This is a genomic window from Microbacterium testaceum, assembly GCF_003075375.1.
GTDB classification, from domain to species: domain Bacteria; phylum Actinomycetota; class Actinomycetes; order Actinomycetales; family Microbacteriaceae; genus Microbacterium; species Microbacterium testaceum_E.
On sequence record NZ_QDFT01000017.1, the window covers coordinates 1 to 57,671 of the forward strand.

At 72.1% G+C, this 57,671-nt stretch carries 50 protein-coding genes and 1 pseudogene (1 of these 51 running past the window's edge); 27 read left to right on the forward strand and 24 right to left on the reverse strand.

Annotated elements, in window-relative coordinates; all coding sequences use genetic code 11:
* Both DC432_RS08460 and DC432_RS08465 read right to left on the reverse strand, forming a co-directional pair.
* Nucleotides 1-1,100: phosphotransferase (locus DC432_RS08460; protein ID WP_165801223.1), on the reverse strand; the 1,100-nt coding region annotated here is incomplete at its 3' end.
* Nucleotides 1,101-1,465: 365 nt separating this feature from the next.
* A pseudogene (locus tag DC432_RS08465) lies at nt 1,466-3,139 on the reverse strand (amidase); the annotation flags it as partial.
* 118 nt (nt 3,140-3,257) lie between these two features.
* Here DC432_RS08465 and DC432_RS08470 point away from each other — a divergent pair.
* Complete coding sequence (locus DC432_RS08470; RefSeq protein WP_116537480.1) at nt 3,258-3,938, forward strand: phosphatase PAP2 family protein; 681 nt, start codon at nt 3,258-3,260, stop codon at nt 3,936-3,938.
* Nucleotides 3,939-3,954: 16 nt separating this feature from the next.
* Complete coding sequence (locus DC432_RS08475; RefSeq protein WP_116537481.1) at nt 3,955-4,770, forward strand: DUF1206 domain-containing protein; 816 nt, start codon at nt 3,955-3,957, stop codon at nt 4,768-4,770.
* A gap of 7 nt (nt 4,771-4,777) precedes the next feature.
* On the opposite strand, the gene DC432_RS08480 is transcribed toward DC432_RS08475, so the two are convergent.
* Complete coding sequence (locus DC432_RS08480; RefSeq protein ID WP_165801224.1) at nt 4,778-5,407, reverse strand: TetR/AcrR family transcriptional regulator; 630 nt, start codon at nt 5,405-5,407, stop codon at nt 4,778-4,780.
* Between the two features lie 172 nt (nt 5,408-5,579).
* Here DC432_RS08480 and DC432_RS08485 point away from each other — a divergent pair, with 172 nt between their 5' ends.
* The 3 genes from DC432_RS08485 (at nt 5,580) to DC432_RS08495 (ending at nt 9,782) form a co-directional block, all read left to right on the forward strand.
* On the forward strand, nt 5,580-7,202 hold the full coding sequence (locus tag DC432_RS08485) for an amidohydrolase (RefSeq protein WP_116537483.1): 1,623 nt from the start codon (nt 5,580-5,582) through the stop codon (nt 7,200-7,202).
* Entirely contained in the window at nt 7,199-8,554 is a 1,356-nt protein-coding gene (locus tag DC432_RS08490) for an APC family permease (RefSeq protein ID WP_116537484.1), read from the forward strand. The genes DC432_RS08485 and DC432_RS08490 overlap by 4 nt, the downstream gene beginning before the upstream one ends.
* A gap of 130 nt (nt 8,555-8,684) precedes the next feature.
* Nucleotides 8,685-9,782, forward strand: coding sequence for a PQQ-dependent sugar dehydrogenase (locus DC432_RS08495; protein ID WP_116537485.1), 1,098 nt, complete (start codon nt 8,685-8,687; stop codon nt 9,780-9,782).
* A gap of 11 nt (nt 9,783-9,793) precedes the next feature.
* Here DC432_RS08495 and DC432_RS08500 read toward each other — a convergent pair whose 3' ends face one another.
* A complete protein-coding gene (locus DC432_RS08500) occupies nt 9,794-10,897 on the reverse strand; it encodes an FUSC family protein (RefSeq protein WP_116537486.1) in 1,104 nt (367 codons plus the stop codon).
* A gap of 98 nt (nt 10,898-10,995) precedes the next feature.
* The gene (locus DC432_RS08505; protein WP_116537487.1) at nt 10,996-11,961 is read right to left on the reverse strand and encodes an alpha/beta fold hydrolase; all 966 of its coding nucleotides are present in this window, start codon (nt 11,959-11,961) and stop codon (nt 10,996-10,998) included.
* 79 nt (nt 11,962-12,040) lie between these two features.
* Here DC432_RS08505 and DC432_RS08510 point away from each other — a divergent pair, with 79 nt between their 5' ends.
* Nucleotides 12,041-12,280: a DUF3072 domain-containing protein gene (locus DC432_RS08510; protein ID WP_108317268.1), complete on the forward strand. Its 240-nt coding sequence runs from the start codon at nt 12,041-12,043 to the stop codon at nt 12,278-12,280.
* A 59-nt stretch (nt 12,281-12,339) separates the two neighbouring features.
* Here DC432_RS08510 and DC432_RS08515 read toward each other — a convergent pair whose 3' ends face one another.
* Nucleotides 12,340-12,828 carry a MarR family winged helix-turn-helix transcriptional regulator gene (locus DC432_RS08515; protein WP_116537488.1) on the reverse strand — a complete coding sequence of 163 codons (489 nt, stop codon included), beginning with the start codon at nt 12,826-12,828 and terminating at the stop codon, nt 12,340-12,342.
* Nucleotides 12,829-12,965: 137 nt separating this feature from the next.
* Between DC432_RS08515 and DC432_RS08520 the strand changes: the two genes are divergently transcribed.
* Both DC432_RS08520 and DC432_RS08525 read left to right on the forward strand, forming a co-directional pair.
* Nucleotides 12,966-13,493 (forward strand): MarR family winged helix-turn-helix transcriptional regulator, encoded by a 528-nt coding sequence (locus DC432_RS08520; RefSeq protein WP_116537489.1) that lies wholly within the window; start codon nt 12,966-12,968, stop codon nt 13,491-13,493.
* Between the two features lie 93 nt (nt 13,494-13,586).
* A complete protein-coding gene (locus DC432_RS08525) occupies nt 13,587-13,841 on the forward strand; it encodes a hypothetical protein (protein WP_116537490.1) in 255 nt (84 codons plus the stop codon).
* A 1-nt stretch (nt 13,842) separates the two neighbouring features.
* Here the strand turns inward: DC432_RS08525 and DC432_RS08530 are convergent, their stop codons facing one another.
* On the reverse strand, nt 13,843-14,154 hold the full coding sequence (locus DC432_RS08530; RefSeq protein ID WP_116537491.1) for a hypothetical protein: 312 nt from the start codon (nt 14,152-14,154) through the stop codon (nt 13,843-13,845).
* A gap of 112 nt (nt 14,155-14,266) precedes the next feature.
* Here DC432_RS08530 and DC432_RS08535 point away from each other — a divergent pair, with 112 nt between their 5' ends.
* Nucleotides 14,267-14,584, forward strand: a complete 318-nt coding sequence (locus DC432_RS08535; protein ID WP_055959437.1) for a hypothetical protein — start codon at nt 14,267-14,269, stop codon at nt 14,582-14,584.
* 3 nt (nt 14,585-14,587) lie between these two features.
* On the opposite strand, the gene DC432_RS08540 is transcribed toward DC432_RS08535, so the two are convergent.
* Nucleotides 14,588-14,932: a hypothetical protein gene (locus DC432_RS08540; RefSeq protein WP_108317273.1), complete on the reverse strand. Its 345-nt coding sequence runs from the start codon at nt 14,930-14,932 to the stop codon at nt 14,588-14,590.
* Between the two features lie 116 nt (nt 14,933-15,048).
* Between DC432_RS08540 and DC432_RS16380 the strand changes: the two genes are divergently transcribed.
* From DC432_RS16380 to treZ, 7 genes are all read left to right on the forward strand, one after another.
* Nucleotides 15,049-15,207, forward strand: coding sequence for a hypothetical protein (locus DC432_RS16380; RefSeq protein ID WP_165801225.1), 159 nt, complete (start codon nt 15,049-15,051; stop codon nt 15,205-15,207).
* A gap of 22 nt (nt 15,208-15,229) precedes the next feature.
* On the forward strand, nt 15,230-15,907 hold the full coding sequence (locus tag DC432_RS08545) for a GTP pyrophosphokinase (RefSeq protein ID WP_116537492.1): 678 nt from the start codon (nt 15,230-15,232) through the stop codon (nt 15,905-15,907).
* Nucleotides 15,908-15,929: 22 nt separating this feature from the next.
* On the forward strand, nt 15,930-16,778 hold the full coding sequence (locus tag DC432_RS08550) for a transposase (protein WP_116537493.1): 849 nt from the start codon (nt 15,930-15,932) through the stop codon (nt 16,776-16,778).
* Nucleotides 16,775-17,260 carry a glutaminase gene (locus DC432_RS08555; RefSeq protein WP_165801226.1) on the forward strand — a complete coding sequence of 162 codons (486 nt, stop codon included), beginning with the start codon at nt 16,775-16,777 and terminating at the stop codon, nt 17,258-17,260. Before DC432_RS08550 ends, DC432_RS08555 begins: the two co-directional genes overlap by 4 nt.
* Before the next feature lie 115 nt (nt 17,261-17,375).
* Entirely contained in the window at nt 17,376-19,598 is a 2,223-nt protein-coding gene (gene glgX / locus DC432_RS08560) for a glycogen debranching protein GlgX (protein ID WP_243393079.1), read from the forward strand.
* Between the two features lie 5 nt (nt 19,599-19,603).
* Entirely contained in the window at nt 19,604-22,009 is a 2,406-nt protein-coding gene (gene treY / locus DC432_RS08565; protein WP_116537494.1) for a malto-oligosyltrehalose synthase, read from the forward strand.
* A 62-nt stretch (nt 22,010-22,071) separates the two neighbouring features.
* Complete coding sequence (gene treZ, locus DC432_RS08570; RefSeq protein ID WP_279304112.1) at nt 22,072-23,859, forward strand: malto-oligosyltrehalose trehalohydrolase; 1,788 nt, start codon at nt 22,072-22,074, stop codon at nt 23,857-23,859.
* Between the two features lie 38 nt (nt 23,860-23,897).
* On the opposite strand, the gene DC432_RS08575 is transcribed toward treZ, so the two are convergent.
* The gene (locus DC432_RS08575; RefSeq protein ID WP_116537496.1) at nt 23,898-25,016 is read right to left on the reverse strand and encodes an ROK family protein; all 1,119 of its coding nucleotides are present in this window, start codon (nt 25,014-25,016) and stop codon (nt 23,898-23,900) included.
* A 56-nt stretch (nt 25,017-25,072) separates the two neighbouring features.
* Between DC432_RS08575 and DC432_RS08580 the strand changes: the two genes are divergently transcribed.
* Complete coding sequence (locus tag DC432_RS08580; protein WP_116537497.1) at nt 25,073-27,193, forward strand: alpha-galactosidase; 2,121 nt, start codon at nt 25,073-25,075, stop codon at nt 27,191-27,193.
* A 39-nt stretch (nt 27,194-27,232) separates the two neighbouring features.
* On the opposite strand, the gene DC432_RS08585 is transcribed toward DC432_RS08580, so the two are convergent.
* The 4 genes from DC432_RS08585 to DC432_RS08600 form a co-directional block, all read right to left on the reverse strand.
* A complete protein-coding gene (locus DC432_RS08585) occupies nt 27,233-28,279 on the reverse strand; it encodes a sodium:calcium antiporter (protein ID WP_116537498.1) in 1,047 nt (348 codons plus the stop codon).
* Between the two features lie 70 nt (nt 28,280-28,349).
* Entirely contained in the window at nt 28,350-29,165 is an 816-nt protein-coding gene (locus tag DC432_RS08590) for a tryptophan-rich sensory protein (RefSeq protein ID WP_116537499.1), read from the reverse strand.
* 234 nt (nt 29,166-29,399) lie between these two features.
* Entirely contained in the window at nt 29,400-30,128 is a 729-nt protein-coding gene (locus DC432_RS08595; RefSeq protein ID WP_116537500.1) for a glutamine amidotransferase-related protein, read from the reverse strand.
* 75 nt (nt 30,129-30,203) lie between these two features.
* Nucleotides 30,204-30,938 (reverse strand): LysR substrate-binding domain-containing protein, encoded by a 735-nt coding sequence (locus DC432_RS08600; protein ID WP_116537501.1) that lies wholly within the window; start codon nt 30,936-30,938, stop codon nt 30,204-30,206.
* 34 nt (nt 30,939-30,972) lie between these two features.
* Here DC432_RS08600 and DC432_RS08605 point away from each other — a divergent pair, with 34 nt between their 5' ends.
* Entirely contained in the window at nt 30,973-31,362 is a 390-nt protein-coding gene (locus DC432_RS08605; RefSeq protein WP_108320356.1) for a DUF1304 domain-containing protein, read from the forward strand.
* Nucleotides 31,363-31,474: 112 nt separating this feature from the next.
* On the opposite strand, the gene DC432_RS08610 is transcribed toward DC432_RS08605, so the two are convergent.
* The 4 genes from DC432_RS08610 to DC432_RS08625 all read right to left on the reverse strand — a co-directional run bounded on the left by DC432_RS08610 (nt 31,475) and on the right by DC432_RS08625 (nt 38,489).
* Entirely contained in the window at nt 31,475-31,882 is a 408-nt protein-coding gene (locus DC432_RS08610; RefSeq protein WP_076673580.1) for a transferase, read from the reverse strand.
* Nucleotides 31,883-32,167: 285 nt separating this feature from the next.
* Nucleotides 32,168-32,944: a DNA-formamidopyrimidine glycosylase family protein gene (locus DC432_RS08615; RefSeq protein WP_116537502.1), complete on the reverse strand. Its 777-nt coding sequence runs from the start codon at nt 32,942-32,944 to the stop codon at nt 32,168-32,170.
* Nucleotides 32,945-33,084: 140 nt separating this feature from the next.
* Nucleotides 33,085-37,761, reverse strand: a complete 4,677-nt coding sequence (locus tag DC432_RS08620) for an ATP-dependent helicase (protein ID WP_116537503.1) — start codon at nt 37,759-37,761, stop codon at nt 33,085-33,087.
* Between the two features lie 59 nt (nt 37,762-37,820).
* On the reverse strand, nt 37,821-38,489 hold the full coding sequence (locus DC432_RS08625; RefSeq protein WP_116537504.1) for an alpha/beta hydrolase: 669 nt from the start codon (nt 38,487-38,489) through the stop codon (nt 37,821-37,823).
* A gap of 120 nt (nt 38,490-38,609) precedes the next feature.
* On the opposite strand from DC432_RS08625, the gene DC432_RS08630 reads away from it, so the two are divergent.
* Both DC432_RS08630 and DC432_RS08635 read left to right on the forward strand, forming a co-directional pair.
* The gene (locus tag DC432_RS08630; protein ID WP_116537505.1) at nt 38,610-39,224 is read left to right on the forward strand and encodes an NUDIX hydrolase family protein; all 615 of its coding nucleotides are present in this window, start codon (nt 38,610-38,612) and stop codon (nt 39,222-39,224) included.
* Between the two features lie 82 nt (nt 39,225-39,306).
* Nucleotides 39,307-41,229: a M3 family metallopeptidase gene (locus tag DC432_RS08635; protein WP_116537506.1), complete on the forward strand. Its 1,923-nt coding sequence runs from the start codon at nt 39,307-39,309 to the stop codon at nt 41,227-41,229.
* 73 nt (nt 41,230-41,302) lie between these two features.
* Here DC432_RS08635 and DC432_RS08640 read toward each other — a convergent pair whose 3' ends face one another.
* Entirely contained in the window at nt 41,303-42,370 is a 1,068-nt protein-coding gene (locus DC432_RS08640) for a threonine aldolase family protein (protein ID WP_116537507.1), read from the reverse strand.
* Between the two features lie 119 nt (nt 42,371-42,489).
* On the opposite strand from DC432_RS08640, the gene DC432_RS08645 reads away from it, so the two are divergent.
* Nucleotides 42,490-45,675, forward strand: coding sequence for a DEAD/DEAH box helicase (locus DC432_RS08645; RefSeq protein ID WP_207770784.1), 3,186 nt, complete (start codon nt 42,490-42,492; stop codon nt 45,673-45,675).
* Between the two features lie 58 nt (nt 45,676-45,733).
* On the forward strand, nt 45,734-47,215 hold the full coding sequence (locus DC432_RS08650) for an MFS transporter (RefSeq protein ID WP_116537508.1): 1,482 nt from the start codon (nt 45,734-45,736) through the stop codon (nt 47,213-47,215).
* Here the strand turns inward: DC432_RS08650 and DC432_RS08655 are convergent.
* Entirely contained in the window at nt 47,138-47,836 is a 699-nt protein-coding gene (locus tag DC432_RS08655; protein ID WP_116537509.1) for an SDR family oxidoreductase, read from the reverse strand. The two genes, DC432_RS08650 and DC432_RS08655, sit on opposite strands and share 78 nt — an antisense overlap.
* A 45-nt stretch (nt 47,837-47,881) precedes the next feature.
* On the reverse strand, nt 47,882-49,279 hold the full coding sequence (locus DC432_RS08660; RefSeq protein WP_116537510.1) for a DUF6421 family protein: 1,398 nt from the start codon (nt 49,277-49,279) through the stop codon (nt 47,882-47,884).
* 108 nt (nt 49,280-49,387) lie between these two features.
* Here DC432_RS08660 and DC432_RS08665 point away from each other — a divergent pair, with 108 nt between their 5' ends.
* Complete coding sequence (locus DC432_RS08665) at nt 49,388-49,876, forward strand: Lrp/AsnC family transcriptional regulator (protein ID WP_116537511.1); 489 nt, start codon at nt 49,388-49,390, stop codon at nt 49,874-49,876.
* An 11-nt stretch (nt 49,877-49,887) separates the two neighbouring features.
* Here the strand turns inward: DC432_RS08665 and DC432_RS08670 are convergent, their stop codons facing one another.
* The gene (locus DC432_RS08670; protein WP_116537512.1) at nt 49,888-50,388 is read right to left on the reverse strand and encodes a hypothetical protein; all 501 of its coding nucleotides are present in this window, start codon (nt 50,386-50,388) and stop codon (nt 49,888-49,890) included.
* Nucleotides 50,389-50,473: 85 nt separating this feature from the next.
* Here DC432_RS08670 and DC432_RS08675 point away from each other — a divergent pair, with 85 nt between their 5' ends.
* Nucleotides 50,474-51,097: a 2-phosphosulfolactate phosphatase gene (locus DC432_RS08675; protein ID WP_116537513.1), complete on the forward strand. Its 624-nt coding sequence runs from the start codon at nt 50,474-50,476 to the stop codon at nt 51,095-51,097.
* A 143-nt stretch (nt 51,098-51,240) separates the two neighbouring features.
* Here DC432_RS08675 and DC432_RS08680 read toward each other — a convergent pair whose 3' ends face one another.
* The 3 genes from DC432_RS08680 to DC432_RS08690 form a co-directional block, all read right to left on the reverse strand.
* Nucleotides 51,241-51,729 carry a SprT-like domain-containing protein gene (locus DC432_RS08680; RefSeq protein WP_116537514.1) on the reverse strand — a complete coding sequence of 163 codons (489 nt, stop codon included), beginning with the start codon at nt 51,727-51,729 and terminating at the stop codon, nt 51,241-51,243.
* Between the two features lie 30 nt (nt 51,730-51,759).
* On the reverse strand, nt 51,760-52,287 hold the full coding sequence (locus DC432_RS08685; RefSeq protein ID WP_108319155.1) for a hypothetical protein: 528 nt from the start codon (nt 52,285-52,287) through the stop codon (nt 51,760-51,762).
* A 94-nt stretch (nt 52,288-52,381) separates the two neighbouring features.
* On the reverse strand, nt 52,382-53,248 hold the full coding sequence (locus DC432_RS08690; RefSeq protein WP_116537515.1) for a spermidine synthase: 867 nt from the start codon (nt 53,246-53,248) through the stop codon (nt 52,382-52,384).
* A gap of 81 nt (nt 53,249-53,329) precedes the next feature.
* Here DC432_RS08690 and DC432_RS08695 point away from each other — a divergent pair, with 81 nt between their 5' ends.
* The 3 genes from DC432_RS08695 to DC432_RS08705 all read left to right on the forward strand — a co-directional run.
* Complete coding sequence (locus DC432_RS08695) at nt 53,330-54,082, forward strand: 5-oxoprolinase subunit PxpA (protein WP_116537516.1); 753 nt, start codon at nt 53,330-53,332, stop codon at nt 54,080-54,082.
* Nucleotides 54,076-55,626, forward strand: coding sequence for an urea amidolyase family protein (locus DC432_RS08700; RefSeq protein ID WP_243393080.1), 1,551 nt, complete (start codon nt 54,076-54,078; stop codon nt 55,624-55,626). The genes DC432_RS08695 and DC432_RS08700 overlap by 7 nt, the downstream gene beginning before the upstream one ends.
* A 272-nt stretch (nt 55,627-55,898) precedes the next feature.
* Nucleotides 55,899-57,671: the 5' portion of a DNA-directed RNA polymerase subunit beta gene (locus tag DC432_RS08705; RefSeq protein WP_108318053.1), read on the forward strand. It continues 1,725 nt past the right edge of the window; 1,773 of the gene's 3,498 nt are visible here — the first part of the coding sequence; its start codon is at nt 55,899-55,901; its stop codon lies off the right edge, out of view.

Consider the following 57,671-nt stretch of genomic DNA (forward strand, 5'->3'; position numbering starts at 1 on the left):
CCGCCGCGACCCGGGCMGCGCTCGGCGGCGCGGGGGCGGCCGAGCGCTGCCCGGGTCGCGGCGGTGATCACGGGGATCGGGACGGATGCCGCGCGCTCGAGGACGCGGAACTCGCGCTCGAGGGCGACCGAGGCGTAGTCGTTCGACGCGTCCAGTCGCACCTGCGCGCGTCCGCTGAGCACGAGCACGGCCCCGCGCAGGATCACGAGCGGCCACAGCGCGGCGAGCTCGGCGTCGCTGAGATCGCGCAGTCGGTCGAACGCCCGGATGGCGGGGAAAGCGCTCTCGGGCGTCGCGCCGTCGTGGTGCAGCACCGACGACACGGTGACGGCGATCTCGCCGACGCGCCACGACGCGCACACGTCGCCGAAGTCGATGACCGCGTCGGGCACCCTCTCGCCCGGGGCGTGCAGCACGTTGTCGTCGGTCACGTCGAAGTGGCCCGCCTGGACGGGCAGGGCGTCGGCGACGGGGGCCAGGGCCGCACGGGCGGCGTCGGCCGCGCGGCGCACGACGCCGCGCACCTCGGCATCCGGTTCGAGGGGGAGCAGGGTGTCGATCACGCGGGCGGCGTGCCGCAGATCCCACTGCAGCACCCGTCCGCTCGCGGGGTGGGTGAAGTCCGCGAGAGAGCTGCTCACCGCGCCCGCGAGGGCCCCGAGACCCTCGACGACGGCGGGCGAGAGGTAGTCCGAGCCCGTGAGAGTGCGTCCGGCGATGTTCTCGATCACGCGCGCGTGGATGCGGCCCTCGCTCGAGTCCCACCACGCCGACATCGTCCCGCGGGGCCCCTCGACCAGGCGCGGGATGCGCACGTGCGGGCTCCGTTCGGCCACGAGCGCGGCCGCGGCATCCTGCATGTCGATCTCGGCCTCGCTGAACACCGGGTTGCTCAGCTTGAGCACGCCCAGGGGCTCGACCTGCCCGCGGCGGAAGACGCGGAAGTTCTGGTCCTGCTGGCTGCCGAGCGCGTCGACGTCGATCTCGACGCCGAACGTCTCGGCGAACAGCCGTCTCACCTCGTCGTCGGACAGCGTCGGGGTGGGCAGGTCGACCTGGCTGAAGTAGTCGAAGACCTGGGTGGGGGCAGTCTCGGTCACGGCGGGTTCCTCGGGCGATTCGGGCGTCAGAGAGACGAGTCGGATGCCGTGCCCACGGCGCCGGCGACGGCTCCGGCGGCGTCGCGCACGGCGACGACGACGAGCGGGCCGTACGGGGCGACCCACTCGCTCACGGGCTCACCGTACGCGTCGGGCGCGATGCGGGCCACACCCGTCAGGCGATCGCCCGCCCGCTCGACGTTTACGCGGACGCCGTCGACGTACGCGACGTGCGCCTGGGCGGTGCCGCCGGTGACGGTCGCCGCGAAGCGGACGAGTCCGTCCTCGCGGACCACCTCGTCGACGACGACCGCGAGCGCCCCCTCGGCGGCCGGTCGAGGGGCGTCGAACAGCGCCTCGTCGGGCAGGGCGGGGGTGCGCGGCGGCGTCGTGCGGCGGGCGCCGAGGTCGACGACGGCCTCGGCCAGCTGCACGAGCCGGGTGTCGCTGTACGCGGGACCGGCGATCGTCAGGCCCACCGGCATCCCGGTGTCGTCCATCGTGCCCATCGGCACGGTCACGGTGGGGATGCCGAGGTGGCGGGGCACGAGATTGCCGTTGGAGACCCACACGCCGTTGCGCCACGCGATGTCGGCCGAGGCGGGGTTCACATCCGCGTCGGCGGGCCCGACGTCGGACTGGGTCGGGAAGACGACGGCGTCGAAGCCCTCGGCATCCATCCACTGCTCGAAGTCGACGCGGCGGGTGTGCTCCAGTCCGCGCAGGCCCTTCTCGAGGCTCGCGACGTCGCGCCAGTCCGGGTCCCACGCGCGGGCCCGGTCGACGTAGGCGCCGATGTCGTACGAGATGTCGTAGTGGCAGATGCCGTAGCGGTCGGCGAGAGCGCCCGGGGGATGCGGGAAGATCAGGGCCGCTTCGGCGTCGGCGAGGCGGGGCAGGTGCGGGTCGCCGTTGGTGCGCAGGAAGGTGTCCATGGCCCAGACCGCGAGGTCGCCGACCTCGTCGTCGAGGAACTCCCGCGAGACGAAGCCGCGGTCGAGGAAGTCCTCGTCGCCGTCGTGCAGCTTCTCGTAGCGGTCGACGACGGGGAAGTCGGTCTCGACCACCTCGGCGCCGGCGGCCTCGAGGTCGGCACGCAGCCCCTCCCACAGGCGCATCACGCTGTCGCGCGTGACGATCGGCGAGGCGTTGTCGGGGTCGCCGTTGACGTAGATGCGGGGGACGGCCAGGCGCAGGCCGGCCAACGGCAGCGGGTCGAGGTCGGCGAACGACGCGGGGCGCACCTCGGACGGTCGCGGCAGGGCGATGAAGGGCTGCGTGCGCCACAGGTCGCCCTCGGTCTGCGGGTCGTCGGCGACCACGGCATCCAGCACGTGCTTCATGTCGGCGATCGAGCGGGTGTGGGGGACGACGACGTCCATCGTCGGCACGAGCGGCCAGTTGCCGCGCACCGAGATGACCCCGCGCGAGGGGGTGTAGGCGATGAGGGCGTTGTGCGAGGCGGGCGCGCGGCCCGACGACCAGGTCTCTTCGCCCAGACCGAAGGCGCAGAAGCTCGCGGCGGTGGCGGTTCCCGATCCGTTCGATGAGCCCGAGCCGAATGCCGACGAGAGGTAGTCGCCGTTGTAGGGCGACTCGGCGCGTCCGTAGACGCCGCGCTGCATGCCGCCCGCGGCCATCGGGGGCATGTTCGTCAGTCCGAGGAAGACCGCGCCCGCCGCGCGCAACCGCTCGACGGCGAACGCGTCGTCGCCGGCGACGAGGTCGCGGAAGGCCGGGGACCCGGATGCCACGGGCAGCCCCGCCACGCGATAGCTGTCCTTGGCGGTGAACGGGATGCCGTCGAGCACTCCGAGCGACCGACCCTGCGCGCGGCGGATGTCGGAGGCCCGCGCCTGCGCGAACGCGCGGGGGTCGAGGACGGGCACCGCGTTCAGGCGGATGCCGGAGCGGTCGTACGCCGCGATGCGGTTCAGGTAGCGCGCGACGAGCTCGACGCTGGTGACCTCGCCGGCCTCGAGGGCGGCGTGCAGACGGTCGACATCGGCGTCGACGACGGAGAGGACCTCGGGTGTCATGGGCAGAAACCTACACCGTTTGTTTTGCGGTGACGAGAGGCAATTCGCCCGCTGGAGTGCCGCACGTCCCGAGGGCAAGCGCTACCCGCGCGGTCACCGCTGCTGGGACGATTCGATCATGGATGCCACCACCGACGAGCCCGCACTGCTGCCCGATCGCCCGCGCGTCGACCACCGCCGGCCCGTGGCCCTGATCACGGGCGTCGTCGCCACCGTGCTGTTCGTCGCGCTGCGCCTGGCGGTCGACCTCGACGGAGGGGCACCGCTGGCCCTCGACCAGTGGTGGGACGACGCCATGGCGTCTCTGGCGAACCCCGTGGCGGTCATCGTCGCCTGGATCCCCGCGACGGTCGGCGGCACGATCGGCATGATCGTCATCGGCATCTCGACCACCATCGTCTTCCTGCTCGTCAAACGCCCGTGGGACGCCCTGAACGTCGCGGCATCCATCGCCCTCGTCGTCCTGATCGGCGCCCCGCTCGCCGCCGTCATCGCCCGCGCCCGCCCCCTCGACTCCCTCGCCGAGACCCAGGCGACGTCGTTCCCCTCGGGGCACACCGCGGTGGCGACCACCATCGCGGTCACCCTCGCCCTGATCCTCCGCCGCGGGTGGATCTGGGCCGCCGGAGCGGTCTGGGTCGTGCTGATGATGTGGAGTCGCACGTACCTGCACGCCCACTGGCTCTCGGACGTCACGGCCGGGTTCCTCGAGGGGGTGGCGGTGGCGACCCTCGTATGGGCCCTCGTCGAGGTGTGGCGCGTGCGCCGCGCGCAACGGGTGGTCGTGCAAGAGGGCTGAGCGCTATCGTCCCAGGATGAGTTCCGCCGCCTCCTCCGCCTCCGCCGCCGCCGACAAGGCGCAGGATTCCACGGCCTTCCGCGTCGCGGCGCGGATCGGGTACGTCGTCCTGGGGCTGCTCCACCTCCTCATCGGGGCGATCGCGATCGGGATCGCCACCGGCTCCGGGGGTGACAGCGCCGATCAGAGCGGGGCGGTCCAGCAGGTCGCGGGCGCGCCGGCGGGCATGCTGCTGCTGTGGGTGATTGTGATCGGTCTCGCCGCGCTGGCGGTCTGGCAGATCGCGGATGCCGTCGCCGAACGCGATCCCGATACGAAGAAGCGCTGGGCCCACCGCGCCAAGTACGTCGGCACCGCCGTGGCCTACGGGGCGATCGGCGTCACCGCCTTGACCGTGCTGATGGGCGGACGCTCCGACTCGGGCGAGCAGACCCGCACGCTGAGCGCGCAGCTGATGGCCTCGCCCGCGGGCCTGGTGGTGCTCGTGATCATCGGTCTCGCCGTCACCGCGATCGGCGTCGCCTTCGTCGTCCGCGGCATCACCAAGGCGTTCATGAAGAACATCTCGAGCCCCGGCGGAACGACCGGGCGCGGCATCCGCACGTTCGGAATGGTGGGCTACGTCGCCAAGGGCATCGCGGTGGGCGTCGCCGGCATCCTGTTCCTCGTCGCCGCCTTCGCGCACGATCCGAACGCGGCCGGTGGGCTCGACGCGGGCCTGCGCTCGCTCGCGGGCCTGCCGTTCGGGCAGTTCATCCTGTGGCTGGTCGGCGCGGGACTCGTGGTCTACGGGCTGTTCTGCTTCGCGCGCGCCCGCTACGCGCGCATGTGAGCGCCTCTCAGCGAGAGGCCGGGGGTCGGGCCCCCGCGATGAGCAGCGACAGGCCGAGTTCGAAAGCGCGGGTCGACACGGGGTCGTCTTCGTCGTGCCCGTCGAGCGCGGCGTAGGCGGCGGCGAAGCGCGGCACGTCCTGCTCCTGACCGGTGGGGTCGAAGATGACCGCGGGGCCGCTGCCGTCGAGCACGCTGCCGAGGATGAACGACTCGAACGCGGTCAGCAGCGGCAGGATGTCGTCGCTGGTCCAGCCCACGCGTTCCGCGGCGACGGTGAAGTCCTCGTACTGCGACATCAGGAGCGGTGCCGAGGCGCGATTGCCCATGAGCAGCGGGATGGCGCGCGGGTGCAGGCGGAACGCGTCGCGGTACGACCGCGCCCACAGCAGCAGCCCCTCCTCCCACTCGCGCTCGCGCAGGAACGAGGAGTCGATGCCCGACGACACGATCGCGCGCACGTCCTCGACCAGGGCGGCGAGGTTGGGGACGTGGTTGTACAGCGACGTCGGGTGCACCTTGAGGCGGTCGGCCACGCGCCGGATGCTCGCGCCCTCGCTGCCGTCGCGGTCGACGAGGGCGAGGGCGGCGCGCGCGATCGCGTCGCGCGAGAGCTTGGGCTGAGTCGGCCGGGGCACGCGGGGCCTTTCGGTGGGGTGCGACCACGCTACGCGATGGGCGGCGTGTTTCGGCGAGGTAAGACGCTCGTGACGAGTCGTCGATGCGTCGTTATCGCGCGCGCGATGGCCGTAGCGTTCAGGAAACCTACGTTGTATGTTTCTCGCAGCGCGCGGGCACAGGGAGGTCTCCATGGCGATCGTCTTCACGGGCGGCACGATCCGGATCGACGGGCGGACGTCCGACGTCGACCGTCTCGTCGTCGTCGACGGGCTCGTCGCCGAGCCGGGGCATCCCGTGCCCGAGGACGCCGAGCACATCGACCTCGAGGGAGGCCTGCTGCTCCCCGCCTTCGGCGACGGGCACGTGCATCCCCTGCTCGCCGGACGCGAACGCACCGGGCCCGCGCTGCGCGACGCGACGAGCGTCGCCGAGATCGTCGGCCGGGTCCGCGCGTGGGCCGCGGCCTCGGACGCCCCCTGGCTCGTCGGGGGCAGCTACGACGCCACGATCGTGGACGGCGGTCTGTTCGACGCCCGCTGGCTGGACGCCGCCGTCCCCGACCGCCCCGTCGTGCTGCACGCGTGGGATTACCACACGGCCTGGGTCAACACCGCGGCGCTGCGCGCCGGGGGAGTGGATGCCGAGACCCCCGACCCCGCGCTCGGACGCATCGTCCGCCGCGATGACGGCTCCCCGTCCGGCACCCTCGTCGAGCGCCCCGCGATCGAGCTGGTCCTGGCGCACGCCCCCCGACCCGCGCGGGCGGACGACGTCGACGCGCTCGCCGCGGCCACGACGCACCTCGCCGCGCAGGGCATCGCCTGGGCGCAAGAGGCCTGGGCCGAGATCGACGACGTTCCCACCTGGATCGCCGCCGCGCGGGCGGGACGTCTCGCCGTCGACGTCGACCTGGCCCTGCGCGCCGACCCCACCCGGTGGCCCGCCCAGCTCGACGACCTGCGCGCCACCGCGGACGAGGTGTCGGGCGAGCCCGGTCTGACCTGCCGCACCGTGAAGTTCTTCGTCGACGGCATCCTCGAGAACCGCACCGCGCACCTGCTCGAGTGCTATCACGACGCCCGCACGCGCGGCCTGCCCAACTGGCGCCCCGACCAGCTCGCCGCGGCGGTGGCCGCGTGCGACGCCGCCGGCTTCGACGTGCACCTGCACGCGATCGGCGACGCCGCCGTGCGCGCCGCCATCGACGCGGCCGAGACGATCCGCGAGAGCCTGCGCCGCGGTCGTCGCGTGACCATCGCGCACGCGCAGGTCGTCGACCCGGCCGATCTTCCGCGGCTGGCCGACCTCGACATCACGTTCTGCTTCCAGCCGCAGTGGGCCGTGGCCGACGCGGTGATGACCGAGCTCACCCTCCCGCGGCTCGGGCCCGCACGCGAGCGGCAGTACCGCATGCGCGCCGCGCGCGACGCGGGGGCCCGCCTGAGCTTCGGCAGCGATTGGCCCGTCACCTCACCCGACGTGCTGCTCGGGCTGCGCACCGCCGTCACCCGTCAGGACGCCGACGGACAGCCGGCCGGCGGGTGGCAGCCCGACGAACGACTCACCCTCTCCGAAGCCATCGACGCCGCCACGAGCGGCGTGGCCCTCCAGGCCGGCGACCAGGACCGGCGCGGAACGCTCCGCCCCGGTATGGCCGCCGATCTCGTGTGGCTCGACCGCGACATCCGTCGCGCGCCGGCCGACCGCATCACCGACGCCCGCATCCTGGGCACCTGGCGGCGCGGCATCCCTACCTTCGCGGCGCGGGTCAGCGCGCTCGCCGCCGTCCGACCCGAACAGGAAAGCGCGTGACCTCCACCGACACCTCGCTGCGGCGAGTCATGGGAGTGCCCTCCCTCGTCATCTTCGGCCTGGCCTACATGGTGCCCCTCACCGTGTTCACGACCTACGGCCTCGTCGCCGTCACCACCGGCGGCCACGTGCCGACGGCGTACCTCGTCACGCTCGTGGCGATGCTCTTCACGGCATTCAGCTACGCCGCCCTCGTCAAGGCGTTCCCGCGCGCCGGGAGCGCCTACACCTACGCCCGCCGCGCCTTCGGCGGTCACGTGGGCTTCCTCACCGGCTGGTCGCTGATGATCGACTACCTGCTGCTGCCGCTGATCAACTACGTGCTGATGGGGATCTACCTCAACGCGCAGCTGCCCGGCATCCCGCCGTGGGTCTTCGCCCTCGCCGGCGTCCTGCTCATCACGGGCTTGAACATCGTCGGCATCACGGTCGTGCGCAACGCCAACCTCGTGCTCGTGGGGTTGCAGCTCGTCTTCGCCGCCGTCTTCACCGTCTGCGCGGTGCTGCACGTGCTGCAGAATCCCGGGGTCTCGCTGCTGCAGCCGCTCTACGACGCCGGTCTGACCCTGCCGGGACTGCTCGCGGGCGCCGCCATGCTGGCGCTGTCGTTCCTCGGCTTCGACGCGATCTCGACGCTGTCCGAAGAGGCCCGCGACGCCGCGCGCACCGTGCCGCGCGCGATCGTGCTGACCACGATCATCGGCGGTCTGATCTTCACCGTGATCGCCTACGTCTCGACCCTGGTGATCCCCGAGGTGGCCGATATCGAGAATCCGGATGCCGCGGCCAACCAGATCATGGAGCTGTCCGCCGGCCGGTGGCTCGAGGTGTTCTTCCTGGTCGCCTACATCGCGGGCTGCATCGCCGCGGCACTGGCCTCTCAAGCGAGCGTGTCCCGCATCCTGTTCGCGATGGGACGCGACGGTGTGCTGCCGCGTTTCTTCGCCCGGGTGAGCCGTCGATACCAGACGCCGATCGGCGCGGCGGTCTTCGTCGGCGTGGTCTCGCTGGCGGCGCTGTTCGCCGATCTGAACACCGTGGCCTCGCTCATCAGCTTCGGGGCCCTCGCGGCGTTCTCGCTCGTCAACCTGTCGGTGATCAAGCACTTCCTGTTCGACGAGCGGCGCCGCGGGGGCGCGGCGATCCTGAGGTACGGCGTGCTCCCCGGCCTCGGGTTTGCGCTCACCGCGTGGCTGTGGTTCAGCCTGTCGGCGTTGGCGCTGACCGTCGGGCTCGTCTGGATCGGCGTGGGCCTGGTGTGGCTCGCCGTCCTCACGCGCGGCTTCCGACGTCGTCCGCCCGAGGTCGAGTTCGACGACGAGGCGCCCGCGCCCGAGCGCGTCGTCGCCTGACCGCGTTCCGCTCCCCGTCCGCCCCGCGTCGCTCGCCCCACCCGCAAGCGCCGCGGGGCGGCGTGCAATCCCCACCTGGCGTCCAGGTGCACCGGGTAGGCCAGAGGGTCACCGACGACGAGGAGGACCCATGGCCACGACATCCCTGCGGGCGCCGGGGCGCCGCTCTCGTGCGGCCGGCGTCGTGATCGCCTCCGTGTTCGTGCTCGCGGGGTGCGCCGCCGAGCGGCCGACGGAAGCGGCCTCACCGCGGGTTCCAGCGGGCGCGTCGCCCGTGCCCTCGCTCGGCGCCCCGACCCCGGTGGCCGGGGGGTTCACGACGCCGTGGTCGGTGGCCTTCGTCGACGGGACGGCGCTGGTGAGCGAGCGCGACACCGGCCGGATCATCGAGGTCGTCGACGGCGGGACGCGCGTGGTCGGCGAGATCCCGAGCGCGACGCCGGGCGGCGAGGGCGGACTGCTCGGCATCGCAGCCCGCGACGGGTGGCTCTACGCGTACGCGACCACCGCGGACGACAACCGCGTGCTGCGGTTGCCGCTCGAGGGGGCGCCGGGTGCGCTGCGCCTGGGGTCGGCGCAGACGGTGATCGACGGCATCCCGTCGGCGAACATCCACAACGGCGGGCGCATCGCCTTCGGCCCCGACGGCATGCTCTACATCACCGCGGGCGACGCCTCGGATCCCGGGGCGGCGCAGGACACCGAGGCGCTCGGCGGCAAGATCCTGCGCGTGGCCCCCGACGGTTCGGTACCCGCCGACAATCCGTTCCCCGGCTCTCCCGTCTGGAGCCTCGGCCATCGCAACCCGCAGGGGATCGGGTGGGATGCCGCGGGCACAATGTACGCGTCGGAGTTCGGCCAGAACACGTGGGACGAGCTGAACGTCATCGAGCCCGGGGCGAACTACGGCTGGCCCGAGGTCGAGGGCATCGGTGGGCGCGAGGGATTCGTCGACCCCGTGCAGCAGTGGGCTCCGGCCGAGGCGAGCCCCAGCGGTCTGGCGGTGGTGGACGGCGCGGTGGTCATCGCGAACCTGCGCGGGGAGCGTGTGCGCGTGGTGTCCACGGGCGATCCGTCTGCCACCGAGGAGTTCTTCGTCGGCGAGTTCGGACGGCTGCGCGACGTCGCCGCCGCGCCGGACGGGAGCCTCTGGGTCGTCACGAGCGACACCGACCGCGGTGGGGGAGACACCGACGAGATCCTGCGAGTACCGCTGGAGCGCGACTGACGCGAATCCCCTCACCGCGTCGCGGTAGCGGCATCCGGGTCCGAGAACGGCCCGCACGCCGCGATCACGCGGCGCAGACTCACCGCCGCCTCCCACGCGTCGAGGGGCTCGTCGTCTACCGAGAGGTGGCGCAGGCGGTCGGTGTAGTCGGCCAGGGCCGCCTCGGCCTCGCCGAGGGGTCGCGCGGTCGCCTCGGGCGAGGGCGGGGCCGTGACCAACCGGGCGACGGCCGCCACGGCGTCGGCGAGCGACCGGCGCGTCGCGGAGGGCAGGCGGGTGTCGACGAACGGATCCGCGGTCAGCCGGGCGAGCGCGGCCGAGAGCTCGCGCGTGGCCTCAGCGATCCCGGTGAGGGCGTCCAGGCGTCGCCGGTTGAGGTCGCGGGGAGCCTGCAGCCGCCGACCGCGCGGGTTGTAGCGTCGGCTCTCGTCGGCCAGATCGACCTCTTCACGCACCTCGACCAGGGTCGCGGTGAGCGACGCGGTCGCCGCATCGCCGAGCTCGGGCGCGAAGCTGCGCCCCGCGAGCGCGTCCGCGAAACCGTGCAGGGCCGCACCGACGTCGTCGCGGAGCGCCGTGAGCCGGTCGTCGGCGCGGCCCACCCGCAGCGGAGGGACGACGACGAGGTTGACGACGACACCGACCACGACGCCGAAGGCCATCGTGATGAGGTACGAGCTCGAGTAGCCGTCCGGGTCCGCGCCGCCCAGCAGCAGCACGAAGAGTCCGGCGATCGCGACCCAGTCGCGTCCGACCCCCAGCGCGCGCACCCCCGCGAGCAGCACGCCGATCAGGATCACGGCGGCCACGGCGACGATGCGCGGCAGGCCCGTGCCGACGACCGCGAGGCTCGCCAGGCCCAGGGCGATGCCCAGACCGAGCCCCACGACCGCCTGCAGCCCGCTGGACGCGGAGCGCGCGACCGTCGGATACATGCTCACCAGCACGCCGAGCGGGGCGTAGTACGAGTACTCGCTCTGCGCGAGCGGGACGTACGGGGCGAGGTACCACGCGAGGGCCGCCGCAGCGGCCGTCTTGGCGGCCAGCAGCAGGCGGTCGGGCGTCACCGCGTCCGCCCACCATCGTCGGGGATCGAGGGCGACGGGCACGTTCATGAGGCGGGGGTGCGGGGGCGAGTCGGCACCACCCCATCGTGCGCGCCCGACGGCCCGGCCTCGCGGGGGTTGCCGGGACGAGCCCTCGGGAGTAGTCCTCAGCCCTTCGGTCGATAGGCCCGCCACAGCACGCGCGCATGCCGCACCTTGGCCCTCTCGACGCCGTCCTCGTCCTTCGCCGCGGCGCTGATCCACTCGGCGAAGCGGCTGGCCATCGCGCCCAGGACCATACTCAGGTCGGCGTGGGCGGCCGGCGGCACCGCGGCCTCGGCCGCCGGCATCCGACCCTTCGCCGCGAGATCGTCGTCGATGTGACGCAGCACCAGTCGTGCGACGCCGACCGCGTGGGAGTTGACGACGCAGTGCGCCGCCCCCTCGATCTCCCACCGCCGCGCCCGGCGGGCACGGGCCATCAGGCGCGAGTGCAGGCGACGCGGAGAGGGGCGGTCGAACTCGCCGCGCAGAAGGAGCAGGCGCGCGTGACCCAGCCCCACGCGGTCCGAGATGCGGTACCGCAGCATGTGCGGCAGCGCCTCGAGGAAGTACAGCACTCCGCACAGCAGGTAGGCCGAGAACGCCAGCAGCGCGATGTGGATCGACTCGCGCGCGGTCGACTGCACGAACCGCACCGCCTGGATGAGGGCGTTGGCCTCGCCCTCGTCGACGACGGGGCTGACGAGCACGACGTGCGACAGACCGGCGCGTCGCGCGAGCACCTCGGTGACGACCTGCGTCCCCATCGAGTGCCCCAGCAGGACCGGATCGTCGAGGTCGTAGTGGTCGAGTACCCCCTCGACCTGGTCCGCGAAGAACGCGGCGGTGGGCTGTCGTCCGGATGCCGGGACCCCGCCGAACCCGGGCAGGTCGAGCGCGAGGACGTCGCCGCGCTCGGCGAGCAGCGGGGCGAGGAACTCGAAGTAGGTCGCGGCGACGCCGATCCCGGCGATGAGGACGAACGTCGGCCCCGACTTCACCCCCGTCGACATACGGGTCACCCGCGTGCGCACCCCATCCCGCTCGTACGTGTCGACCTGGACGTCGAGGGGAGGGGACTCGTCGGGCATCGAACAAGGATGCCGCACCCGGCTGTGCGCTCTGTCAATCCCGGGGTGGGGTGGCTCATCGCGCGCCTAGCCTTCGAGCATGAGCGATACCTCCCGTGAAGAAGAGACCCTGGGTGCGACGCGCGAGAGCGACAACCCCGCCGAGAAGGACCCGTCGGACTGGGTGACCGGCGACGAGCCGATGACGGCGCCCCAGCGCAGCTACCTCGACACGCTCGCGCGCCAGGCCGGCGAGGAGATCCCCGCCGATCTGACCAAGGCCGAGGCCTCGGAGCAGATCGAGCGTCTGCAGTCCGAGACCGGACGCTCGACCGAGTGAGCGCATGACGAAGCCCCCGCGATCGTTGATCGCGGGGGCTTCATCATGCGGGCCGGGCTTCAGCTGGCGCGCGACTGCCGGTCGTCCACGGCCAGCTCGTCGATGTCCTCGCGTTCTCCGCGGGCGATGTCGTCGAGGAAGTCCGCCACGATCCGGCGCTCGGCGGGGCCGAGTCGGGCGGCAGCGGCCACGGCCGAGGCCCGACGCACCGACAGGATGCGGCGGGCGGGGGAGTCGGGGTCGATCTTCTCGCGGACGACGATCGATCGGCGATCGCCGGGATACGGCTCGCGCTCGACCCAGCCCGCCTCGGCGAGGCGGTCGATCAAAGCGGTGGTCGCGGCCGACGAGATGCCGAGCATCGACGCGAGCATGCGCGGCGTGACGGGTTCGTCGTCCGCTCCGCGCTGCAGAAGGAACCGCAGCACCTTCGCGTCATTGGGTCCGATTCCGAGCGAACTGAGAGCGGCGCGCTCGGAGGCGATCCCCGAATCCGTGAGGTCGTTGAGGGCTTTCACCACATCGTCCGCTGTCGCTGAGTGTCGCATGTCGCCTCCCCGGTTTCCTCGGTGCGCTAGTGTCTTCGTTGCCGATCAAGTAGGTAACCGTTCTACTTACCATGGTACCTGTCCATCATGCGCACCGGCAGGGGGCTGGACGGGCGGACCTGGCATAAGATGCCCTGGTGGAAAACGGTTCGGATTCGTCGCGCTACTGGTATGGCGCGAGCGACGAAGACCGTCGCCGCCGCGCCGTCGACGTGCTGCAGGCGTTCCGCGTGTACCGGGCCGCAGAGGTGGCGATGCGCCGCCGCACACGCGAGTCCATGTCGATGGGCGAGAACGAGCTGCTCGTGCTGCGGTACCTGCTCAAGGCCGCCGGTCAGCAGCGCCAGGTCTCGCCGAGCGAGCTCACCCGCTACCTGGGCGTGTCCACCGCCTCCACGACGGCGATCGTCGACCGACTCGAGAAGTCCGGCCACGTCACGCGCGTGCCGCACCCCACCGACCGCCGCAGCATCTTCATCGTCGCGACCGCCGCGAGCGACGACGAGGTGCGCGCCACGCTCGGATCCATGCACGCGCGCATGATGTCGGCGGTCGTCGACATGACGCCCGAAGAGAGTTCGGCCGTCATCGCGTGCCTCGGGCGTCTGCAGGATGCCGTCGACCAGGTCGACCCGCACCCCGTCGACGCCGCGACCGCGCACTGACCGCGCAGAGGTCGCTCGCCGACAAGGTAGGTAGGCGGCCTTCTTTCCCCGTGATCATTAGGCGCCCGGGGGCGTCCGTGAAAACATGAGGCTATGGACGACAGCATCGTGCACAACGCGTCGTCCGACGGTGCCCTCGACGCCGTCCACGTCATCGACGGGATCGAGGTTGCGTCGTTCCAGGACGTCGTGACGCGTTTGTGTGCCGCCTACCCCCTCGAGGATCCGGTCCACGTCGAGGCGATCGTGCTGCGCGAGTGGGAGGCGTTCTCGGCGGGTCGGCCGCTCGTCGTCCCCACCGCCGTCGAAGAGGGCGCGCGAGAGATCCTCGATCAGCCGATGGCCTGACTCAGGCCCCGGGCACCTCCGGTTCGGGCACCAGCAGAAGGCCGCCCGAGGAGTTCGCGGAGTTCGCGAGCGCCTCGATCCACGCGCGGCTGAGCAGTGCCGGCTCCGGCTCGTCGAAGACGAAGCGCAGGGGGATCGACGGGTGCAGCCACACCGTGCTGCGACCCACCTCCTGGCCCGGGCCGTGCGTCCACGAGAGCGTGAAGCTCTCGCCGCGGCGCAGCTTGGTGGCGATGACGACTTTGACGTGCGCGAGCGCGCGATCCTCGATATCGATCGGAGTCGCGACGTCGCCGTAGTAGAGCGTTCCCACACCGGCACGTTAGTCGCGCCGAAGGGACCGTTCCGCGGGGGTTGCTTCGCCCGCGGCGACGTGGCATCCCGGAAAGCGGATGAACGTGCGTTCCTCGGATAGGCTCGCACGCATGGGCCGATTCATCTACGACACCGTCGCCAACGCCGTCGACATCGACGACCGCACGCTCGCGCACCTGCGCATCGTCGTGATGAACAAGCTGCGCCGCTCGGAGTCGTTCATGTTCGACGTCGAGGTGGGCGACGGCAGCGGTCGCCGCAGCTTCTGGATGCACCCCTCGGTGCCCATCCAGTTCCACTTCTACGGCAGCCGCCAGCCGCGCATCAACCGCGTCTGGGTCGAAGACCTGATGCTCGCGGCGTCGGGCCCGAACGGCCTCGCGATCACGCCCGAGCCGAGCGAGGACGCTCACGTCGAAGAGGGCTGAGCCTCAGCTCTTCTCGCTGCGCTCGGCCGGACCGCTGCGCTCGGTCGGGGTGATGTCCTCGGGGACGAGCATGATGCCGCCCGACGAGTTGGCACTGTCGGCCAGGCGTTCGATCCACTCCCGGCTCAGCGTCGTGGGCTCCGTCTCGTCGAAGACGAAGCGCAGGGGGATCGCGGGGTGCAGCCACAGCGTGCTGCGTCCGCGTTCCTCGTCGTCGCGGTGCCGCCACGACAGCGTGAAGCTCTCGCCGCGGCGGAGCTTGGTCGAGATCACGACTTTCAGGTGGGCCAGAGCGCGGTCCTCGATGTGGACAGTGGTACCGCTTCCCCCGTAATGAATGGTCCCCATGCGGCCCACGATACGCCAGAGCGGGGAGCCTCCACCGCCCCGGAACGGTTGTCAAGACGGGGGCCCTCCGCGCGCCGTGCGTGTCACAGTGGGAGTCAGCACGGAAGGAGGGCACCGTGACTCATCCCCCGACCCCGCGGCATCCCGGACCAGCGGACGACCCCGACGACCTGCCGGACGTCTTCCGGGGACTGATCGGCATCGACGTCGTCGACGGAGAGCTCGTCCCGCGCGCCTCCGAATCCCCGCGTGACGGACTTTCAGCGACCTCGTAGACCGGCTCGTTAGCGTCGCAGCATGGCCGACCCGCTGGACGATCAGCAGATCACCGTCTCGGGAGCGACTCTGCGGGCGATGCGCGACGAGTTCCAGCGCTTCCTCATGGAGTACCGCTTCGGACTCGCCGAGGTCGAGACGAAGATCTCGATCCTGCGCGAGGAGTTCCAGGAGATGCACGCGTACAACCCGATCGAGCACGTCTCGAGCCGGGTGAAGTCGCCCGACAGCATGGTCGACAAAGTGCGCCGCAAGGGCATCGACACCGACTTCGACTCGATCCGCGCGGCGATCACGGACATCGCCGGCATCCGCGTGACGTGCTCCTTCGTCGACGATGCCTATCGTCTGTCCGACCTGCTCACCCGGCAGGACGACATCACCGTCCGCGACGTGAAGGATTACATCGCCCAGCCGAAGGCGAACGGGTACAAGAGCCTGCACGTCATCGTCGAGGTGCCCGTCTACCTGTCCACCGGTCGCGTGGACGTTCCCGTCGAGGTGCAGTTCCGCACCATCGCGATGGACTTCTGGGCGAGCCTCGAGCACAAGATCTATTACAAGTACGACCGCCTCGTTCCGGACGAGCTGCTCGCCGAGCTGAAGGACGCGGCCGTCACCGCCGCCGAGTTGGACAGCCGAATGGAACGACTGCACCGGGAGATCAGGGGTCCGCGGCCCGGGGTGGTCCCGCTCTGAGCGGGGGCATCAGAATGGGACGATGAGCGACGACGACGACCGCCTCGACGAGGTCGCCGCCGAACTGCTCTCGCTCCCGCCCGCGCGCTTCACCGCGACGCGAAACGAACGCGCCGCCTCGGGCGGCGCTCTGGGGCGCCGGATTGCGAAGCTGCGCAAGCCCACGGTCGCCGCGTGGGCGGTCAACCTGCTCGTCCGCGACGGACAGTTGGGCGAGGCGGTCGAGCTGTCGCGCGCCCTGCACGAGGCCCAGGACGACCTGGATGCCGCCGAGCTGTCGCGCCTGGGCCGTCAGCGTCGCCAGCTGGTCGCCGCTCTCGCCCGCCGCGCCGCGGAACTCGCCGCCGAGGCGGGTACGCCGCTGAGCGCGTCCGTCGCCGACGCCGTGCAGAAGACCGTGAACGCCGCGATCGTCGACGAGCGGGCCGCGGCCGCCATCCTGACCGGGCGCCTGACGGCGGCCGTCGACCTCGCGGATCTGGATGCCGGGTCGTTCGGCGACGCGGTGGCGGGCTCGGTGCCCGATATCGTGCCCGCGCCCGCCGCGGCCCGTGACGATCTCGCCGCCCGCCGCGCCCGCAAGGCCGCGGAACGGGCGCTGCGCGAGGCCGAGCGGACCCGCGCCGACGCCGAACGCGAGCTGACGGCGAGCGACCGGCGACTCGCGACGGCGCGCGAACGATCCGACCGGGCCGGCGAGCGCGTCGACGGCCTGCGGGCGGAGCTGTCGAAGGCCGAACACGATCTCGCGGCCGCCGAGGAAGCCGTCCGCGCACGCGAGGGGGAGCGCGCCGATGCCGCCGACGCCCTGCGCGCGGCCGAGAGTGCGCGCGAGCGGGCCGCCGCCGCGCGGGACGAGGGGGACCGGTGAACCAGCGTGTGACGGATCTGCTGCGGGGAGCGCGTGAGCGCCTGGCGGACGCGCCGCGCGAGCGCATCGGCGACCTGCAGGAGGGGCGGCGGCTGCTCGGCATCCCCCGTGCGTCCCGCATCGCGCCGCGGGGTACGGCCTGGCACCTGGGGGTGCTGTTGCTGACCGACGGCGAGGTGCTCGCGACCGGCGACATCGTGCGGTCGCGCGCCGAGGTGCGCCGCGGTTTCGCCGCCGAGTCGCAACGTCGGCGTGCGGAGCTCGCGGCCGCCGCGGCGCGCGGGGGAGTCCCCGAGGGCGAGACGGTGCACATCGGCTGGCGGCCCCTCGACCTGGACGGCCTGGACGCCCGGTCGGCACCCCTGGCCGTGCGCGAGGGCGAAGCGCTCGTGCGCTGGAGCGCCGCCGGCGGCTACATGCCCCTCGAGCGCTACCTCGACGAGCGCATCGAGCTGCTGCGGCATCCGCCTGAGCGCGCCTGACGCGCGCGTCGCGTCGAGGGAGCGATCGGCATAGAGACCCGCGCGCATAGTCGGGGGGTGGCCGGGTGTCAACAGCCGTGACCGCGACCTTCACGGGAAACGACGCTGGTCTATCGTGAGCGACGTGCAGCAGGTATGGCCAGGATCCAGTTATCCCCTCGGGGCCACTTACGACGGTAACGGGACGAACTTCGCCCTGTTCAGTGAAGGAGCGGAAAAGGTAGAGCTCTGCCTCTTCGACGAGGACGGAACGGAGACGTGCTTCGAGCTCATCGACGTCGACGCCTTCGTCTGGCACGCGTACCTTCCCAACGTCCAGCCCGGACAGCGGTACGGCTATCGCGTGCACGGGGAGTACGACCCCGCCAACGGAAAGCGCTTCAACCCCGCCAAGCTCCTGCTCGACCCCTACGCGAAGGCCGTCGAGGGCCAGATCGACTGGGGCCAGCCGGTCTTCAGCTACGAGTTCGGCGACCCCGACTCGTTCAACGACGAGGACTCCGCCCCGCACATGATGAAGGGCGTGGTCATCAACCCGTTCTTCGACTGGTCGGGCGACCGTCAGCCCAAGATCCCCTACGCCGAGAGCTTCATCTACGAGGCGCACGTGCGCGGTCTGACGCAGCTGCACCCCGACGTCCCCGAGGAGCTGCGCGGCACCTACGCCGGCATCGCCCACCCCGCGGTCATCGAGCACCTCAAGAAGCTCGGCATCACCGCCATCGAGCTCATGCCGGTGCACCAGTTCGTGAACGACTCGACCCTCGAAGAGAAGGGCCTGTCGAACTACTGGGGCTACAACACCATCGCCTTCTTCGCGCCGCAGAACACCTACTCCTCGACCGGTGACCACGGTCAGCAGGTGCAGGAATTCAAGGCCATGGTCAAGGCGCTACACGCCGCCGGCATCGAGGTCATCCTCGACGTGGTCTACAACCACACCGCCGAGGGCAACCACATGGGCCCCACCCTGTCGATGCGCGGCATCGACAACGAGGCGTACTACCGCCTCGAGGACGACGACAAGCGCTACTACACCGACTACACCGGCACCGGCAACAGCATGAACGTGGGCAACCCCCACACGCTGCAGCTGATCATGGACTCGCTGCGCTACTGGGTGCTCGAGATGCACGTCGACGGCTTCCGCTTCGACCTCGCCTCGACCCTCGCGCGCGAGTTCTACGAGGTCGACCGTCTCGCGGCGTTCTTCGAACTCGTGCAGCAGGACCCGATCGTCTCGCAGGTCAAGCTGATCGCCGAGCCCTGGGACGTCGGCCCCGGCGGATACCAGGTCGGCAACTTCCCGCCCCAGTGGACCGAGTGGAACGGCAAGTACCGCGACACCGTCCGCGACTTCTGGCGCGGCGAGCCCCAGGCCCTCGCGGAGTTCGCCTCGCGCCTGACCGGCTCGGCCGACCTGTACGAGCACTCGGGCCGCTTCCCCGTGGCATCCATCAACTTCGTCACCGCCCACGACGGCTTCACGCTGCGCGACCTCGTGTCGTACAACGAGAAGCACAACGACGCCAACGGCGAAGACAACAACGACGGCGAATCGCACAACCGCTCCAGCAACATGGGCGTCGAAGGTCCCACCGACGACCCCGAGGTGCTCAAGCGCCGTGCGCAGCAGCAGCGCAACTTCATCGCGACGCTGCTGCTGAGCCAGGGCGTGCCGATGCTGCTGCACGGCGACGAACTCGGTCGCACCCAGGGCGGAAACAACAACGGCTACGCCCAGGACAACGAGATCACGTGGGTGGATTGGTCGAGCATCGACACCCCCCTGATCGAGTTCACCGCGGCCCTTGCCCGTCTGCGCAAGCAGCACCCCACCTTCCGCCGCAGCCGGTTCTTCGACGGACGCCCGGTCAAGATGGAGGAGGGCGCGCCGATCCCCGACGTGGTGTGGACGCGGCCCGACGGCTCGCTCATGCAGCCCGAGGACTGGGACAACGGCTTCGGCCTGGCGGTGGGGGTCTTCCTCAACGGCCAGGGCATCCGCGAGCGCGACCGCCGCGGCGAGTCGATCAGCGACGACCACTTCCTCGTGCTGTTCAACGCCGGTGACGACAAGGTCGACTTCCGCCTCCCCGACTTCGAGTACGCCCCCAAGTGGGACGCGTACGTCGACACCGCCGGAGAGCGCGCGAACACCGAGCCGCTCAACCCGGGCGAGACGCTTCCGCTCGAGCCGAAATCGCTCATGGTCCTACGCGAGCACCATCTGCCCGAGCCCGAGGTCGACCACTCGGTCGCCGCCTCGCTCACGGCCCAGATCCAGACCATCGGCACCGACGACCTGCCCGGGCAGGCGCCCAAGCCGGAGCTCTGAGCGACATGCGGCATCCGCTCTCGACCTACCGCCTGCAGATCCGCGACAGCTTCACCCTCGACGACGCCGCCGAGGTCACGGGTTATCTCCGTGACCTCGGGGTGTCGTGGGCGTACCTCTCGCCGCTGCTGGAGGCCACGCCCGGGTCCGACCACGGGTACGACGTCGTCGACGTCACCCGGGTCGACCCCGCGCGGGGAGGCGCCGAGGGGCTCGACCGGTTCGTGCGCGCCGCGCGCGCCGACGAGCTCGGCATCCTCATCGACATCGTTCCGAACCACATGGGCGTCTCGGAGCCGCGCAGCAACGCGTGGTGGTGGGACGTCCTGCGTCAGGGCCGCGCGTCGGCCCACGCGGACTCGTTCGACATCGACTGGGAGTTCGGCGACGGCAAGGTGCGGGTGCCGATCCTGGGCGCCGACCTGGCCGACGAGATCGGCGAGATCTCGTACGACCCGACGCCCGCGGGCGATGCGCCCGACGGTCTGATCCGCTACTACGAGCACGCCTTCCCGGTCGCGCCGGGGACGGGGACGGATGCCGCGGCCTCGGGCTCGCGGTCCGCGATCGAGCAGCTGCTCGCCGCGCAGAACTTCGAGCTGCGGTTCTGGCAGGACGAGGCGGCCGACCTCAACTACCGGCGGTTCTTCGCGGTGACGACCCTCGCGGGCGTGCGCGTCGAGCTGCCCGAGGTGTTCGACGCCACGCACGCCGAGATCCTCCGCTGGGTGCGCGAGGGGCTCGCGGACGGACTGCGCGTGGACCACCCGGACGGCCTCGTCGACCCGGGCGGCTACCTCGACCGGCTCGCCGTCGCCCTCGAGGACGCCGGCGAGGGCGAGGTCGGCTACGTGCTCGGCGAGAAGATCCTCGAGCACGGCGAAGCCCTGCCCTCGTGGTGGAAGACCGCCGGCACCACCGGCTACGACGCTCTCGCCGAGATCGACCGCGTGCTGACCGATCCCGCCGGAGAGGCGGCGTTGGACGCCCTCGATGCGCGCCTGCGCGTCGACAGCGACCTCGCGCCGCTGACCGGCTGGCACGACCTGATCCACGACACCAAGCGCAAGATCGCCGACTCGATCCAGGTGTCGGAGATCCGCCGCATCGTGCGGGGGCTTCCCGCATCGCTTCGCGAGGAGTTCGAGGCCGACGTCCTGCAGGACGCGCTCGCCGAGATCCTCGCCTGCTTCCCCGTCTACCGCTCCTATCTGCCGGCCGGCCGCGCGCACCTCGACGCCGCCGCGGGCGAGGCCGAGGTGCGCCGCCCCGAACTGGGCGACGTCATCGAGAAGCTCGTCCCGGTGCTCGCCGACACGAGCCTCGAGGTCGCCTGGCGGTTCCAGCAGACGACCGGTCCCGTGATGGCGAAGGGCGTCGAGGACACCGCGTTCTACCGCTACACCCGCCTGGGCTCGCTCACCGAGGTGGGCGGCGATCCGGGCGAGTTCTCGCTCGACGTCGCGGGCTTCCACACCGCGCAGGCGCTGCGGCACGCGTCGTGGCCGACCGCCATGACCACGCTGTCGACGCACGACACCAAGCGCGGCGAGGACACGCGCGCCCGCATTGCGGTGCTCGCGGAGATCCCCGAACGCTGGGCCGAGGTGCTCGCCGAGTTCCGCGGCATCGCGTCGACCGGACACGGGCCCTTCGACAACCTGCTCTGGCAGGCGATCGTCGGGGCGTGGCCCGCGTCGGCCTCGACGCCCGAGGGCCTGAAGGTCTACCGGGAGCGTCTGCACGCGTACGCCGAGAAGGCGGCGCGAGAGGCGTCCGAGGCCACGGGCTGGTGGGAGCAGGACGAGGCCTTCGAGGAGCGCATGCACGCGGTCGTCGACGCGGCCACCGGACCCGCCGCCGAACGCGTGCGCGCCTTCGTCGACGAGATCTCGCCGGCGGGCTGGTCGAACGGCCTGTCGGCCAAGCTGCTGCAGATCATGGGCCCCGGCGTCCCCGACGTCTACCAGGGCTCGGAGCTGTGGGAGCAGTCGCTCGTCGACCCCGACAACCGCCGCGCGGTCGATTTCGCCGAGCGGGCCCGCCTGCTCGCGCAGATCGATGCGCCGGGGGCACGTCCTCCCGCGGTGGATGCCACGGGCGCGGCCAAGCTGCTCGTGACCTCGCGCGCCCTGCGGCTGCGACGCGAGCACCCGCTCGAGATCTACCGTCCGCTGGAAGCGGCGGGAGTGGCATCCGCTCACGTCGTGGCGTTCGACCGCGGCGGCGTGTTCGCCGTGGCGACCCGCCTGCCCCACGGGCTGAAGGCCGCGGGCGGCTGGCGCGACACGGTCGTGCTGCTGCCCGATACGCCCGTCGTCGACGTGCTGACCGGTCGATCCTTCGCCGGCGGCCCGACCCCCCTGGCCGATCTGCTGGCGTTCCTCCCGGTCGCACTGCTGATCTTCTGACCCTCTCTTCGCGAGCGCGTGAGGCGCCGGGAATCGCCGCCTCACGCGCTCGCGAAGCGACAATTCCTGGCACCTCACGCGGAGAGAAGGACACCGGCATGAGCATCGACGTTTGGGCACCGAAAGCAGAGCGGGTGCGGCTGCGCCGGTTGGACGACAGCGGCGACACCGTGATCGAGGACATCGAGATGGAGTCCGCGACGGACGGCTGGTGGACGGCGCCGGTCGACCTGACCGACGGCGAGCGGTACGGCTTCGTGCTGGGCGACGGCGACGATCTGCGTCCCGACCCGCGCTCGCGTCGTCAGCCCGGCGGCGTGCACGAGGCCTCGGCGTGGTTCGATCCCTCTGTCTACGCGTGGAACGACGCCGCCTGGACGGGCAAGCAGCTCGCCGGCGGTCTGATCTACGAGCTGCACCTGGGCACCTTCACCCCCGAGGGGACCCTGGATGCCGCGATCGGCCGGCTCGACCACCTGGTCGATCTCGGGGTGACCCACGTCGAACTGCTGCCGGTGAACGGCTTCAACGGCACGTGGAACTGGGGCTACGACGGGGTGCTCTGGTACACCGTCCACGAGGCCTACGGCGGACCCGAGGCCTACCAGCGCTTCGTCGACGCCGCCCACGCGGCGGGGCTGGCCGTCATCCAGGACGTCGTCTACAACCACCTCGGCCCCTCGGGCAACTACCTGCCCGAGTTCGGCGCGTACCTGCGCGAGGGCAGCCGCAACACCTGGGGCGACTCGGTCAACCTCGATGAGGACGCCGTGCGCGCCTACATCGTCGAGAACGCCCTGATGTGGATGAGCGATTACCACGTCGACGGTCTTCGCCTGGATGCCGTGCACGCGCTGCTCGACCATCGCGACCCGCACGTGCTGCAGGAGATCGCCGAGCGCACCGACGCCCTGTCGGCGCACCGCGGCATCCCGCTCACGACCATCGCCGAGAGCGACATGAACGACCCGAAGCTGATCCTCCCCCGCGAGGCCGGCGGCTACGGACTCACGGCGCAGTGGTCGGACGACTGGCATCACACGGCGCACGTCGCCCTGACCGGCGAGACGACCGGCTACTACGAGGACTTCGCCGACCTCGACGCCTTCCGCAAGGTCAGCGAGGGCGGCTTCTTCCACGACGGCACCTACTCGTCGTTCCGCGAGGAGAAGCACGGCAAGCCGATCCCGGACGACGTGCCCAACTGGCGACTCGTCACCTGCGCGCAAGACCACGACCAGATCGGCAATCGCGCCGCCGGAGACCGCCTGTCGCAGACGCTCGGCTACGACCGGCTCGCCGCCGCCGCCGTGCTGACCCTCACCGCTCCCGGAACGCCGATGCTGTTCATGGGCGAGGAGTGGGGCGCCACGACCCCGTGGCAGTTCTTCACCTCGCACCCCGAGCCCGAGCTCGGCAAGCTCACCGCCGAGGGGCGCATCGCCGAGTTCGCCAAGATGGGCTGGGACGAGGACAGCGTCCCCGACCCGCAGGACCCCTCGACGTTCGAGAACTCGAAGCTCGACTGGGACGAGGTCGGCGAGGGCGATCACGCCCAGCTGCTGGGTCTGTACCGCGAGCTGGCGAAGCTCCGCCGCGAGCGTCCCGAGCTGACCGATCCCTCCCGCGAGGGCCTGTCTGCCGCGGCGCGCGAGGCCGAGGGCGGGCGCGTCTACGAACTGCACCGCGGCGACCTGATGGTCGTGGTGAACCTCTCGGATGCCGAGGCCTCGGCATCCGTCGCCCCCGGCGCCCGCGTCCTGCTGGCCACCGCCGAGGGCGTGGTGCTCGACGGCTCCGCCGTCACCGTTCCCGCGGGAGCCAGCGCGATCGTCGCCCCCGCGCTCTGACCGGCCGCCGACGGCCCCGCTCCTCCGGGGCGGGGCCGTCAGCGTGCGAGGTCGATACGGCCCATCGCGGCCTGGATGGCGACCGCGGCCGCTCCGCGTGCCCACGCCGTGAACCCGGAGTGGTCCGGGTGGAGCGATACGGGGGACGCCGAGGGCGGGCGGAGCTGCGAGACCGCCGCCTCGGTGCGTTCGCGCAGCAGGTCGAAGGCCTGCATCCCCTCGCCCGCGAGCACGACGTCGGAATGCAGCGAGAGGGTGGTCGCGAGGGCGCAGAGCGCGCCGAGGGCGTCGCCCGTGTCGGCGAACAGTTCGCGCAGCACCGGGTCCCCGGCGCGTGCGAGGGCGATCGCGTCATCGAAGCCGATCGCGCGCCCGAGGGCCCGCGACGCCCGCCGCTCGACCGCCGTGGTGGTCAGCAGGGCGTCGGCGCAGCCGCGGTGCCCGAGCGGGCAGGGCGGGCCGTCCGCGCGGAGCGGCAGATGGCCGACCGTGCCGATTCCGGCGTCGGGGGTGCGCACCGTTCGACCGTCGACGACCAGCCCCAGGCCCACCCCGGCGCCGATCGTGACGACGAGGAATCCGGGGATGCCGCGCCCCACCCCGAACCAGCGTTCGGCCTCGGCGAGGGCCACGACGTCGTTCTCGATCGCCACGGGGACGTCGAGCACGTCCTCGAGCGTCCGGGCGAGGGGGACGTCGTGCCAGTCGAGGAACGGGGCATGGACGGCGACGCCGTCGGCGACGTGCCCGCCGAGGCTCACGCCCACCCCGCGGACGTCGTCCCGACCGAGGGCTTCGACCGCCTCGACGATCGCGAGGCACGCGCCCCGGGGCGAGGGGTCGTCGAGCGGCCGGTCCCGCGCGTCGAGCAGGTCGGCGCGGACGTCGGTCGCCACGACGTGCACGCGGTCGCCGGTGAGCTTGACGCCGACGAACGTCCCCGCCGCGGGCGAGATGTCGAGGGGGCGCGAGGGGCGGCCCACCGTGCCGTCGCCGTCATCGTCGAGCTCGATGAGCACGCCGGCGGACAGGAGCGGTCGAGCCAGCCGCGTCAGGCTCGCGGGCGAGAGGTGCAGGCGCGCGGCGAGGGTGCGCCGCGACAGCGGCCCGTGCAGCAGCACCTCGCGGGCGACGGCGGACTCGCTCTCGGTGAGCACGGCAACCTCCTTCGCCGGTCGGATCGACCAATATGTTCCGTGATAAAAATAATGCCATGTCGCACTCCGCTCCGACGGCCCTCCACCTGCGCAACGGGGGGACGAGCGTCGTCGTCGACCTCACCGCGCCCGCCCTGATCCACTGGGGGCCCGACCTCGGCGACCTCTCGCCGGAGGACCTGTCGTCGATGGTCGTCGCGGCGCAACCGCAGCGCGTTTCGGGCGGGATCGACCAGACCCCTCGCCTGACCCTCGTCCCGACCGCGGCGGCGGGCTGGCCCGGTACTCCCGGGTTCGAGGGCGGGCGCGGCGGAGTGGTGCAGGGAACGGTCTTCTCGCTGGCATCCGCCGAGCCCCGGTCCACCGGCGCGACCCTGCACCTCGTCGACGAGCAGCGCGCGATCCGCCTGCGCGTCGAGCTCGACGTGGGTGCCGCCGGGCTCGTCACCCAGCGCCTCACCGTCGTGAACGACGGCGTCGACGATCTCGTCGTCCAGACGCTGCAGCCGACGTTCCCGCTGCCGTGGGACGCGACCGAGATCCTCGACACGACCGGCCGGCACCTGCGCGAGCGCTCCTCGCAGCGTCACGCCTTCACCTTCGGCACGCACGTGCGCGAGAGCCGCCGCGGGCGCCCCGGCGCCGACGCGACGCTGCTGCTGGCGGCCGGGCGCCCCGGCTTCGGTTTCGAGAACGGCCGGGTGCACGGCATCCACGTCGCCTGGAGCGGAAACCAGCGCGTCCTCGCCGAACGCCTGCCGCTGGGCGAGGCGCTGCTCGCGGGCGGCGAGCTCACCGCGTGGGGAGAGATCGTGCTCGGCCCCGGCGGCGAGGTGTCCTCGCCGACCGTCTACGGGTCGTGGGGCGAGGGCCTCGACCAGCTCGCGGCGCGCTTCCACGACGCGTGGCGGGCACGGCCGCAGCACCCCGCGCGCCCTCGCCCGATCACGCTGAACACGTGGGAGGCGGTGTACTTCGACCACCGCCTGCCGAAGCTCCTCGAGCTCGCCGACGTCGCCGCCGGGATCGGCGTCGAACGGTTCGTGCTGGACGACGGCTGGTTCCGCCACCGCCGCGACGACACCGCGGGACTGGGGGACTGGTACGTCGACGAGGGCGTCTGGCCCGACGGGCTGAGCCCGCTCGCCGACCACGTCGTCGGACTCGGCATGGAGTTCGGCCTCTGGTTCGAGCCCGAGATGGTCAACCCCGACAGCGACGTCGCGCGCGCCCACCCCGAATGGATCCTGCGCGGCCGCGACGAACTGCCGCCCTCCGCCCGCCAGCAGCAGGTGCTCAACCTGGCGAACGCCGACGCGTACGCGTACATCCTCGAGCGCATGACCGAGGTGCTCCGGACCTACCCGATCGCCTACGTCAAGTGGGACCACAATCGCGACCTCGTGGATGCCGCGACCGGTCCCGGCGGCGGTTCGGCCGTGCACGCCCACACGCTCGCCGTCTACCGGCTGATCGACGAGCTGAAGGCCGTGTTCCCCGGCCTCGAGATCGAGAGCTGCGCCTCGGGCGGGGCGCGGGTGGATCTCGGCATCCTGGACCGTAGCGACCGCATCTGGACGAGCGACTGCCTCGATCCCGTCGAGCGGCTCGAGACGCAGCGCTACACCGCGCTGGTCGTCCCGCCCGAGATGATGGGCATGCACCTGACCACCCCGCACGTGCACTCGACCGGTCGCACCGTCTCGCTCGCGTTCAGCGGAGCGGTGGCGCTGTTCGGGCACTTCGGCATCGAGTGGGACCTCACCACCCTCGAAGACCGCGACCGCGCGCTCGTGGGCGAGTGGGTGGCCCTCGCGCGGCGGGTGCGCCCGCTGGTGGCGACCGGGCGGCTCGTCACCGTCGACACCACCGACCCGGGCCTCGACGTGCGCGGCGTGGTCGCGGCCGATCGCGACCGGGCGTTCTTCACGATCGCGCAGACCCAGACGCTCATCGCCTCGCCGGCGGGACGCGTGCGACTGCCCGGACTCGACCCCGACCGCTCGTACCGTGTGCGCCTGGTCACCCCCGGGGGCGTCGTGCAGGAGCCGGCGCAGTCGCCGCTGCCGTGGGCGCACCACGACACGGTGCTGACCGGTCGTCAGCTGGCCGAGGCCGGCATCCGTCCGCCCGTGCAGAACCCGCAGCAGGCGGTGGTGGTGGAGCTGACGGCGTGAGCATCGCCGGCCGGGGGCGATGACGCGTCGCGATCGGGCTCAGCCCGCGACCGCGAACAGCCCGGCCACGCCCACCGCGTAGAGCACGAGGACGACGAACGAGTCGACGCCCATACCGATGAGGCGGCGGCGGGGGCGGAAGATGAGCCCGACCACGTAGACGAGGGTCAACAGCGCCGCCAGCGCCGTCAGGTAGATGTCGGCGCCGTTCGCGCGCGGCAGCACGGCCGACCCCGAGATCACCGTGGCGAGCAGGAACAGCACGGGCAAGAAGGCGTTGCCGCCGAAGATGTCGCTGATCGCCAGGTTGTCGTCGCCCTGCCTGATCGCCTGCAGGCCCGTGGAGATCTCGGGCAGGGACGTCGCGAGCGCCAGTACGGTCGCGCCGAACAGCACTCCCGACAGGCCGATCTGCGACGAGGCCGCGTCGCCCGCGCGCTCCAGGACCACACCGGCCCCGAGCGTGGCGAGCGCCGAGAGCGAGAAGACGACGACCGCCTTCCTCGTCCCCATCCTCTTGCGGTCCGTCGTCTTCGCGGGCTTCGGGGTCGCGTCGGGAGCCCGGCCGTCCTCGTGCCAGGGCAGGTGCGCGCCGGCGCGCTGGACGAGGATCAGACCGACGATCCACAGGGCGGCGATCAGCACCACGTCGGGGGTCAGGCGCAGCACCTCGAGGCCGTCCGGCAGCTGGCTGCCCGCGATGACCACCGCGAGGACGGCGACCACCACCAGGCCCTCGAGGACCAGTGTGAGGGATGCCGCGCGGTACGTCAGCGGCTTCACCCCGCGTCCGCGCTTGCCGAACGCGTCGAGGATCACGAGCACCACGGTCTGCAGGGCGATCCCGCCCAGGATGTTGCCGACGGCCACCTCGAGGTTGCCCGCCATCGCGGCCGACACGGTGATCGCGATCTCGGGCAGGTTCGTGGCCACCGCCAGGACGATCAGCCCGCCCAGCGCGCTGCCGAGATGCAGGCGCGCATCGAGGACGTCGGTCGCCTTGGACAGCTGGATGCCGGCCACCCACACCACCGCGGCGGCGGCGACGAAGATGACGACGAGAAGAGCGAGAGGCAGCGAGTCCACGGCCCGATTACACGCCCCGCGGCCGTGGTGCGCGTGCCGCTTGCGCGGGGGAGCGCGAGGGCCTAGGCGCTCAGTCGACGCTCGGGCGGACCAGCCGCAGGACGCTCACCGCGACGGGCGGCAGCAGCACGATCACGGCGACGATGATCGCCGTGACCCCGATGGGTCCGCTCTGCGGCTCACCGGTGAAGCGCTCCACGGCGAGCCAGCTCAGACCCCACGCGAGGGCGATCGCGGGCGTGACGCGCCAGCCGCTGCGCCACGCGATGGCCAGACCGATGAGGGCCACCACGAGCAGGACGGCGATGCCGATGGCATCCGCTGCGCCCTCCCACTCCGCGGGGACGATGGTCGTGAGCCACGCGGCCGTGTTGGCGACGGTGGCGAGGGTGACCCAGCCCAGGTGCAGACCGGTCACGCCGTCGATCAGCACGGAGTCCGCGAAGCCGCCCCGGGGTTCGCGGGTCGCGACCGCGACGCGGAACGTCCAGCCGAGGGCCGCGAGGAGCAGCACGATCACGACCACCGTGAGAAAAAGCGTGCCGAAGCGCGCCGCCACCAGCCACAGGCCGTTCAGGGTCATGGTCAGCGCGATGAGCCAGCCGAGCGCGCGCTGGCGGGGGTTCGTGCGCTGACCGGGCAGGGCCTGCCAGATCGCGTACGCGATGAGCCCCAGGTAGATGACCGACCAGATCGAGAAGGCGGGCCCGGCCGGGGCGAGATAGGAACCGCTCGTGCTGAGGGCTCCGCCCTGCTGATCCTCGACCGCGGTGCTGCCGAAGGCCCCGGCGCCGATGACCGCCGCGATCAGCATGAACGACAGGGCGGAGAGGACGACGATCTGGCGAGCGAGGTCCGAGCCCCGCCATGCGGCTGTTGCGTTCATGAGTAGAACACTAGAAAAGCTAGGTAAATACCGGGCTCGGGGTTGACAGCGGCGGGGAGGGGGCGTTCGTGCCTGGGGTGGCCGGCTCGGCGGCTCCGGTGGGTCGGCAGACCGGTAGGCCGGCAGACCGGTAGGCCGGTAGGCCGGTAGCCCGGTAGCCCGGTAGCCCGGAGTCCGGCAGACCGGCAGCTCAGGCGACGACGGCGGCTCAGGCGGCGACGGCGGCCGGCGGGTTCAGGCGGCGACGGCGCGCGCGGCGAACGAGCGCAGCAGGCGCGTGGGCTGCTCGACCGAGGCGGTGCGCACGTGGGCGGACACCTCGTCGAACGCGTCGGCGTCGAAGTATCCGGCGTCGCGGTAGACCCGCATGCGCGCCACGAACGCGTCGGTGGTCGGCTCGGGGTGGAACTGGGTCGCCCACAGCCCGACTCCCGCGCGGTAGGCCTGCACCGGGCACAGGTCGTTCTCGGCGAGCAGCGTCGCGCCCGGGGGCACGCTCGCGGCCGCCTCTTTGTGCGCGGTGAGCGCCTCGAAGCGCGGCTGCAGCAGGCCGAACAGCTCGTCGGCGCGCCCGTCGCGGGTCAATGAGATGGCAGCCGGGCCCGTTCCCTCGGGATGCCGCAGAGTCACCTCGCCGCCCAGCAACCGCGTCACCACCCCGATGCCGTAGCAGGTGAACATCGCGTTCGTGCGTCCCTCGATGGCCGCCGCCGCGAGCCGCTCGAGGTCGCGCTCGAGCCGTCGCTGCTCGTCGGTCTTGTCGGGATCGGTGACGTTGAACGGGCTGCCTCCCACGACGACCGCGGCGAAGCGGTCCAGGTCGGCGGGCAGCGGCTCGCGCACGAGGTCGTGGTGCACGAGTTCGTCGGAACGCACCCCGAGGCCGTCGCGGAACGACTCCCATTCCGCCACGGCCGCATCGCGCTGCGGGCGGGCGCAGACGTAGAGCAGGGACGCGGTCACCCAGGGATTCTATGCGGGGTGAACCTCATGGATGCCGAGGGTGAAACGCAACGACACCGGCGACCGTGCGGCGGGTCAGCGCGAGGACTGCGCCGTGCGGCCGCGAACGATCCCGACGAACGTGTCGACATCGGGGGTCGTGCGCTCGCGCGGCCAGGCCAGGGCCACCGCGGACACGGGGCCGTCGCGCAGGACGCGGTACTCCACGTCGCGCCGCCGATGGGCCCGGGCCAGCGACATCGGGACGATCACGACGCCGACGCCCGCGGCGACGGTGGCGATCGCGTCGGCGGTGTCCGCCGGAGGCGTGAACGCCGGGGGGACGGCATCCGGGACCGTGAGGTGAACCACGTCGTCGGCCGGGACGATCACGACCTCGCCCGCGAGATCGGCCAGATCGAGCTCTTCGGCCGCGGTCAGGTCGGAGTCCGCCGACATGACGACCACGGGCTGCTCCTCGTAGAGGCGGATCACGTGCAGGTCGTCGGGGTCGTCGAGGGGGAGGCGGACCAGGGCGGCGTCGACCTCGTCGAGGGCGGAGCGCTGGGTGGCCACGGGGATCTCGCGCAGTTCGAGGGTGACGTGCGGCATCCGCTCCCGCCACAGGGCGATCCACTTGCCGGGGGTCGCGCCCGGGATCGCGCCCAGGACGAACGAGCGCGGTTCTTCAGCGGGCGTGCGCTCCGGCGTCGCGCGGGCACGGGGAGCGGGCTTCTTCGCACCGGCGGTCCGCTTCGTCGCGGACGGTTTCGTCCCGCCCGCCCGACGCGGAGCGCCGCCGCGTCCGCGGGATCCGCTGCCGTTCGCCATGGCTCCAGGCTATCCGCGTCGATACGGTGGACGGATGATCGGCATCCTCGCTCTCGTCTTCGCCGGCCTCGCGGCCCTGCTGCACGTGTACATCTTCATCCTCGAGAGCGTGCGATGGTCGCGTCCGGCGACCTGGAAGGTCTTCGGCATCGCCGACCAGCGCGCGGCGGACATCACCAAGCCGATGGCGTACAACCAGGGGTTCTACAACCTGTTCCTGGCCGTCGGCGCCGCGGTCGGCGTGATCCTCTGGGCCGTGAACGGTGTCGGCGACGTCGCCGGACGCACGCTGCTGATCTTCTCGCTCGGGTCGATGCTCGCGGCGGCCCTGGTGCTGGTGACCTCGGGCCGGAAGTACCTGCGCCCCGCGACCCTGCAGGGCACGCTGCCGCTGATCGGTCTGGTGCTGACGATCCTGGCCTGATCTCGAAGAGCGGATGCCGCGCCGTCCGGGCGTGACGGCTACGGCGCCCGGGCGAACGAAAACCCGCACGCTCCGAGGAGCGGTGCGGGTCGTGTGTGCCGGGACGCGGCGCTCAGGCGGCCAGACGCAGCCCCCGACGATCGGTCGCGACGGCCTCGCCGTCGTTGATGATCTCGTCGTCTCCGATGAGCGAGCCCACGGCGATGCGCGCGTTGTGACCGACCTGCGTGCGAACGCCGATGTGGGCGCCGGCACCGATGACGGCGCCCGCGCAGATGTGCGCGTGCGGCTCGATGCGGGCCTCCGGACCGATGACGGCGTCGGACTCGATCCACGCTCCGCGTCCGACTCGAACACCGGCCGCGATCTGCACGCCGGGTTCGACGTACGCGCCGTTCTCGACCAGCGCCGACGGGTGGACCTTCGCACCGTGCGCGACGAGGCCCCGACCGTTGACGTGCTTGCGGTAACGCAGCGTCTCGCCGTGGTCGTTCTCGATGTCGATGTAGTTCTTTCCCACGATCCCCTCCGATCGGCCCTCGGGCTGGCCGACATGTATGACAACCGGTCGAGAATGCCTTCCATTCCCTCACATGCTTCTTCGTCGCCGGTATCGGTATCGGTTTTTTCGATGTCGAGACATCGTCGGCATGCTCTCCCGGTGAAGTTGTCCCCCTGTTTTCGCACGCACGACCGGGAGCCACGGGCGGGTTGACAGGCGCTTCTCGGCGCGTCGTGTTCCTGCGCGGAGGATCGGGGCGGCGACCTGCGGGTGCGACCGTTGCCGGGGCGGGTGCGCCCGGGGTCAGGCGGGCTGGCAGGTGGGGCACCAGTACACGTTGCGTTCGCTGGTGGCCGAGGCCCCCAGGCTCGTCGCGCGGATGGGTGTCCCGCATCGCCGGCACGGGGCGCCCTCGCGCCCGTAGACCCAGAACCGTCGACCGGGTCTGCTGTCACCGGTGAACGTGCGTTCCGGACGCGGGAGGTTCGCGCGGATCATGCGCTCGCCGAGGGCGATCGTCGCCTGTGCGTCGATCTCGGTGGCGGGACGGGTGGGGGCGATACCGCGCACGAAGAGCAGTTCGTTGGCGTACACGTTGCCGAACCCGGCGACGTTCCGCTGGTCCAGCAGGGCCACGTGAGCCGCCCGGGTGTCGGCGGCGACCCGCCGCACCGCCTCGGCCTCGTCCCAGTCGTCGGCCAGCAGGTCGGGCCCGAGGTGGCCGATCACGGTGTGCTCGTCGACGGTGCGCAGCACCTCGACCATCGCGAGATCGAAGCCGACGGCCTCGGCCCCGGCCACGCCGACGATCGCGCGGGCCTTGAAGGCCGCGCGTCGCCAGCGTTCGCCCGGGCGGTAGACGTCCCACCGCCCCTCCATCTTGAGATGGGAATGCAGGGTGTAGCCGCCGATGCGGTGCAGCAGGTGCTTGCCGCGGGCGGCGACCTCGTGCACGGTCTCACCGCGCAGGTCGGCGGTCGCGCTGCCCGGAACGCGGATGTCGAAGCGGGTGACGACCTTTCCCGCGAGAGCGGCGTGGAGCTTGGCGGCGGCGCGGTAGACGGTGTCGCCCTCAGGCACGGGTCACCGCCGTTGCACGTGTCGGCGGGGTCTGACGCGAGGGCGGCGTTTCACGTGGGGGCGGGGTCTCACGTGAGGGCGGGGCCTGACGTGCGGGCGGTGTCTCGCGTCGGGGCGCGGTCTCCCCTCGGGGCGCGGTCTCACGCACGGGCGGCCTCTCTCAGCGTGTCGCCGGCGGTGAGCTTGCGCATCGTCAGACCCTTGGGTGATTCGACGAAGCCGGCCTCGCGCAGCGCGCGGCCCACGGCGGTTCCGTAGACGAACTCGCCGTTGACCTGCTCGACCGTCAGCGTGTCGAGCCGGCGCCGGCGCGCCGTCTCGGCCAGGTGACGACCGGCGGCTTGAAGGACCGCTTCGTCGTCGGTGAAGGCGAGGGCGCTGCGGCCACCGCGCTCGAGGTAGAGGCTGAGCTCGCCGTCGACCAGGACCACCAGGCCGCCGGCTTTGCGGCCCGGGCGGTGGGTGACGCCCTCGATCGCGGGCCAGCCGAGAGCCGCCCCGTAGGGGTTGGCGGGGTCGGTGGCGGCGAGCGTCACGGTGCGCAGGGGCGGGGGATCGGCGACGGCCGCGAACTCGCGCAGGCGGTCGACCGTCGCCGACGCGGCGAATTGCGCGGCCCCGAGCTTCTCGATCACGTACCCGCGGCGGCAGTGGCCGGCCTCTTCGAAGCCCGCGAGGATGCGGTACACCTGCGCGAAGCCTCCCGGGACCCCCTCGGACTGCACCGCCCCGCGCGTGACCACACCGTACCGGTCGAGCAGCAGGCTCGCCGTCGCCGTGGCCCGAGCGGCGGGGTCGGGCTCGCGGGCGGGCAGGAGCGACCATCGGCCGCCGAGCGAGGGGGGTCGCGGCGCCGAGGTCGCCCGCGGCATGGCCGCTCCGCGGTACATCCGGGCGCGCGGCGCGCGGCGTGCCACGCGATGCGACTGCCCGCCGCCGCTCAGGAGCGTGCGGACGGGCGCGAAGGTGTCGTTGGTCACGCGGCCGGCCCAGGTCAGCGCCCACAGGGCGTCGTTGACCGACTGCTCGTTCTCGGCGCCGGCCAGCTGCTTCAATTGCGCGGCGAAGTACGCGCCGCCCCCCTCGAGCGCCGCGAGCAGGCGCGCCTCCAGCGAGTCCGGCGCCGGGTCGTCGGCGTCGTCGGGGTCCTGCAGGGTGAAGGGTGCGGCCTCCGCGGGGTGCAGCGCGATCCAGCCGTCGCGACCGGGCAGCGTGCCGTGCCCCGACCACACGACCTCGCCCGTCGCGGTCAGTTCGTCCAGCAGGGCGGGCGAGTAGTCGGACACGCGGGACGGCAGCACGAGGGACTCCCACGCGCTCGCCGGGATCGGCACCCCCGCCAGTTGTTCGATGACAGCGAGCACCCCGTCGATGCCCTCGAGGGGGCGACCGAGGTGCTGCCACACCGGGAGGAAGCGCGCGTACGCAGCGGGGGGAACGGGTTCGACGCTGCCGCGGATCGCCGCGAGCGAGCGCATGCGCAGGCGGCGCAGCACCTCGACGTCGCACCACTCGGTGTCGTCGCCGCGTGCTCCCCCCGACGCCTCGGGCAGGAAGAAGCCGCTCGCCAAGCGCCCCTGCGACTCGAGCCGCTGCAGGGTGAGCCGCGCCACCGCGATGCCCACGCCGAGCCGCTGGGCAACGGCATCCGTCGTGAACGGGGCGTGCGTGCGGGCGAAGCGTGCGACGAGGTCGCCGAGCGGATCGGCGAGGGGCTCGAGGAAGGCGTTCGGGATGCCGACGGGCAGCGCCGCACCCAGGGCGTCGCGCAGGCGCCCGGCGTCCTCGATGCCCGCGGTGCGCGCGACGCCCGCGATCGTGACGCGGATCGCTCGCCGCTCGTCGACGAGGGCCGCCAGATGCTGTTCGGCCTCGGCGAGGGCATCGCCCTCGGTGTCGAGGCGGGCGGCGACCTCGGCCGCGTCGAGCGGGCCCAGGATGCGCAGCAGGTCGGCCACGCCCTCGACGCCGCGCGCCCGGCGGTCCGGATCGAGGCGCTGGGCCTCGCGCTCGAACTGCGCGATGACGTCGGGGTCGAGCAGCTCGCGCATCTCGACCTTGCCGAGCAGCTCGCTCAGCAGCGCGGGATCGACCGACAGGGCCGCGGCCCGTCTCTCGGCGAGGGGGGAATCGCCCTCGTACATGAAGGCGCCGACGTAGCCGAAGAGCAGGTCCCGGGCGTAGGGGGAGGGCTGCGAGGTCGTGATCTCGACGAGCCGGATGCGGCGCTCGCCGATCTGGCGGGCCAGGCGCAGCAGGGCGGGCAGATCGTAGACGTCCTGCAGCACCTCGCGCAGCGTCTCGAGGATGATCGGGAACGCCGGATGCCGTCGGGCCACCTCGAGCAGCTGCGCGGAGCGCTGGCGCTGCTGCCACAGCGGCGACCGTCGATTGGGGTTGAGGCGGGGCAGCAGCAGGGCGCGGGCCGCGCACTCGCGGAAGCGCGAGGCGAACAGGGCCGAACCGCCGACCTCGTCGGTGACGATCTGCTCGAGCTCGTCGGGTTCGAAGACGAACAGGTCGGCACCGGGGGGCTCGGCCGCGGCGTCGGGGACGCGGGCGATGATGCCGTCGTCGCTGGCCACCGCGGCGCCCTCGACGCCGAGCCGTTCGCGGATGCGGGCGTTGACGGCCAGGGCCCACGGGGAGTGCACCTGCATGCCGTAGGGAGAATGCAGGATGATGCGCCAGTCGCCGACCTCGTCGCGGCTGCGCTCGACCGTGAGGGTCTTGTCGGTGGGCAGGCTGCCCGTGGCTTCGCGCTGCTCGGCCAGGTAGGCCAGCAGGTTGGTGATCGCGTTGTCGTCGAGTCCGGATTCGCGGAGCCGCTCTTCGGCCTTGGCGCGGTCGACGCCCGCCAGATCGCGCGAGAACTTGCCCAGGGCCTCGCCGAGCTCGGCCGGTCGGCCGATGCCGTCGCCGTGCCAGAAGGGGAGTTTGCCCGGCTGGCCGAACGCGGGGACGACGTTGACGCGGTCATGGGTGATCTCGACGATGCGCCAGCTGGTCGTGCCAAGGGTGAACACGTCGTTGACGCGGGACTCGTAGACCATCTCTTCGTCCAGCTCGCCGACGCGCGCGTTCTGCGACTCGCCCGCCACGAAGACGCCGAACAGGCCGCGATCGGGGATGGTGCCGCCGCTGGTCACCGCGACGCGCTGTGCGCCGGGGCGACCGGTCAGGGTGCCGGCGTCGCGATCCCACACCAGGCGCGGACGCAGTTCGGCGAACTCGTCGGAGGGGTAGCGGCCGGCGAGCAGGTCGAGGGTCGCCTCGTACGCCGAGCGGGGGAGGGAACGGAAGGGCGCGCTGCGCTTGACCGTCTCGAACCATTCCTCGACGTCGATCGCGCCCAGTGCCGAGGCTGCGACGGTCTGCTGGGCCAGGATGTCGAGCGGGTTCTGCGGCACCGAGATGGCCTCGATGCGGCCGGCGAGCATGCGCTCGGTGACGACGGCGGTGTGCAGCACGTCGCTGCGGTGCTTGGGGAAGAGGGCCGCGCGGCTGACCTCGCCGACCTGGTGGCCCGCGCGTCCGACGCGCTGCAGTCCCGAGGCCGCGCTGGGCGGGGATTCGACCTGGATGACGAGATCGACCGAGCCCATGTCGATGCCGAGCTCGAGACTGCTCGTCGCGACCACGCAGCGCAGCAGTCCCGACTTGAGCTCGTCTTCGACCTGGGCGCGCTGTTCTTTCGACACCGAGCCGTGGTGCGCCTTCGCGAGGATCGCCGCGACGCCCGCCGAGGCCCCCGCCTGCGCCATGACGCCCGCGGGGACCGTCGGCTCGGGCACGTCGATGCCCACGCGTTCGGCGTAGATCTCGTTCAGGCGACCCGTCAGACGCTCGGCGAGGCGGCGCGAGTTGGCGAACACGATCGTGGAGCGGCGCTGCAGGATGCGGTCGACGATGGCCTCTTCGACGTGCGGCCACACCGACCCGGCCATCTCGGTGCTCTCGGGGCGCTCCGAGAACCACTCGCCGTCGCCGGCCTCGTCGGGAGCGGGCGAGCCCGGCGGCGGGGGAGGGTTGAGCATGTCGTCGACCGGGACGACGACCGACAGATCGAAGGCCTTGGTCGCCTTCGGCGCGACGATGTCGACCGGCTGCGAACCCCCGAGGAAGCGGGCGACCTCGTCGATGGGGCGGACCGTGGCCGACAGGCCGATGCGCTGAGCGGGGCTGTCGAGCAGGGCGTCGAGTCGTTCGAGGCTGACGGCCAGGTGGGCGCCGCGTTTGGTAGCGGCCACCGCGTGCACCTCGTCGATGATGACCGTGTGCACGCCGCGCAGCGTCTCGGCCGCCTGGCTGGTCAGCATCAGGTACAGCGACTCGGGCGTCGTGATGAGGATGTCGGGCGGATCGGTGACGAGTTTGCGTCGGTCGCTCGAACTGGTGTCGCCCGAGCGGACGCCCACCGTGACGTTCGGCACGTCGATGCCGAGTCGACGCGCCGACTGGCCGATGCCGACGAGCGGGGAACGCAGGTTCCGCTCGACGTCGACGCCGAGGGCCTTCAGCGGCGAGATGTACAGGATGCGCGTGTTCGGGGTGGGCGTCTTGGCGGAGGCCGTCCGTTTGCCCCGCGCCTTCGGGGCGGCCTGCACGACCTCGGGGCCCTTCTCGCGGAACACGCGATCGATCGCGAAGAGGAACGCGGAGAGGGTCTTGCCCGAACCGGTGGGGGCGACGACGAGCGCGTTGCGGCCGGACGACACGGACTCCCACGCGCCCTTCTGCGCGTTCGTGGGCGCGGAGAAGGCGCCGCGGAACCAGTCCTGCGTCGCAGGACCGAACTTCTGCAACACGTCGGCCATGTCGACATCCTCTCCCGGACCTCCGACATCGGGCCGTGGGTTGCGTTCGCCCGCCGCGATCAGGCCTGCGCGTGTGCGTCGAGATCCTCGAGTCGGGCTTCGAGGAACGCGCGGACGTCGTCCAGCTCGTCCTGCGAGATCGAGTGGGTCAGCCCCGGGTACACGCGCCCGCTCAACTCGCTGTGCGCGGGCAGCCACTGGGCCGTCATGTCGACCAGGGCGGTGGGGATGACGTCGTCCGCGGCGCCGCGGCCCCAGAACACCGGGGGGCGCTGGGCGGCCAGCACCGCGTCGCCGGGCAGTTCGCCGTCGGCGGCGTAGCCGGCCAGGACGACGGTGAACGCCACGGCCGCGGGGGCGACGCGCAGGGTCTGCAGCGCGACCGCGCCGCCCTGCGAGAAGCCCAGCAATCCCACGGGCGCCGGGCCCACGGCATCCTGCACCCAGGACAGCACCGCGTGGGCGGCCGCCGTGACGGCGTCGGGGTCGCGGCCGTCGAGACCCTCGATCGGGTACCACGACGCGCCCGGCATGGGCCACTGCGGGGCCAGGGGAGCGCGCAGGCTCGCGACCGCGAAGCGCTCGGGAAGGTACGGGACGAGGCCGAACAGGTCGTGCTCGTCGGAACCGTAGCCGTGCAGCAGCACGAGCACCGGACGGTCGCCGCGCTCGCTCGGCGGCACCGACCAGCGCACCACGGACGGGTCGAGGGACGGATGCGCGCTCATGTCGACATTGTCGCAAAGCCCTCCGACATCGGCGTCGACGGGCGAGACCCGCCGGCGCCGCGCTCGAGCGTTGCGGGGTGCGCGTGCGATATCCGCGGCAGACGTTGGTATACAGGGAGCATGCCCGTGCGCACACCCGACCCCGATCCCGGCGACAACGGCGACGAGCGCGAACCGCTGTCCGCCTCGTTCCCGGGCGCGCAGCCCGGCCCCAACCCCAACCCGGGGTGGCTGAGCGAGGTCGAGCTGGCCGAGGCGCGCCGTCGCCTGCCGATGCTCTACGTCGAGGCGCTCCCGGTGCGGACCGACGGGATGGGGGCCGTGACGCAGGTCGGCATCCTCTTGCGCGCGACCCCGCTGGGCGAGATGACGCGCACCCTCGTCTCGGGGCGCGTGCGCTACGGCGAGACCGTGCGCGACGCCCTGTTCCGCCACCTCGAGAACGACCTCGGGCCGATGGCGTTCCCTCTGCTGCCGCCCCAGCCGACGCCGTTCACGGTGGCCGAGTACTTCCCGCTCCCCGGGGTCAGCGCGTTCCACGACGACCGCCAGCACGCGGTGTCGCTCGCATACGTCGTGCCCGTCACGGGAACGTGCGAGCCGCGTCAGGACGCCCTCGAGGTCACCTGGCTGTCGCCGCAGGAGGCGGCATCCGATGCCCTCTCCGACGAGATGGAGGGCGGCCGCGGCACCCTGATCCGTCTCGCCCTGGCCTCGGTCGGCGCGCTGCGCTGACGGGTCCTCCCCACCCGCCGCGCGCCCTCGGGCCCACGCCGGGGGCATTGCCGGTGTCGGTGGCCCTGCCTAGGGTCGGAGGATGCCGGATTCTCCCCTGGAACCCCTGACCCTGCCCCGCGATCTCGACGGGTGGCGCGCGTTCGCCGACGAACGGCCCCGCGAACTGCTCGACCGCGTCACCGCCATCGATCTGCGCCTCATCTCCGAGACCGACCTGACGCTGCGCGAGCGACTCTCCCTGTGGAACGAGGCCGACATCGCGCTCGCCGCGGCCGCCGCTCCCTCGCACCTGCTCAGCGAATCCCACCCCGACGAGGGCGTGCGCGACGCGGCCGAGAAGCAGGCGCAGCTCATCGACGCGGTGCAGTCCCGACGACTCCTCGACACGTCGCTGTGGGCCGTCTTCTCCGACGGCGACGACGCGGCGCTCGACGCCGGCGAGCAGCGGTTCCTCGCGCAGGTGCGCCGCGACTTCCGGCGCGGGGGCGTCGACCTCTCCGACGCCGAGCGCGACCGCGTGCGCGAGCTCGCCGAGCGCGACACCGCCCTGTCGCTGACGTTCTCGCGCAACATCCGCGAGGGGCGTCGCGAGATCCGGGTCCCGGCGTCCTCGCTCGCGGGTCTGCCGGCCGACTTCATCGACGCGCACCCCGCCGACGCCGAGGGCATGGTCACCCTCACCACCGAGTACACCGACCTCATGCCCGTGCGCGAGTACGCCGGCGATCGTTCGGTGCGGCACGCCCTCGTCGGCGCCTACAACGACCTGGCCTGGCCCGAGAACGAGGCCGTCCTCGCCGAGCTGCTGGCCGTCCGGGCCGAGCGGGCGGCGCTGCTGGGTTACGGTGACTGGGCCGACTACGAGACCGAGACGCGCATGATCGGCTCCAGTGCCGCGGTCGCCGCGTTCCTCGAGCAGGTCGCCGCCGCGGTGGGCCCGGCGGCCGCCGCGGAGTACGACCGCGTCCTCGCGCGCCTGCAGCGCGACGACCCCGACGCCGCGGCCGTCACGATCGCCGACTTCTGGTACGTCCTGGGGGCGCTGAAGCGCGAGGAGTACGACGTCGACGCGCAGCTCGTCCGGTCCTACTTCCGCTTCGACCGCGTGCTGGACGGCGTCCTTTCGACCACCGGGCGCCTGCTCGACGTCGAGTACGTCCCGGTCGACGCGCCCTCGTGGCACGACGACGTGCGCACCTACGACGTGGTGCGCGCGGGCGAACGCCTCGGCCGCATCCACCTCGACCTGCACCCCCGCGACGGCAAGTACAACCACGCGGCGTGCTTCGGACTCGCGCCCGGCATCGCCGGCCGAGCGCTCCCCGAGTCGGTGCTGCTGTGCAACTTCTCGCGCGGCCTGCTCGAGCACGACGAGGTCGTGACGTTCTTCCACGAGTTCGGCCACCTCGTCCACGACATCCTCGGCGGACACCAGAAGTGGGCGCGCTGGACGGGCGTCGCCACCGAGTGGGACTTCGTCGAAGCCCCCAGCCAGCTGCTCGAGGAATGGGCCTGGGATGCCGGGGCCCTGGCGTCCTTCGCGCGAAACGACGACGGCGAGCCCATCCCCGCCGACCTGGTCGCGCGCATGCGCACCGCCGACGCCTTCGGCCGCGCGCTCGAGGTCGCCCGCCAGCTCGGCCACGCGACCACCTCGTACCGCCTGCACGTCGAGCGTCCCGCCGATCTGCGCGAGGCGGTCGACGGCTACTACCGCGCCGCCAGTCCCGTCACGCCCCTCGACGGCTCGCACTCCTACGCCGGCTTCGGCCACCTGACGGGATACGGCGCGTGCTATTACACGTACCAGTGGAGCCTCGTCATCGCGCGCGACCTGCTGTCGGCCTTCGACGACGACCTCTTCGACGCCGACACGGCCAGCCGGTACCGTCGCGAGATCCTCGAGCCCGGCGGCACGCGGGATGCGCGCGACCTGGTCCGGTCTTTCCTCGGTCGCGAGAGCACCTTCGACGCCTACCGCCGCTGGCTGGCGGGCGAGTGAGACGGAGAGGGCCGCGGCATCCGTCCCCGGATACCGCGGCCCTCTCCGGCGTTCTGGCCCCGCGGGGCCGGGCTCAGGCGCTCGTCTCGCGGGCGATCGCCGCGACGAACGCGTCGATGTCGGACGCGGTGGTGTCGAACGAGCACATCCACCGCACCTCGCGGCGCAGCTCGTCCCAGTCGTAGAACCGGAAGCTCCGACGCAGGCGATCGGCGACGCCGACCGGCAGGATCGCGAAGACGCCGTTCGCCTGGGTGGGCTGGGTGAACTCGACGCCCTGGATGGATCCGTCGGCCAATCCCGCCTCGACCCCCGCGCGCAGGCGCTGCGCCATGGCGTTGGAGTGGCGGGCGTTCTTCAGCCACAGGTCGTTCTCGAGCAGGGCGACCAGCTGCGCCGAGACGAAGCGCATCTTGCTCGACAGCTGCATGTCGAGCTTGCGCAGGTACGTCAGTCCCGTCGAGGCCTCGGGATCGAGCACGACGATCGCCTCGCCGATCATGGCGCCGTTCTTGGTGCCGCCGAAGCTGAGCACGTCGACGCCGGCGTCGCGCGTGAACGCCCGCAACGGCACGTCGAGGGCGGCGGCGGCGTTCGAGATGCGCGCTCCGTCCATGTGCAGGCGCATGCCGTGGCCGTGGGCGTGGGCGGCGAGCTCGCGGATCTCGTCGACGGTGTAGAGCGTGCCGAGCTCGGTCGACTGGGTGATCGACACCACCAGCGGCTGCGCGCGGTGCTCGTCGCCCCAGCCCCACGCCTCGCGGTCGACCAGCTCGGGGGTCAGCTTGCCGTCGTCGGTGGGCACGGTGAGCAGCTTGATGCCGCCGACGCGCTCGGGTGCTCCGCCCTCGTCGACGTTGATGTGAGCGGTGGATGCCGAGATCACGGCGCCCCATCGGGGGAGCATCGACTGCAGCCCGACGACGTTCGCGCCGGTGCCGTTGAAGACCGGATAGGCCTCGACGCCCTCGCCGAGCATCGAGACGAAGAGCTCCTGCAGGCGGGCGGTGTAGACGTCTTCGCCGTACGCGACCTGGTGGCCTTCGTTGGCGGCGGCGATCGCGGCGAGGACGTCGGGGTGGATGCCGGAGTAGTTGTCGGAGGCGAAACCGCGCACCGACGCGTCATGGAGGGATGTCACCCGTCCAGCGTAACGACCGGTGGGGACACGTCTCCTCCCCACCCGCCCGTCCTCGGTCCGTCTCCCCGGGGAAGGCCGTCGCGCCGCCGGGTGTCGGTGGGCACGGCGAGAATGAGGGGATGCACCTCGACCCCGAAGCGATCAGCATCGCCGACGAGATCTTCTCGGCGGGAGCCATGGCGCGCGCCGATCGGCTGCTGGTCTACGGCTCGGTCGAGGTGGGCGAGGTCAAGGCGTTCGAGGGCGTCCTCGTCGTCTCTGCGCAGTCGTTCGGCGCCGCGGGCTACGAGCATCTCGAACTGCGCGTCCGCGACGACCTCTCCCGGCTGTCGGGGTGGTGCTCGTGCGGCCGCGGGCCCGAGTGCGAGCACTCGTGCGCGGCGGCCATCGTGCTGTTCGACCGCATGATCTCGGCGGGTCGGCCGCCCAAGCCCGAGTGGCAGCGGTCGCTCGACGAGCTGCTGGCGCAGTCCGCGCCGGTCGTCGACGAGCCGCCGGTCGACCTCTGTCTCTTCCTGTCCGTGCGCCGAGGCGGGGGACACGGCCGCAGCACCGCCCTCACCCTCACGGCCCGCCCGGGTATGCGCGGCTCGCGCGGCACCTGGATCAAGGGTCGCGCCGGGTGGTCCCAGCTGGCGGCGCTGCCCGCCGAGCCGCGCGCCCGCGCGGCGCTCGACAGCCTGGGGCGCATCGGCCGTTCCGGCAACGGCGCCTTCCTCTCGGACGAATGGATGCCGCTGGCCGCCGTCCCCCCGCACGCGCTCTGGCTGCAGCTCGAGACGGTGGCGGCCGCGGGGGTGCCGATCGTGTCGGGCTCCGGCGCCCACCACCCCGTCCGCATCCCCGACGAGGCGGCCACCGCGGCTGTCGCGGTCGATCGACGGGGGTCCTCCCTGCAGGTGCGCGGGATCGCCACCGGCCTCGACGACGAGCTCGCCGCCTCACCCGCGTGGGTGGTGGGCGACCCCGCCGTGGCCGTGGCCTACGTCGCCGATCGCGACGGAGACGACGAGCGCATCACCCTCGTGCGCCTCGCCGAGGCCGTGACCGGACCCGTCCGCGGTCTGCTCGCGCGTTCCGGTGCCCTCACGATCGACGACGGGGGGAGAGAGACGTTCGTGAACGAGTACCTCCCGCGGCTGCAGCTCGACGCCCCGGTCGTGTCGCCGCGGGGCACGGTCGACCTGCCGCCCGTGCCCGCGCCGGTGCTCGAGATCGCGGTCGATCACGCGGCGGACACCACCACGATCTCGGCGCGGTGGGATCGCTCGACCACGAGGGGCCGGCGGGACGCGGCCCACGAGGCGGGCGTGCTCGCCGCGGTCGCGACCGTGGCGCAGTCGCTGGGGATCGACGTGCCGCAGCCGTACGCGTCGGGGTCGACGCCGGCCCGACGACTCGCCCCCGCCGAGGCGGCGATCCTCCTGGCCGAGGGTGTTCCGGCGCTGGGTGCGATCGACCACGTCGTCGTCCTCACGACCGGCGACGACAGTCCCTTCCACGCGGTGGTCGACGCCCCGAGCGTTCAGCTCCGCACCGGGGACGATGACGGCAGCGATTGGTTCGACCTGCACGCCAGGGTGACGGTGGGCGAGGTCGAGGTCGACGCCGCCACCCTCTACACGGCTCTCGCGGCCGGTGATCGCGTGCTCTTCCTCGGCAACGGCTCGTACGTGCGCCTGGACACCCCCGAATTCGACCGGCTCCGGCTCGTCATCGACGAGGCGCGCGCCCTCGTCGATCGCCCCGAGTCCGCCCTGCGGATCAACCGGTACAACGTTGGCCTCTGGGACGAACTCACCGAGATGGGGCTCCTCGCCGCGAACGAGGCCGAGTGGTGGCTGCGCGTGCGCGGACTGACCGATGACGCGGCCATCGTCCCGGTCCCGCCTCCGTCGGGCTTGCGCGCGACCCTGCGCGACTACCAGCGCGTCGGTCTGGACTGGCTGCACTTCCTGCGCGTCCACGGGCTCGGCGGCATCCTCGCCGACGACATGGGGCTCGGAAAGACGGTGCAGACCATCGCGATGATGCAGGCGGCCGTCGAGTCCGACGCCGACGCGGCGCCGTTCCTCATCGTGGCCCCGACGAGCGTGGTGGGCAATTGGGCGCGCGAGTGCGCGCAGTTCGCCCCCGACCTGCGGGTGGCGACGGTGACCGCCACCCGCACCCGGCGAGGCACGACGATCGCCGAGGCGGTCGCGGGCGCGCACGTCGTCGTGACCAGCTACGCGCTCCTGCGCCTCGAGCAGGAGCAGTACGCCGAGGTCGAGTGGTCGGGCCTCGTCCTCGACGAGGCGCAGCAGATCAAGAACCCGTCCTCGCGCGGGTATCGGGCGGCGCGGTCGCTTCCCGCGCCCTTCCGCGTGGTCATCACCGGCACGCCGATGGAGAACAACCTGCTCGAGCTGTGGTCCCTGGTCTCCCTCGTCGCTCCCGGTCTGCTCGGCACCCGCGAGGCGTTCACCGCGCTGTACCGCACCCCGATCGAGAAGAACGGCGACACCGCGCGCCTCGACCTGCTGCGGCGACGCATCCGGCCCTTCCTCCTGCGGCGGACCAAGGAGCTCGTCGCCTCCGAGCTGCCGCCCAAGCAAGAGACGGTCCTCGAGGTGACCCTGCACCCGACGCACCGCAGGCTCTACGACCGGCGGTTCCACCGCGAGCGGCAGCGACTGCTGGGCCTGCTGGACGACGCCGACGCCAACCGGTTCGCGATCTTCCGTTCGCTGACGATGCTGCGTCAGCTCGCACTCGACCCCGCCCTCGTCGACGAGGGCGAGGCGCCGTCGGCAAAGTTGGACGCGCTCGCCGAACTGCTCGTCGAGGCGGCGGCCGAGGGGCACCGCGTCCTCGTCCTGAGTCAGTTCACCCGCTTCCTGCGCGCCGCCAGGGACCGCTGCGCCGCAGAGGGCATCCGCTCCGGCTACCTGGACGGCACCACCACGCACCGACAGGACGAGATCGACCGTTTCCGCGACGGCGACGATCCCGCGTTCTTCGTCTCGCTCAAAGCCGGCGGGGTCGGTCTCAACCTCGTCGAGGCCGACTACGTCGTGCTGCTCGACCCGTGGTGGAACCCCGCGGTCGAAGCCCAGGCCATCGACCGCGCCCACCGCATCGGGCAGACCCGGCCCGTCATCGTCTACCGACTCGTGGCCGCCGACACCGTGGAGCAGAAGGTCATCGCGCTGCGCGAGTCGAAGGCGGAGCTGTTCTCGCGGGTACTCGACGGCGGCGAGGCGGGGGACTTCACCGGGGGTCCCCGTCTCACGGCGGCCGACATCCGCGGCCTCATCGACTGAACGGCCGGCCGCGCCGGGGGTCTGGCCGATGTCGGACGTGCGGTCTAGCGTGACCCCCATGACCGAAGAGCACTCCGCCGACGCCGCGTCCGGCGTGGTCGTGGCGCCGCCGGCGAACGGTCGCCGCACGTTCCTGGCGGTCCTGGTCAACACGGCCGCCGCCAACGTGACCACGAGCTTCCTGTGGTTCGCCCTCACGTTCTGGGTGTACCTCGAGACGCGGTCCGTCCTCGCGACCGGCATCGTCGGCGGGGCCTACATGCTCCTGCTGGCGGTCTTCGCGATGGTCTTCGGGTCGCTCGTCGATCGCCATCGCAAGCACCGTGTCATGGTCGTCTCGGGCGTCGTCACCCTGGTCGCCTTCCTGCTGGCGGGCGCCCTGTGGCTCGCCCTGCCCGAGACCGCGCTCCTCGACCTGGGGGCCCCGTGGTTCTGGGCGTTCTCGGGCATCATCCTCGGGGGCGCCGTGATCGAGAACCTGCGCAACATCGCCCTCTCGACCACCGTCACCCTGCTCGTGCCCGTCGAGCGGCACGCCAACGCCAACGGGCTCGTCGGAACCGTGCAGGGGCTCGCCTTCGTCGTCACGAGCGTCTTCAGCGGATTGTCCGTGGGCTTCCTCGGCATGGGGTGGACGTTGGCGATCGCGATCGTCCTGACCCTCGTCGCGCTCGTGCACCTGCTGACGATCCGCCTCCCCGAGGCGCGGCCCTCGGCCGCGGCCGACGGCACGCCGCTTGTCGACCTCCGCGGCGCGATGCGCGCCGTGCGCGCGGCCCCCGGCCTGTTCGCACTTATCGTGTTCTCGACGTTCAACAACCTCATCGGCGGCGTGTACATGGCGCTCATGGACCCCTACGGCCTCGAGCTCTTCCGCATCGAGATCGACGGGCGGGTCTACGACGCCGAGGTCTGGGGGATCGTGCTGGCGATCAGCGCCACCGGGTTCATCATCGGCGGTGGTCTCGTCGCCCGCTTCGGGCTCGGGCGCAACCCCATCCGCACGATGCTCTGGATCGTCATGGCGATGGGCGTTCTCGGGGCGGTTTTCACGCTGCGCGAGTGGTGGTGGCTCTACGGCCTGGGCATCTGGGTGTACATGGCGCTCATCCCGCCCGTCGAAGCCGCCGAGCAGACGGTCATCCAGAAGGTGGTCCCTTTCGAGACGCAGGGACGCGTCTTCGGTTTCGCCGCGGCCTTCGAGTCCGCGGCCGCCCCGGTGACGTCGTTCCTCATCGCGCCGATCGCGCAGTTCTTGATCATCCCGTACATGAACGATGACGCCGGCCGTGCGGGATGGGGCTGGCTGCTCGGCGAGGGGCAGTCCCGCGGCATCGCGCTCGTGTTCCTGGGGGCGGGGATCGTGATGGTCGTGGTCGCCGCGCTGGCCTTCGCGACGCGGTCCTACCGCGTCCTGTCGACGCAGTACCGATCGGCCGAGCCCCGGACGCCCGCGTCGGCCTCAGGACCCGGCGGCCAGCTCGATGACGACGTCGTTGACAGCCGCGGCGGTGTCGTCCCACAATCCGACGAACGCTGAGGCGAGGGCATCCTCGAGCCCCTCCAGACTGCGCACGCGGAAGATCGCGGCGGCCGCCGTCGCCTCCCGACCGACGTCTCGGGCCGCTTTTGCGTAGCCCTGGGCGACGGCGCGAACCCAGGCCTCGCTCGCCGCCTTGACCGCCGCGTAGTTGGCGCCGCCCGCGAGCGGGCGCGCGACGGCCGTCGACGAGACGATCGCGAGACGTCCCGCGGTCGAGGCGCGCAGGTCGTCGTCGAACGCCCGGCTGACATGACGCAGCGCGGTGAGCCCGCGCGAGAGGAAGGCGAAGTCCGCGTCGCTCTGACCGGCCAGTCCGCCGCCCCCGCGCCACCCGCCCACGAGGTGCAGCACGCCGTCGACCGTCCCGTGGAGGGCCTGCACACGCTCGCGCATCGCGATCACGGCGCTCTCGTCGGTCAGATCGCTCCGCTCGACGGCCACGCCGGGCAGAGCCGATCGGACGGCGGCGAGACGCTCAGCGTCGGAGCCGACGACCACCACGCGTGCGCCCGCGTCGAGCAGCGCGCGGGCGCATGCCCGGCCGGCCGCGCTGGTCCCGCCGGCGAGGAGCACGAGGCGGCCGCCCACGAGCTCACCGGTCGCTGTGTCGGCATCCATCGATATCCGCCCTTTCCCGAGGCCGAGCTCCGCCGACGTCCGGTGTCAGTCCGTCCCGCGGATCCCCGCGGTCGACGCGATCACGGGGCGCATCTTCTTCTCGAGCGCTTCGAAGAACATCGACAGGGGGAACTCGTCGTCCATCACCGCGTCGGTGTAGCCCTTCGGCAGACCCGCGAGAACCTCGTCCGGCAGGCCCCGCGCCCACACCGAGGCGGGGTGCGGGGTGACGACCGCGCGCACCAGGTCGTACGCGGCGAGCCAGTGCGCCGTCTTGGGGCGGTCGATCGAGCGCCAGTAGAGCTCGTCGATCGCGTCGGCCAGGGCGACGACCGCGGCGGGAACCTCGTCCCAGTCGAAGGCGAGCGAGGTGTCGGTCCAGTGCAGGACGCGGCGCTGGTGCAGCCACGCGAACAGCAGCTGCCCGCCCAGTCCGTCGTAGTTGCGCACGCGCGAACCCGTGATGGCGAAGCGGAAGATGCGGTCGAAGATCACCGCGTACTGCACCAGCTCGGCGTGCTGGAGCATCTCGCGCTCGGCGTCGTCGAGGTCGTCGCGCGCCGACAGGCGCGCTTGCAGCGACACGCACTCGCGGAACGCCGTCAGGTCGCAGCGCAGTTCCTCGAGCGAGTAGAGGAAGAACGGCATCCGCTGCTTGATCATGAACGGGTCGAAGGGCAGGTCGCCGCGCATGTGGGTGCGGTCGTGGATGAGATCCCACATCACGAACGTCTGCTCGGTCAGCGCCTGGTCGTCGAGCATGCGGGCGGCAGCGGCGGGAAGCTCGAGCTTGGTGATCTCAGCGGCGGCGCCGGTGACGCGGCGGTAGCGGGCGGCCTCGCGGTCCTGGAAGATCGCACCCCACGTGAAGGACGGGATCTCGCGCATCGCGACGGTCTCGGGGAACAGCACCGCGGAGTTGGTGTCGTAGCCCGAGGTGAAGTCGATCAGGCGCAGCGAGACGAACAGCCGGTTGGTGTACTCGGTCTCGAGGCGGGCGATGAACTCGGGCCAGATCGCCTCGACCAGCACGGCCTCGACGTGCCGCTCGCTCGAGCCGTTCTGCGTGTACATGGGGAACACGACGAGGTGACGGATGCCGTCGACCCGGTGCTCCTGGGGCTGGAAGGCGACCAGCGAGTCGAGGAAGTCGGGGACGCCCAGGCCCTCGGCGCTCCAGCGACGGAAGTCGGCGATCGAGGCGGTCAGGTATGCCGCGTCGTGGGGGAAGAGCGGAGCGAGGGCGTCGATGGCCTCGATGATGTCGGCGATCGGGCCGGCGGCCGCGGCGGTGTCGTCGATCGAGCCGTCCTTGGCCTGGAGGGGCTGGAGGGCGGTGGCGGCGGCCTTGAGCTGGGCCCAGGCGGGGGTGAGCTCGGCCTCGTCGGCGCCGCGGCCGTCGAGCAGATCACGGGTGGCGCGGATGGTCGTCGCGGTGGTCATGGCATCCTCCGATCAGGGCTGTAAATATTCCTGCCGAGTAGCGATGCTAACGGAAAACTTACGGAGTCCGCCAGTGTCGTCCGGCGGCCGCCTGCTACTGTCGAGCGCATGACCGAGGCCTCCGCTGTTCCGCCGCGCCTCGACGACGCCGTGGACGCCGCCATCGTGCGCGAGATCTCGCTCGACGCGCGCGCGACGCTGTCCCACCTGTCCGAACGGGTGGGGCTGTCGGTGTCGGCCGTGCAATCCCGCCTGCGTCGCCTCGAGGCGCGCGGAATCGTGCAGGGATACCGTCCGATCCTCGATGCCGAGGCCCTGGGGCGCCCGCTCGCCGCGTTCGTCGAGATCACCCCGCTCGACCCCGCCCAGCCCGACAACGCCCCCGAACTGCTCGCCCACCTCACGGCCATCGAGGCCTGTCACTCGATCGCGGGTGACTCGGCCTACATGCTGTTCGTCCGCGTGCCGACGCCGCGCGATCTCGAATCGCTGATCCGCGACATCCGCGCCGCGGCGCAGGTGAACACCCGCACCACGGTCGTCCTGCAGACCTTCTTCGAGGCGCGACCGATCGAACCGGCCGCGTTCCCCGCCTGACGCGGCGCGCGTCAGGCGGCGTCGTTCTCGGGGTTGTGCGCCCAGGTGGGCGCCAGGGCGCGGATCCGCGCCGCTCGCCACTGCCAGGTCGTCCACAGGCCGAGCCACAGCGCGGGTGCGGTCGCGCCGCCGATCGTCAGCCGCTCCCGCCACAGCGTCTTGCCGGGCTGTCCGGGCGCCTCCGACACGGCCATCTGGTGGTCCCAGACGTCCAGGCTCGACAGGGGACCGGTCAGCGGCACGCCCCAGTCGCGGAACACCCGTACCCGTCCGTTCGCGTCGCGGGTTTCGCGGTCGGCGACCGAGATCAGCTGACGGCCGACGGGAACGAGCCCGGCGACGCTCATCTGCACCGGCACGTCGTCGCCCGACTCGAAGGACGTCGGCATGGTGCCGAGCGCCTCGACGTCGAGGAGCGGGCCGTACAGTTCCGCCACGGCGCGCGGCGAGTGCAGGGCGCGCCAGGCGGCGTCCGGGTCGCAGTCGATCACGAACTTGAGCAGGATGCGCATGACCTCGATCGTGCCGCATCCGCACCTCGAGCGAGCACGGCTTGACGAAGACGGCGGCGCCGCACGCTCGTCCTAGGCTCGAGGGATGCCGAACACCGCCGCTTACGCGCAGTCCGACTATCAGGTGCGACTGGACTGGGGCGGCGCGGGGCTCGAACGCCTCGCGCCCGCGCACATCGTCGTCGTGGTCCAGACGCTCGGTCTGACGGCGCGAGCCCTCTCGGCGTGCGAGCGCGGAGGGGTCCTCGATCTCGCCCCGGGCGCGGGCGCGGACCTCGCGCGCGCGGCCGCGGGCGCCGGCGCGCACGTCGTCGTCGGGGGGCTGCGCAACGCCGCGGCGGTGGCGGCGCACGTGCTCGACCGTCAGCGCGCGCGGGGGGAGCGGACGAGCATCTCGATCCTCGCCGTGGGGGCCCCCGAGGATCCGGGAACGGATGCCACCCGCTTCGCCGTCGACGACCTGCTCGGCGCCGGGGCCGTCATCGCGGCGCTCGGCGATCTCGGCATCGACCACGCCTCGCCCGAGGCCGCGGTCGCGGGCGAGGGATTCCGCGCGCTCGGCGGTGCCGTGCGTCACCTGCTCACGGCCAGCGGTGCGGGCCGGGCGCTCGCGGCCGAGGGCGGACGCGACGACGTCCTGGTCGCCGCGACGCGCGATGCGGCATCCGTGGTCCCGGTCCTCGACGGCGACGTCTTCCGCGCGGCCTGACTCCGCGCCTCCGGCCGTTTCGGACGCCCGCCCCCACCGCGTCATGCACCCGCCGCGGCCGGTCTGTTCGTGGAACGGGGCGTGCGCCTCACCGCGTCATGCACCCACCGCGGGCTGCCCGCTCGCGGAACGGGGCGAGCGCCTCACCGCGGCGTCGCCGCCGCCAGTCTCGTCGCGGGGCTGATGTCGCGACGCTCCCACGACAGGGCGAATCGCGGGTCGAACGAGGGGGCGCACCGCGCGCACGAGGTGGGGCGCGTCGCACGGCGGTGCCGGTACGCGATGTGGCCCGCGGGACACGTGCCCACCCAGGGGGCCAGCTCGTTCGCGGTCTCTCCGGCGTGGGTCGTGCCGCCGACGTAACCGAGGTCGCGGGCCGTGCGCTTCCACGCCGGGCCGTGCCCGGCGCCGACGCCCGCGAGCGCGTGCGCGACCTCGTGCAGGAGCGTCTGATGATTGGTGTCGTCGTCGTAGCGCGCGGCGAGGTAGCGCGAGACGCTGATGCGCTTGCGCCCGTAGTCGCACAGCCCCGCGCGCCGCTTGGCGTTGTCGAAGGCGAACGACCACGATGCGTCGAGGTGCAGGGCGATCAGCGCCTCGGCCCACGTGCGTACGCGCTGCAGTTCGGACATGTCCGGGATCCTAGGCGGGGGGTCCGACACTCAGCTCGCGACGACCTCGCGCGTGCGACGGCGGTCCGCCGCGTCGATGGCGAGCAGGGTCGACTCGAGCTGCTTGTCGGTGGCGCCGGCGTTCTGGCGCAGGAACAGCGCCTGCTTGAAGTCGCGACGCGCGGACTCGTAGTCGCCCTCGTCGTAGTGCACCTTGCCGCGGTGCTGCAGGGCGAAGGCGGCGATGCTCGCCCAGCCCTGACCCTCGGCCTCCTCGGCGCACATGGTCAGCTCCTGCTCGGCGGCGGCGTAGGCGCCGCGGCACTGCATGATCGTGGCGTGCAGGATGCGCGCGCGCAGCAGGTCGCGACGCGTCCCCGCCATGCGGGCCACGCGCACGGACTGCTCCGAGATCGACAGGGCCTCGTCGAAGCGGTCGAGCACCTTCAGCAGCCACACCCGCTCGAGAAGGGCGTGCAGACTGCGCTGCTCGCCGATCTCTTCGAGACGCTCCGCGCACTCGCGAGAGTCGGTGACCTCGCGCAACGTGTCGGGGTCGTACCCGTGGATGTAGCTCACCGGCGCTCCTCTCGGTCCAGCAGGACTACCAGTGTGCGCCGCGCTCGGCCCGTCGGTCGACTCGCCACGCGGTCGAGGCCCGATCACGCTCGCGTCAGCGGTCGAAGATGGATGCCGAGGGCTTCGGCGAGGGGGTCGCGTCGCCGTCGACGGCGGGGCGGGATCCGCGGACGAACTCGTCGATCTCGCTGCCCTGCGCGACCTTCGCGGGGTGGGGGCCGGCCGCCATGAGACGGGGCAGCCATTCGACGGGGAGCGGGGCCGCGGAGGCGGCGACGACCAGGTTGCCGAAGCGGCGGCCCTTGAGCACCTGCACCTCGGCCAGGACGATCACCTCGGGAAGCACCTCGCGTACGGTCGCGACCTGGCGGCGCGCGAAGGCGAGACCGGGCCCGTCCGAGACGTTGACCAGCAGCACGCCGTCCGGGGCGAGCAGGGCCGCCGCCTCGCGGTAGAACTCCACGGTGGTGAGGTGGGCGGGGGTCTGCGCCCCCGAGTAGACGTCACTGACGAGCAGGTCGACCGCGCCGGTGAGACCGGCCGGAAGCCGCGACAGGCCCGCGCGGGCATCGCCGATGCGGACCCGGATCGACGCACTGCGAGGCAGGGGGAGGTTCTCGCGCACGAGATCCCACAGCGCCGGTTCCAGTTCGATGACCTGCTGGCGCGAGCCCGGACGCGTCGCCTCGACGTAGCGGGGAAGGGTGAGCGCGCCCGCGCCGAGGTGCACGGCCGTCAGCGGCTGTCCCGGCATCCGCAGTCGATCGATCACGGCGCCCATGCGCGCGACGTACTCGAAATGCAGGTGGGTGGGGTCGTCGAGATCGACGTGCGATTGGGGCGTGCCGTCCACGACGAGCTCGGAACCCGAGACGAAACCCGACGGCGACACGCGCGCGAGCGTGCCGTCCGAGAGGCGCGCGGTGGGGGCGTCGTCGGGTTCGATGCGCATGCGTGCCATGGCTCCACGCTAGCCGGGCGCCCCGCAGGAGGGGTCCAGCCCGACCGGCGGACGCGGGCGGGGCGGCGGTACCGTGGCGACATGCGCGTGGACCTCAACGCCGACCTGGGCGAGACCGTCGACGGGATGCCGACCGCCGACGACGAGGCCCTGTTCGCCGTCGTCAGCAGCGCCAACGTCGCCTGCGGGGGCCACGCGGGCGACGAGAACTCGATGTGCGAGGCGGTCGCGCGGGCCGCGCGCTTCGGCGTGGCCGTGGGGGCGCATCCCTCGTACGACGACAGAGCGCACTTCGGTCGCGTGCGTCGCGACCCCGAGCCGCTCGCGCTCCGCGCCGACGTGTCGGCGCAGCTGTCCGCCCTCGTCGCCGCCGGCGCCGACGTCCGCTACGTCAAACCCCACGGCGCGCTCTATCACGCGGTCGTCGACGATGCGGATCAGGCATGGGCCGTCGTCGCCGCCGTCGCCGATCTGTCGGCTGCGCTGGGGCGGCCTCTGCCGGTGCTCGGCCTTCCCGGAGCGATCACGGCGGCCGCGGCATCCGCGGGTCTGCCCTTCGTGCGCGAGGCGTTCCTCGACCGCGGGTACACCGCCGCCGGGGGGCTCGTCCCGCGCGGCGAGCCCGGGGCCCTGCTCGAGGACCCGGTCCACGTCGCCGAGCGGGCCGTCCGCCTCGTGCGCGACGGCGAGGTCGTCGCGATCGACGGCACGCTCGTCGCGGTCGACGCCGCGTCGCTGTGCCTGCACGGCGACAGCCCGGCCGCGGTCGCGATGGCGCGGGCGGTCCGGGCGGCCCTGGACGACGCGGGTGTCGAGGTCCGCGCGCCGTGGTGACGCTGCGGGCGATGGGGGAGCGGGCGATCCTCGCGGAGGTCGCCGACCTCTCTTCCGTGCTCTCGCTGCACGCGGCGCTCGCCGCGGACCCGCCGCCCGGGATCGACGAGCTGGTCCCCGCCGCCCGGACGGTGCTCGTCGCCTTCGACCCCTCGCGCCTGAGCGCCCCCGCCGTGCGCGCATGGATCCGCGCCGCGGGGTCCGCGACCGCTCCGGCCGCGGCGCCCGGGCCGCTCGTCGAGATCCCCGCGCGCTACGACGGAGCCGACCTCACCGACACCGCCCAGCTGCTCGGCCTGACCGTCGCCCAGCTGGTGGCGCGGCACGCGGCCGCCGAGTGGACCGTGGCCTTCACGGGCTTCGCGCCGGGTTTCGCCTACCTGGTCAGTCCTGACTGGAGGTTCGACGTCCCGCGCCTGGCGGCGCCCCGCACGCGGGTGCCGGCGGGCGCCGTCGGCGTCGCGGGAGAGTTCACCGGCGCCTACCCCCGCGAGACGCCGGGCGGGTGGCGATTGCTCGCCACGACCGATGTCCGTCTCTTCGACCCGGATGCCGCCCGCCCCGTGCTGCTGCCCCCGCGCGCTCGCGTGCGGTTCGTTCCGTCGCGGGCGCTCGCCGCGGCGGCATCCCCTCCTCCCGTGTCGCGCGTCGCGTCGGGTGCTCGAGAAGAGCGGGTGGATGCCGTCCCCCCGGCCTCGCTGCGCATCCTCGCGCCGGGGGCCTCCGCCACGATCCAGGACCTCGGCCGTCCGCACCGCGCGGCGCTGGGGGTGGCGCGCTCGGGAGCCCTGGACCGTGGCGCCCTGCGCGTGGCGAACCGGCTCGTGGGCAATGCCGAGTCGGCCGCCGGCGTCGAGGTCGTGCTCGGCGGCCTGCGCGTGCGGGCCGAGCGCGACACGTGGGTCGCCGTCACCGGCGCGCTCGCCGATCTCCGGATCGACGGCGTCCCCGTGCCCGCCTACGCCCCGGTGCGTCTGGCCGCGGGCGCCGAGCTGGACATCGGCGTGGCGCGCGCCGGGGTGCGTCTGTACCTGGGCGCGCGCGGGGGTGTGCTCTCGTCGCGCGTGCTGGGGTCCGCGGCATCCGATTCGCTGGCGGGGCTCGGGCGCGCGCCCCTCGCCGCCGGCGATGTGCTGAGCCTCGGTCGGCCCGCCGGTGCCGTGCCCGTCGTCGACGCGTTCCCGTGGACGGTGCCGCCCGCGCGCGTCGACGTCCCCGTCGGCGAGGGCCCGCGCGCCGACTGGTTCGCCCCCTCGGCGTGGTCGACCCTGACGCGCGCGAGCTGGACGGTGTCGTCGCGCGCCGACCGGGTCGGCATCCGGCTCGACGGACCGGTGCTGGATCGCCTCCGCCACCACGAGCTGCCGAGCGAGGCGATGCGCCCCGGCGCGATCCAGGTGCCCCCGCACGGTCGCCCCGTCGTCCTGCTGGCCGACGGTCCGGTGACCGGTGGGTACCCCGTGATCGGTGTGGTTCCGGATGCCGCTCTCGATGCCCTCGCGCAGGCGCGTCCGGGTGATCTCGTGCGGTTCCGGGGCCGCTGACGCGGTCGGTCGGGGGAATGCCGGACGGGCGCACGCGGTTATACCGCAGGTCCGCAGACGCGTCAAGAATTGGACTGGACACGGCGAGTCCTCCCGCGTATGCTTGGACTTTGCGCTCCTCGATTCCCCCTGCCCTCATATGGTGGTCGGCTGAGCCTGTCCGTCCCCGCTTCACCGCGGCGTGCGACGAGCAGGTTTTCGGGGCAGGAACGCACTCCACCTGACGACAAGGAATCACGAGCCCCTCGCCCGGGCTTCTGGAGGTTATTCCCTTGGCTGCTGCGAGCAACGCATCCACCACCACCACCCCCAAGAGCGGACGCGGAGCATCCCGCCTCTCGTTCGCGAAGATCTCCGACAAGCTGACCGTTCCCGATCTGCTGGCCCTGCAGACCGAGTCGTTCGACTGGCTCGTCGGTAACGAGGCCTGGAAGGCGCGCGTCGCCGAGGCCCAGGCCGCCGGTCGCACCGACGTGCCCGAGATCAGCGGTCTGGAAGAGATCTTCGAAGAGATCTCCCCGATCGAGGACCTGAGCGAGACCATGCAGCTCTCGTTCACCAACCCCTACCTCGAGCCCGAGAAGTACTCGATCGAAGAGTGCAAGGAGCGCGGCAAGACGTACGCGGCCCCGCTCTACGTCGAGGCCGAGTTCATGAACCACCAGACCGGTGAGATCAAGACCCAGACGGTCTTCATGGGCGACTTCCCGCTCCAGACCGACAAGGGCACGTTCATCATCAACGGCACCGAGCGTGTCGTGGTGTCCCAGCTCGTGCGCTCGCCCGGTGTCTACTTCGACAAGACGCCCGACAAGACCTCCGACAAGGACATCGTCTCGGCGCGCGTCATCCCCTCGCGCGGTGCCTGGCTCGAGTTCGAGATCGACAAGCGCGACCAGGTCGGCGTGCGCATCGACCGCAAGCGCAAGCAGTCGGTCACCGTCTTCCTCAAGGCCCTCGGCCTGACCAGCGAGGACATCCTCGCCGAGTTCAGCGGCTTCGACTCGATCGAAGAGACGCTGTCGAAGGACACGATCCTCACGAAGGAAGACGCGCTCCGCGACATCTACCGCAAGCTCCGTCCGGGCGAGCAGGTCGCCGCCGAGGCCGCCCGCGCGCTGCTGGACAACTTCTACTTCAACGCCAAGCGCTACGACCTGGCCAAGGTGGGTCGCTACAAGATCAACCAGAAGCTCGGCCTCGACAAGCCGCTCAGCGACTCGGTGCTGACCGTCGACGACATCGTCGCGACCATCAAGTACCTCGTGCGCCTGCACCGCGGCGACGTCACCTTCGACGGCACCCGCAACGGCTCGGCCGCCGAGATCCGTCTCGACACCGACGACATCGACAACTTCGGCAACCGTCGCATCCGCGCCGTCGGCGAGCTGATCCAGAACCAGGTCCGCACCGGTCTGTCGCGCATGGAGCGCGTCGTCCGCGAGCGCATGACCACGCAGGACATCGAGGCGATCACGCCGCAGACCCTGATCAACGTGCGCCCCGTCGTCGCCGCGATCAAGGAGTTCTTCGGAACCTCGCAGCTGTCGCAGTTCATGGACCAGAACAACCCGCTCGCGGGTCTGACCCACAAGCGCCGCCTGTCGGCCCTGGGTCCCGGTGGTCTGTCGCGCGAGCGCGCCGGCGTCGAGGTCCGTGACGTCCACCCCTCGCACTACGGCCGCATGTGCCCCATCGAGACGCCCGAAGGTCCGAACATCGGTCTGATCGGCTCGCTCGCGTCGTTCGCGCGCATCAACGCGTTCGGCTTCATCGAGACGCCGTACCGCCGCGTCGTCGACGGCCGCGTGACCGACACGATCGACTACCTCACCGCCAGCGAAGAGAGCGACCACATCGTCGCTCAGGCCGGTGTGGCCCTGCAGGCCGACGGCCACTTCGTCGAGGACCGCATCCTCGCCCGCCGCGGTCAGGGTGGCGAGGTCGACCTCTTCCCCGTCGACGAGATCGGCTACATGGACGTCTCGCCGCGCCAGATGGTGTCGGTGGCGACCTCGCTCATCCCGTTCCTCGAGCACGACGAC

Coding starts and splice junctions, on each gene's coding strand:
- DC432_RS08580 (WP_116537497.1), top strand. CDS start 25,073: ATGTCGCACTCCGCTCCGACGGCCCTCCACCTGCGCAACGGGGGGACG.
- DC432_RS08515 (WP_116537488.1), bottom strand. CDS start 12,828: ATGCGACACTCAGCGACAGCGGACGATGTGGTGAAAGCCCTCAACGAC.
- DC432_RS08680 (WP_116537514.1), bottom strand. CDS start 51,729: ATGTCCGAACTGCAGCGCGTACGCACGTGGGCCGAGGCGCTGATCGCC.
- DC432_RS08550 (WP_116537493.1), top strand. CDS start 15,930: ATGAGCGACGACGACGACCGCCTCGACGAGGTCGCCGCCGAACTGCTC.
- DC432_RS08660 (WP_116537510.1), bottom strand. CDS start 49,279: ATGACCACCGCGACGACCATCCGCGCCACCCGTGATCTGCTCGACGGC.
- DC432_RS08525 (WP_116537490.1), top strand. CDS start 13,587: ATGGACGACAGCATCGTGCACAACGCGTCGTCCGACGGTGCCCTCGAC.
- DC432_RS08505 (WP_116537487.1), bottom strand. CDS start 11,961: ATGCCCGACGAGTCCCCTCCCCTCGACGTCCAGGTCGACACGTACGAG.
- DC432_RS08470 (WP_116537480.1), top strand. CDS start 3,258: ATGGATGCCACCACCGACGAGCCCGCACTGCTGCCCGATCGCCCGCGC.
- DC432_RS08540 (WP_108317273.1), bottom strand. CDS start 14,932: ATGGGGACCATTCATTACGGGGGAAGCGGTACCACTGTCCACATCGAG.
- DC432_RS08655 (WP_116537509.1), bottom strand. CDS start 47,836: ATGGATGCCGACACAGCGACCGGTGAGCTCGTGGGCGGCCGCCTCGTG.
- DC432_RS08545 (WP_116537492.1), top strand. CDS start 15,230: ATGGCCGACCCGCTGGACGATCAGCAGATCACCGTCTCGGGAGCGACT.
- DC432_RS08695 (WP_116537516.1), top strand. CDS start 53,330: ATGCGCGTGGACCTCAACGCCGACCTGGGCGAGACCGTCGACGGGATG.
- DC432_RS08600 (WP_116537501.1), bottom strand. CDS start 30,938: ATGGCGAACGGCAGCGGATCCCGCGGACGCGGCGGCGCTCCGCGTCGG.
- DC432_RS08650 (WP_116537508.1), top strand. CDS start 45,734: ATGACCGAAGAGCACTCCGCCGACGCCGCGTCCGGCGTGGTCGTGGCG.
- DC432_RS08630 (WP_116537505.1), top strand. CDS start 38,610: ATGCCCGTGCGCACACCCGACCCCGATCCCGGCGACAACGGCGACGAG.
- treY (WP_116537494.1), top strand. CDS start 19,604: ATGCGGCATCCGCTCTCGACCTACCGCCTGCAGATCCGCGACAGCTTC.
- DC432_RS08495 (WP_116537485.1), top strand. CDS start 8,685: ATGGCCACGACATCCCTGCGGGCGCCGGGGCGCCGCTCTCGTGCGGCC.
- DC432_RS08625 (WP_116537504.1), bottom strand. CDS start 38,489: ATGAGCGCGCATCCGTCCCTCGACCCGTCCGTGGTGCGCTGGTCGGTG.
- DC432_RS08635 (WP_116537506.1), top strand. CDS start 39,307: ATGCCGGATTCTCCCCTGGAACCCCTGACCCTGCCCCGCGATCTCGAC.
- DC432_RS08485 (WP_116537483.1), top strand. CDS start 5,580: ATGGCGATCGTCTTCACGGGCGGCACGATCCGGATCGACGGGCGGACG.
- DC432_RS08590 (WP_116537499.1), bottom strand. CDS start 29,165: ATGAACGCAACAGCCGCATGGCGGGGCTCGGACCTCGCTCGCCAGATC.
- DC432_RS08535 (WP_055959437.1), top strand. CDS start 14,267: ATGGGCCGATTCATCTACGACACCGTCGCCAACGCCGTCGACATCGAC.
- DC432_RS08665 (WP_116537511.1), top strand. CDS start 49,388: ATGACCGAGGCCTCCGCTGTTCCGCCGCGCCTCGACGACGCCGTGGAC.
- DC432_RS08645 (WP_207770784.1), top strand. CDS start 42,490: ATGCACCTCGACCCCGAAGCGATCAGCATCGCCGACGAGATCTTCTCG.
- DC432_RS08475 (WP_116537481.1), top strand. CDS start 3,955: ATGAGTTCCGCCGCCTCCTCCGCCTCCGCCGCCGCCGACAAGGCGCAG.
- DC432_RS08690 (WP_116537515.1), bottom strand. CDS start 53,248: ATGGCACGCATGCGCATCGAACCCGACGACGCCCCCACCGCGCGCCTC.
- DC432_RS08605 (WP_108320356.1), top strand. CDS start 30,973: ATGATCGGCATCCTCGCTCTCGTCTTCGCCGGCCTCGCGGCCCTGCTG.
- DC432_RS08670 (WP_116537512.1), bottom strand. CDS start 50,388: ATGCGCATCCTGCTCAAGTTCGTGATCGACTGCGACCCGGACGCCGCC.
- DC432_RS08675 (WP_116537513.1), top strand. CDS start 50,474: ATGCCGAACACCGCCGCTTACGCGCAGTCCGACTATCAGGTGCGACTG.
- DC432_RS08510 (WP_108317268.1), top strand. CDS start 12,041: ATGAGCGATACCTCCCGTGAAGAAGAGACCCTGGGTGCGACGCGCGAG.
- DC432_RS08500 (WP_116537486.1), bottom strand. CDS start 10,897: ATGAACGTGCCCGTCGCCCTCGATCCCCGACGATGGTGGGCGGACGCG.
- DC432_RS08620 (WP_116537503.1), bottom strand. CDS start 37,761: ATGGCCGACGTGTTGCAGAAGTTCGGTCCTGCGACGCAGGACTGGTTC.